This is a genomic window from Lysobacter antibioticus HS124 (genome assembly GCF_000336385.2).
Lineage (GTDB): Bacteria > Pseudomonadota > Gammaproteobacteria > Xanthomonadales > Xanthomonadaceae > Lysobacter > Lysobacter firmicutimachus.
In genome coordinates, this window is sequence record NZ_HG424536.1 from 1 (window position 1) to 57,671 (window position 57,671).

General features: G+C 70.4%; 46 protein-coding genes and 1 pseudogene (1 of these 47 running past the window's edge). 9 read left to right on the top strand and 38 right to left on the bottom strand.

All coding sequences use genetic code 11. The features are described 5' to 3' along the window. Window positions 1-49: 49 nt before the first annotated feature. Together TX83_RS16420 and arfB are read right to left on the bottom strand one after the other, a co-directional pair. Window positions 50-667, bottom strand: coding sequence for a lysophospholipid acyltransferase family protein (locus tag TX83_RS16420; RefSeq protein WP_064749114.1), 618 nt, complete (start codon window positions 665-667; stop codon window positions 50-52). 17 nt (window positions 668-684) lie between these two features. Then, a complete protein-coding gene (arfB, locus tag TX83_RS16425) occupies window positions 685-1,098 on the bottom strand; it encodes an alternative ribosome rescue aminoacyl-tRNA hydrolase ArfB (protein ID WP_064749048.1) in 414 nt (137 codons plus the stop codon). 156 nt (window positions 1,099-1,254) lie between these two features. Between arfB and TX83_RS16430 the strand changes: the two genes are divergently transcribed. Next, window positions 1,255-1,866: a hypothetical protein gene (locus tag TX83_RS16430; RefSeq protein ID WP_064749050.1), complete on the top strand. Its 612-nt coding sequence runs from the start codon at window positions 1,255-1,257 to the stop codon at window positions 1,864-1,866. Window positions 1,867-1,989: 123 nt separating this feature from the next. Further along, window positions 1,990-2,601, top strand: coding sequence for a DUF2059 domain-containing protein (locus TX83_RS16435; RefSeq protein WP_064749052.1), 612 nt, complete (start codon window positions 1,990-1,992; stop codon window positions 2,599-2,601). Window positions 2,602-2,617: 16 nt separating this feature from the next. Here the strand turns inward: TX83_RS16435 and TX83_RS16440 are convergent, their stop codons facing one another. Further along, a complete protein-coding gene (locus TX83_RS16440) occupies window positions 2,618-3,358 on the bottom strand; it encodes a pseudouridine synthase (RefSeq protein WP_425606085.1) in 741 nt (246 codons plus the stop codon). Between the two features lie 91 nt (window positions 3,359-3,449). Between TX83_RS16440 and TX83_RS16445 the strand changes: the two genes are divergently transcribed. Continuing rightward, complete coding sequence (locus TX83_RS16445) at window positions 3,450-6,299, top strand: M16 family metallopeptidase (RefSeq protein ID WP_064749056.1); 2,850 nt, start codon at window positions 3,450-3,452, stop codon at window positions 6,297-6,299. 200 nt (window positions 6,300-6,499) lie between these two features. Here TX83_RS16445 and ubiB read toward each other — a convergent pair whose 3' ends face one another. The 15 genes and pseudogenes from ubiB to TX83_RS16520 all read right to left on the bottom strand — a co-directional run bounded on the left by ubiB (window position 6,500) and on the right by TX83_RS16520 (window position 29,090). Beyond that, complete coding sequence (ubiB, locus tag TX83_RS16450) at window positions 6,500-8,170, bottom strand: ubiquinone biosynthesis regulatory protein kinase UbiB (RefSeq protein WP_064749057.1); 1,671 nt, start codon at window positions 8,168-8,170, stop codon at window positions 6,500-6,502. Continuing rightward, window positions 8,167-8,826: a ubiquinone biosynthesis accessory factor UbiJ gene (locus TX83_RS16455; protein WP_064749059.1), complete on the bottom strand. Its 660-nt coding sequence runs from the start codon at window positions 8,824-8,826 to the stop codon at window positions 8,167-8,169. Before TX83_RS16455 ends, ubiB begins: the two co-directional genes overlap by 4 nt. Window positions 8,827-8,860: 34 nt before the next feature. Beyond that, window positions 8,861-9,868 (bottom strand): 2-alkyl-3-oxoalkanoate reductase, encoded by a 1,008-nt coding sequence (gene oleD, locus TX83_RS16460; RefSeq protein ID WP_064749060.1) that lies wholly within the window; start codon window positions 9,866-9,868, stop codon window positions 8,861-8,863. Window positions 9,869-10,196: 328 nt separating this feature from the next. After that, window positions 10,197-11,867, bottom strand: coding sequence for an olefin beta-lactone synthetase (oleC, locus tag TX83_RS16465; protein WP_064749061.1), 1,671 nt, complete (start codon window positions 11,865-11,867; stop codon window positions 10,197-10,199). A 4-nt stretch (window positions 11,868-11,871) separates the two neighbouring features. Next, window positions 11,872-12,774: an alpha/beta fold hydrolase gene (locus TX83_RS16470; RefSeq protein ID WP_064749062.1), complete on the bottom strand. Its 903-nt coding sequence runs from the start codon at window positions 12,772-12,774 to the stop codon at window positions 11,872-11,874. A 156-nt stretch (window positions 12,775-12,930) separates the two neighbouring features. Then, window positions 12,931-13,632: a phospholipase D-like domain-containing protein gene (locus tag TX83_RS16475; protein WP_064749063.1), complete on the bottom strand. Its 702-nt coding sequence runs from the start codon at window positions 13,630-13,632 to the stop codon at window positions 12,931-12,933. Between the two features lie 9 nt (window positions 13,633-13,641). Next, window positions 13,642-18,990 carry a DNA repair ATPase gene (locus TX83_RS16480; RefSeq protein WP_079248267.1) on the bottom strand — a complete coding sequence of 1,783 codons (5,349 nt, stop codon included), beginning with the start codon at window positions 18,988-18,990 and terminating at the stop codon, window positions 13,642-13,644. Between the two features lie 92 nt (window positions 18,991-19,082). Further along, a complete protein-coding gene (locus TX83_RS16485) occupies window positions 19,083-21,125 on the bottom strand; it encodes a flotillin family protein (protein WP_222423780.1) in 2,043 nt (680 codons plus the stop codon). Between the two features lie 112 nt (window positions 21,126-21,237). Continuing rightward, window positions 21,238-21,921: a hypothetical protein gene (locus TX83_RS16490; protein WP_064749065.1), complete on the bottom strand. Its 684-nt coding sequence runs from the start codon at window positions 21,919-21,921 to the stop codon at window positions 21,238-21,240. Window positions 21,922-21,974: 53 nt separating this feature from the next. Further along, window positions 21,975-22,688: a PspA/IM30 family protein gene (locus tag TX83_RS16495; RefSeq protein ID WP_064749066.1), complete on the bottom strand. Its 714-nt coding sequence runs from the start codon at window positions 22,686-22,688 to the stop codon at window positions 21,975-21,977. 1 nt (window position 22,689) lies between these two features. Beyond that, entirely contained in the window at window positions 22,690-23,322 is a 633-nt protein-coding gene (locus tag TX83_RS16500) for a DUF2170 family protein (protein ID WP_064749067.1), read from the bottom strand. 278 nt (window positions 23,323-23,600) lie between these two features. Then, window positions 23,601-23,846, bottom strand: a complete 246-nt coding sequence (locus TX83_RS16505; protein WP_064749068.1) for a hypothetical protein — start codon at window positions 23,844-23,846, stop codon at window positions 23,601-23,603. 558 nt (window positions 23,847-24,404) lie between these two features. Then, window positions 24,405-25,427, bottom strand: coding sequence for a 3-oxoacyl-ACP synthase III (locus tag TX83_RS16510; RefSeq protein ID WP_064749069.1), 1,023 nt, complete (start codon window positions 25,425-25,427; stop codon window positions 24,405-24,407). A 260-nt stretch (window positions 25,428-25,687) separates the two neighbouring features. Further along, a pseudogene (locus TX83_RS16515) lies at window positions 25,688-25,990 on the bottom strand (DUF4156 domain-containing protein); the annotation flags it as partial. 238 nt (window positions 25,991-26,228) lie between these two features. Next, on the bottom strand, window positions 26,229-29,090 hold the full coding sequence (locus tag TX83_RS16520) for a M16 family metallopeptidase (RefSeq protein WP_064749070.1): 2,862 nt from the start codon (window positions 29,088-29,090) through the stop codon (window positions 26,229-26,231). Window positions 29,091-29,221: 131 nt separating this feature from the next. Here TX83_RS16520 and TX83_RS16525 point away from each other — a divergent pair, with 131 nt between their 5' ends. Continuing rightward, window positions 29,222-29,686, top strand: a complete 465-nt coding sequence (locus TX83_RS16525) for a tRNA (cytidine(34)-2'-O)-methyltransferase (protein ID WP_064749071.1) — start codon at window positions 29,222-29,224, stop codon at window positions 29,684-29,686. A 67-nt stretch (window positions 29,687-29,753) separates the two neighbouring features. Here the strand turns inward: TX83_RS16525 and TX83_RS16530 are convergent, their stop codons facing one another. The 12 genes from TX83_RS16530 to TX83_RS16585 form a co-directional block, all read right to left on the bottom strand. After that, window positions 29,754-30,983, bottom strand: coding sequence for an MFS transporter (locus TX83_RS16530; RefSeq protein ID WP_075575211.1), 1,230 nt, complete (start codon window positions 30,981-30,983; stop codon window positions 29,754-29,756). Between the two features lie 9 nt (window positions 30,984-30,992). Further along, window positions 30,993-31,847 carry a Rossmann-like domain-containing protein gene (locus tag TX83_RS16535; RefSeq protein ID WP_064749073.1) on the bottom strand — a complete coding sequence of 285 codons (855 nt, stop codon included), beginning with the start codon at window positions 31,845-31,847 and terminating at the stop codon, window positions 30,993-30,995. A 9-nt stretch (window positions 31,848-31,856) separates the two neighbouring features. After that, window positions 31,857-33,122 (bottom strand): ATP-grasp domain-containing protein, encoded by a 1,266-nt coding sequence (locus TX83_RS16540; RefSeq protein ID WP_064749074.1) that lies wholly within the window; start codon window positions 33,120-33,122, stop codon window positions 31,857-31,859. A 32-nt stretch (window positions 33,123-33,154) separates the two neighbouring features. Next, entirely contained in the window at window positions 33,155-34,225 is a 1,071-nt protein-coding gene (locus tag TX83_RS16545; protein WP_064749075.1) for a pyridoxal-phosphate dependent enzyme, read from the bottom strand. Then, window positions 34,222-35,043 carry a hypothetical protein gene (locus TX83_RS16550; RefSeq protein WP_064749076.1) on the bottom strand — a complete coding sequence of 274 codons (822 nt, stop codon included), beginning with the start codon at window positions 35,041-35,043 and terminating at the stop codon, window positions 34,222-34,224. Before TX83_RS16550 ends, TX83_RS16545 begins: the two co-directional genes overlap by 4 nt. A gap of 158 nt (window positions 35,044-35,201) precedes the next feature. Beyond that, complete coding sequence (locus TX83_RS16555; protein WP_064749077.1) at window positions 35,202-37,139, bottom strand: TonB-dependent siderophore receptor; 1,938 nt, start codon at window positions 37,137-37,139, stop codon at window positions 35,202-35,204. Between the two features lie 2 nt (window positions 37,140-37,141). Continuing rightward, window positions 37,142-38,650, bottom strand: a complete 1,509-nt coding sequence (locus tag TX83_RS16560) for a DUF3526 domain-containing protein (protein ID WP_186442624.1) — start codon at window positions 38,648-38,650, stop codon at window positions 37,142-37,144. Further along, window positions 38,647-40,047: a DUF3526 domain-containing protein gene (locus TX83_RS16565; RefSeq protein ID WP_064749079.1), complete on the bottom strand. Its 1,401-nt coding sequence runs from the start codon at window positions 40,045-40,047 to the stop codon at window positions 38,647-38,649. The genes TX83_RS16560 and TX83_RS16565 overlap by 4 nt, the downstream gene beginning before the upstream one ends. After that, on the bottom strand, window positions 40,044-40,808 hold the full coding sequence (locus TX83_RS16570) for an ABC transporter ATP-binding protein (protein WP_064749080.1): 765 nt from the start codon (window positions 40,806-40,808) through the stop codon (window positions 40,044-40,046). The genes TX83_RS16565 and TX83_RS16570 overlap by 4 nt, the downstream gene beginning before the upstream one ends. Then, window positions 40,805-43,018, bottom strand: coding sequence for a TonB-dependent receptor (locus tag TX83_RS16575; RefSeq protein ID WP_075575212.1), 2,214 nt, complete (start codon window positions 43,016-43,018; stop codon window positions 40,805-40,807). The genes TX83_RS16570 and TX83_RS16575 overlap by 4 nt, the downstream gene beginning before the upstream one ends. A 180-nt stretch (window positions 43,019-43,198) precedes the next feature. After that, window positions 43,199-43,978: a peptidoglycan-binding domain-containing protein gene (locus TX83_RS16580; protein WP_064749082.1), complete on the bottom strand. Its 780-nt coding sequence runs from the start codon at window positions 43,976-43,978 to the stop codon at window positions 43,199-43,201. Window positions 43,979-44,157: 179 nt separating this feature from the next. Continuing rightward, on the bottom strand, window positions 44,158-44,940 hold the full coding sequence (locus tag TX83_RS16585; protein WP_261370161.1) for a 2OG-Fe(II) oxygenase: 783 nt from the start codon (window positions 44,938-44,940) through the stop codon (window positions 44,158-44,160). 413 nt (window positions 44,941-45,353) lie between these two features. Between TX83_RS16585 and TX83_RS16590 the strand changes: the two genes are divergently transcribed. Next, complete coding sequence (locus TX83_RS16590) at window positions 45,354-45,953, top strand: diffusible signal factor-reguated Ax21 faimly protein (RefSeq protein WP_064749084.1); 600 nt, start codon at window positions 45,354-45,356, stop codon at window positions 45,951-45,953. A 227-nt stretch (window positions 45,954-46,180) separates the two neighbouring features. Here TX83_RS16590 and TX83_RS16595 read toward each other — a convergent pair whose 3' ends face one another. The 6 genes from TX83_RS16595 to TX83_RS16620 all read right to left on the bottom strand — a co-directional run bounded on the left by TX83_RS16595 (window position 46,181) and on the right by TX83_RS16620 (window position 51,195). After that, on the bottom strand, window positions 46,181-47,692 hold the full coding sequence (locus tag TX83_RS16595) for a hypothetical protein (protein WP_064749086.1): 1,512 nt from the start codon (window positions 47,690-47,692) through the stop codon (window positions 46,181-46,183). An 89-nt stretch (window positions 47,693-47,781) separates the two neighbouring features. Then, a complete protein-coding gene (locus TX83_RS16600) occupies window positions 47,782-48,825 on the bottom strand; it encodes an NAD(P)H-dependent glycerol-3-phosphate dehydrogenase (protein WP_064749088.1) in 1,044 nt (347 codons plus the stop codon). 25 nt (window positions 48,826-48,850) lie between these two features. After that, the gene (gene secB, locus TX83_RS16605) at window positions 48,851-49,369 is read right to left on the bottom strand and encodes a protein-export chaperone SecB (RefSeq protein WP_064749090.1); all 519 of its coding nucleotides are present in this window, start codon (window positions 49,367-49,369) and stop codon (window positions 48,851-48,853) included. A gap of 213 nt (window positions 49,370-49,582) precedes the next feature. After that, complete coding sequence (locus tag TX83_RS16610; RefSeq protein ID WP_064749091.1) at window positions 49,583-50,020, bottom strand: rhodanese-like domain-containing protein; 438 nt, start codon at window positions 50,018-50,020, stop codon at window positions 49,583-49,585. A gap of 235 nt (window positions 50,021-50,255) precedes the next feature. Next, window positions 50,256-50,687, bottom strand: coding sequence for a hypothetical protein (locus TX83_RS16615; protein WP_064749093.1), 432 nt, complete (start codon window positions 50,685-50,687; stop codon window positions 50,256-50,258). Between the two features lie 49 nt (window positions 50,688-50,736). Continuing rightward, a complete protein-coding gene (locus TX83_RS16620) occupies window positions 50,737-51,195 on the bottom strand; it encodes a YiiD C-terminal domain-containing protein (protein ID WP_064749094.1) in 459 nt (152 codons plus the stop codon). An 86-nt stretch (window positions 51,196-51,281) separates the two neighbouring features. Between TX83_RS16620 and TX83_RS16625 the strand changes: the two genes are divergently transcribed. The 3 genes from TX83_RS16625 (at window position 51,282) to TX83_RS16635 (ending at window position 54,401) form a co-directional block, all read left to right on the top strand. After that, window positions 51,282-52,049, top strand: coding sequence for a uroporphyrinogen-III synthase (locus TX83_RS16625; RefSeq protein ID WP_064749116.1), 768 nt, complete (start codon window positions 51,282-51,284; stop codon window positions 52,047-52,049). A gap of 65 nt (window positions 52,050-52,114) precedes the next feature. Next, window positions 52,115-53,110: a uroporphyrinogen-III C-methyltransferase gene (locus tag TX83_RS16630; protein WP_064749095.1), complete on the top strand. Its 996-nt coding sequence runs from the start codon at window positions 52,115-52,117 to the stop codon at window positions 53,108-53,110. Window positions 53,111-53,150: 40 nt separating this feature from the next. Next, window positions 53,151-54,401, top strand: coding sequence for a heme biosynthesis HemY N-terminal domain-containing protein (locus tag TX83_RS16635; RefSeq protein WP_064749096.1), 1,251 nt, complete (start codon window positions 53,151-53,153; stop codon window positions 54,399-54,401). A gap of 73 nt (window positions 54,402-54,474) precedes the next feature. Here the strand turns inward: TX83_RS16635 and TX83_RS16640 are convergent, their stop codons facing one another. Further along, on the bottom strand, window positions 54,475-56,052 hold the full coding sequence (locus TX83_RS16640) for a CocE/NonD family hydrolase (RefSeq protein WP_064749097.1): 1,578 nt from the start codon (window positions 56,050-56,052) through the stop codon (window positions 54,475-54,477). Window positions 56,053-56,439: 387 nt separating this feature from the next. Continuing rightward, window positions 56,440-57,162, bottom strand: a complete 723-nt coding sequence (locus TX83_RS16645; protein WP_064749098.1) for a hypothetical protein — start codon at window positions 57,160-57,162, stop codon at window positions 56,440-56,442. A 206-nt stretch (window positions 57,163-57,368) separates the two neighbouring features. On the opposite strand from TX83_RS16645, the gene TX83_RS16650 reads away from it, so the two are divergent. Further along, window positions 57,369-57,671 carry the 5' end (the start) of a sulfatase-like hydrolase/transferase gene (locus tag TX83_RS16650; RefSeq protein WP_064749099.1) on the top strand. 1,152 nt of this gene lie beyond the right edge of the window, so 303 of the gene's 1,455 nt are visible here — the first part of the coding sequence; the start codon lies at window positions 57,369-57,371; its stop codon lies off the right edge, out of view.

The following is a 57,671-nucleotide window of genomic DNA, read 5'->3' on the forward strand; positions in this document are numbered from 1 at the left end:
CCAGCGCCGCTGAAGCCGCGGCGCCCGCCTTGCGGCGGCGCGCAAGCGCTCAGGTGGTGCCGTGGTGCTTGCCCTGCCAGGGTTTGTACCAGTCGCGGATGCGGCGCATGTCGGCTTCCATGTCGTCGCCGAGATGGAACTCCTGGCCGATCCCGATGACTTTGTCCGGGTAATGGAAATAGGCCGGAATCACCGGCACGTCGGCGGCCTTGGCGATCTTCCAGAAACCGGCCTTCCAGCGCTCGACCACTTTGCGCGTGCCTTCCGGGGCGATTCCGAGCCAGAACTTCTCGGCGCCGCGGATCATCGCGGTGGCCTGGTCGATCACGCCGTGCGCGGCGCTGCGGTCGATCGGGATCACCCCCAGCCGGCGCAGCAGCCAGCCCAGCCCCGGCACCCGGAACAACGACTCCTTGGCGATGATCTTCACGTCCAGGCCGAGCGCGGCCTTGGCGGCGAAGCCCCACACGCCGTCCCAGTTGGACGAGTGCGGGGCGCCGATCAGCACCGCGCGCGGCACGTCGGGAAACTGGCCGACCATGCGCCAGCCGCCCAGGCGCAGGATGCTGCGGCCGATCCAACGGGTCAGACGGTTGGGCGGAACCCGCGGCGCGTTCGGCGGCAGCGGCAGGACGACGTCGTCCGTGGCGGTTCGGTCGGCAGGCATGCGCGCGCGGCTCTCCTTCAATCCCAACTGCGTTGCGAACGCTCGCGCTTGGTCGCGCTGCGTTCGCGCTTGGCCCCGAGCCGGCGCTCCTTGGCGGCGCGGCTGGGCTTGGTGGCGATGCGCGGCTTGGGCGCGCGCAAGCCGCTGTCGACGAACGCCGCCAGACGCTCGCGCGCGTCCTCGCGGTTGCGTTCCTGGGTGCGGAAACGCTGCGCGCTGATCACCAGCACGCCCTCGCCGGTCATGCGCCGGTCGCGCTTGGCCAACAGCCGCGCGCGCACCGCCTCGGGCAGGGTCGGTGACTGCGCGACATCGAAGCGCAGCTCCACCGCCGTGGCGACCTTGTTGACGTTTTGCCCGCCGGGGCCGGTCGAGCGCACGAAGCGTTCGACCAGCTCCTGTTCGGGGATGGTGATGGACTGGGCCGTCATGCGTTCCTCCGCGGGCGATTGTAGACCGGCGCGCGACCGCGCCGATGACGTCGCCTTGGCGTTACCGGCCGGTACCGCAGCGACTGCGACCGCTGTCGTTGACGGGGCCGGAACGGAGGGGGACCATGCCCGAACCGGTCGATGGAGGACATCCGCATGAAGCGCCCCCTGCTGTTTTCGCTGCTCGCGCCGGCCCTGGCCTGCGCGCTCGCCGCCCCGGCCTGGGCCCAGTACGACCCGGCCAACGTCGACGCGATGGCCTCGCCGCGCGCCCAGCAGCAGATGCGCCAGTCGGCCCAGGCGGTGGCCGAAACCATGGTCGGACGCCGCGCCAACGCCACCGACCAGCGCGTCCTGGACCAGTACATGAGCCAGCAGAATGCACTGGCGCGGCAGCTGCAGAGCGCCGCCCATGCCGCCGGCGGCGCCCTGCCCGCCGGCTACGGCACCGCGCCCGCGTACCTCGAGGCGGGCGACGAAGGCTATGCCAGCCTGCCCCACGACAGCCGCGACGGCGAGCTCAGCCCGTCCGAGCTGCAGGCCCTGACCCGGCTGGCGCAAACCCCGGAAGGCCGGCGGGTGATGCAGCAGCTGAGCCAGCAGGGCTACGACGTCGGCAACCGCGGCGCGGCCTACGGCTACGGCAGCGGGCCGGCGCAGAAGCCGGGCCGGGTGCTCGGCCAGGCCTTCCTGCTCGACCTGCTCAACGCCGCGCACAACTCCGCGCTGCGGCCGAAGGTCATCTACAAGGACGGTTCGCGGCCCTGATTCCGCCGCGGGGCCGGCAGCGGCCAGCCGCCTGCACGCCTGCGGCGCCGACCCCTCGTCGCACGCATTGACGCCGCCGTGCGCGGCGCCGACCATGCCGGCTTCTTTCATGGAGGAAGCCCGATGCGTCTGTCCCGCCCCCTGCTCGCCGCGGCCCTGTCCGCCGCGTTCTGTCTTGCCCCGGCCCAGGCCGCGCGCCCGACCGACGCCCAGATCGACCAGCTGATGGAGTCGATGAACTACGAGCGCATGAGGCGCGAGATCGTGCAGCAGATGCGCGGTTCGGCTGAAATGATGGCCCAGGCCGCCGCCGGCGATCAGCTCACTCCCGAACAGCGCGCCAACCTCGCCAAGGCGATGGAAAAGCAGATGGCGTCGGTGGAGAAACTGCTGGAGTGGAAGCAGGTCGCGCCGATCTACCGCAAGGTGTACGGCGACGTGTTCGAAGCCGCCGAAGTGCAGGCGATGATCGATTTCTACCGCACCCCGGCCGGCAAGAGCATCCTGGAAAAGATGCCGCTGGCGATGGGCCGCACCATGCAGGAAATGCAGCCGCTGATGAAGCGCCTGTTCGAAGACATGCAACGCGATCTGCAGCGCGACATGCAGGCGTTGATGCTCGAGTCCGGCGATCACGCCGGCCACGATCACGGCCACGAGCCGGTCCCGGCGCCGTATGCCCCGCCGGCGCCCCCTGCGCCTCCGGCCCCGCCGAAACCGTCCAAGGGCGACTGAGCCCGCGCCGCCTCGCTCAGCCCGACGGCGGCGCGTCCAGGCCGAACAACGCCAGCGCCTTGGCGAACTCGGCGTCGACCCGCGCCGACGCCTCGATCCGGCGCCCGTCCGCCGGATGAGCGAACGCCAGGCGCTGCGCGTGCAGCAGCATGCGATGGATGCCGAGCATGCGGAACTGGCGGTTGTGGCGGCCATCGCCGTGGCTGGTGTCGCCGATCAGGTGATGCGAGAGGTGCTTGAGGTGGCGGCGGATCTGGCGGAAGCGCCCGGTCAGCGGCTGCGCCCGCAACAGCGCGTAGCGCGAGGTGGGGAATCCGGCCGAAGGCAGGTCCAGCTCGGCCCGTGCCAGCACCCGGAACCGCGTCTGCGCCGGCTTCTTGAGCGGCTTGCCGGGGCCGCCGTCGAGGTCGTGATCGACCTCGAACGCGTCCTCGCCCGGCCAGCCGCGGCACACGGCCAGATAGTCCTTTTCCACCTCGCGCGACATCAGCACCTTGCCCAGGGCCGAAGCCGTCTCGCGCTCGAACGCCAGCAACAGGCAGCCGCTGGTGGCCCGGTCGAGGCGGTGGACCAGGAAGATCGGCCGGCCGAACTGCTCGCGCAGGCGGTCGGCGACGAAGTCGGTCTCGCCGCGCGCCAGCGCGCTGTCGTGAACCATCAGCCCCGCCGGCTTGTCGATGACTGCCAGGACCTCGTCGGCGTACAGCACCGGTAGTGCGCTGTCGGCGGCGGCAGGGTTCGGAATTGCATCGTTCATGCGGCCGGGCATCGCCTCGAAAGTGTCCGGCGGCTATTTTCGTCTATTGCGTCCGGCGCTCCCAGCCCGGCGCCGTTCACAGGAAGCTTTCATGACGCCGTTTCTGCCTTCGCCCCGCCCCGCCCTGCTCGCCGCCGCACTGGCCCTGGCCTGCGCCTTCGGTCCTGCCGCAGCCGCGCCGGCGCCGTTGCCGGCGGGCGTGCAGGCCGGCCCCTGCGTCGAGGGCATCTGCGAATACCGGCTCGGCAACGGCCTGCGCGTGCTGCTGTTCCCCGACGCGAGCCGGCCGACGGTGACCGTGAACCTGATCTACCGGGTCGGCTCCAAGCAGGAGAACTACGGCGAAACCGGCATGGCGCACCTGCTGGAGCATCTGCTGTTCAAAGGCACGCCGACGCATCGCGACATTCCCGGCGAGATGAAGAAGCGCGGCATCGGCTTCAACGCCGAGACCTCGCTGGAGCGCACCAACTACTACGCCAGTTTCCCCGCCAACGATGCCACCCTGGACTGGCTGCTCGGCCTGGAAGCCGACCGCATGGTCCACTCCGACATCGCCCGCAAGGACCTCGACAGCGAGATGACGGTGGTCCGCAACGAAATGGAGAACGGCGAGAACAGCCCGGCCGCGGCGCTGGTCGAACGGGTGCGATCGACCGCCTACCTGTGGCACCGCTACGGCAACAGCACCATCGGCGCGCGCAGCGACGTCGAAGGCGTGCCGATCGAACGCCTGCAGGCCTATTACCGCGCCTGGTACCGGCCCGACAACGCGACCCTGGTGCTGGCCGGCCGCTTCGACCCCGCCGCGACCTTGGGCTCGATCGCGCGCCGCTTCGGCCCGATCGCGCGTCCGGCCGAACCGATGCGGTCGTTCTACACGGTCGAGCCGGCGCAGGACGGCGAACGCGAAGTCACCGTGCGCCGGGTCGGCGACATCCGCCTGCTGATGGCCGCCTACCACATCCCGGCCGCGACCCACGCCGACGCGGCCGCGCTGGCCGTACTCGAAGACGTGCTCGGCCACGTGCCGGGCGGGCGCCTGCACAAGGCCCTGGTCGAAACCGGCCTGGCGGCCAGCGCCGGCGGCGGCGCCGAACAGATGCGCGACCCGGGCTTGTTCAGCGCGATCGCGGCCTTGCCCAAGGACGGCGACGAGGCCAAGGCCCGGCAAGCCCTGCTCGACCAGCTCGAACAGATCGCACGCCAGCCGGTCACCGCGGCCGAAGTCGAAGCCGCGCAGCAACGGCTGCGCAACGGCTTCGAACTGGCCTACACCAACGTGTCCTCGGTCGCGATGGGCCTGTCCGACGCGGTCGCCAGCGGCGACTGGCGGCTGTACTTCCATCAGCGCGATGCGCTGGACAAGGTCACCGCGCAGGACGTCAACCGGGTCGCGCGCGACTATCTGACCGCCAACAACCGCACCTTCGGCCGCTTCGTGCCCAGCCAGACCGCGCAGCGCGCGGCGATCCCCGCCGCCCCGGATGCTGCCGTCCTGCTCAAGGACTACGTCGGCAAGGCCGCGGTCGCGGCCGGCGAGCATTTCGATCCGACTCCGGCCAACATCCAGGCGCGCACCGAAACCGTGGTCATCGACACCGGCGGCGGGCGCTCGCTCAAGCTCGCCCTGCTGCCGAAAAAGACCCGCGGCGGCACGGTCAGCGTCACCGCCTCGTTCAATTTCGGCAACGTCGACGCGCTCAAAGGCCGCGAAGTCGCCGGCAGCGTCGCCGGCGCGCTGATGATGCGCGGCGCGCAAGGCCTGAGCCGCGAGCAGATCGACCAGCGCTTCGATGCGCTCAAGACTGCCGCGCGCGTCGGCGGCAGCCTGCAGTCGGCGCGCATCGACCTGACCACCCGCCGCGAACAACTCGCCGACGCGCTGTCCCTGGCGGCGCAGGTGCTGCGCACGCCGACCTATCCCGATGCCGAATTCGAGCAGTACCGGCTGCAGGCGATCACCGGCATGGAAGCCTCGCGCCAGGAGCCCGGCAGCATCGCCGGCCTGGCCCTGGCCAAGCACTTCGACCCGTGGCCGGCCGGGCATCCGTTGCGCGCGCTGAGCCTGGACGAATCGCTGGCCGCGCTCAAAGCGCTCAAGCTCGCCGACGTGCGCGCCTTCCACCGCGACTTCTACGGCACGGCCGAAGGCCAGATCAGCGTGGTCGGCGATTTCGACCCGGTCGCGCTCAAGCGCCAGTTGCAAAGCCTGTTCGCCGATTGGCGCGCGCCGCAGGCGTTCGCGCCGATCGCCACAAGTTACACCGCGGTCGCCGCCGAACAGCGCCGCTTCGAAACCCCGGACAAGCCCAACGGCGTGTTGCTGGCGCGCGCCAACCTCTCGCTGAAGGACACCGATCCCGACTACCCGGCCCTGGTCGCAGCCAACTACATCCTCGGCGGCGGCACGATCAAGTCGCGCCTGGGCGACCGCATCCGCCAGCGCGACGGCCTCAGTTACGGAGTCGGCAGCGACATCGACGCCGACGCCAGCCGCGACGGCCGCGACGACGCCGGCAACTGGTCGGTGGAGGCGATCGCCGCGCCGGAGAACCTGGACAAGGTCGAACGCGCCATGCGCGAGGAAATCGACCGCCTGCTGCGCGACGGCGTGCAGGCCGACGAATTGCGCGATGCGGTGTCCGGCCTGCTGACCCAGCGCGAACAGGCGCGCGCCTCCGACGCCGCCATCGCCGCGGGGCTGGCCGGCAATCTGTTCTACGGCCGTACCATGCAGTTCTCCGCCGACTTCGACGCCGCGCTCAAGGCGCTGACCGTCGATCAGGTCAACGCCGCGATCCGCAAGCACCTCAAGCCGGACCAGCTCAGCGTCTACCTGGCCGGCGATTTCGCCGCCGCGGCCAAAGGCGGCTCGCCGGCGAAGGCTCCGGCCACGGGGGCGGCATCCGCGGCCGGCGATGCCGGCGCGGGCCAGTAAGCGCGGCCGGACGCCGACAGGCCGTGCCGGGTGGCCGGCGGATGCGCGCTCGGCTACGGACGCTCGCGCCGCGGCCGGCGAGCTCGCAGTCGCGGCTCGCGCCGCTCCTACCCCGCGCGCATCGTCGTCCGCACCCGCTCTATAGCTTCCCTTTGAAAAGGAAGCGGAGGGATTCAGGTTGCCGTTGCTGCTGCCGCGCCCTACCCGCCGCGCGGCCGCCGCGGCCATGCCGCCAGCAGGGCCCACAGGCCGCCCAGTCCGGCGATCCAGGACGAGGCCGGGATCGACCAGAACCTCGGCCCGCCGGACTCCATGCCGTACAGCACCGCCGCCACGATTAGCAGGCCGGTGCCGAGAATCGCCGACACCGTGCGCCGCACCGCATCCTGGATGCTGCGGTTGAGATCGATGATGTCCTGCGAGCGCATCTTCAGCTCGTGCTCGCCCGAGACCTGCTGGTTCAACCAGGTGTGCAGCAGCCGCGGCATTTCCGGCGCGCGCGTGACCAGCTCCGGCAGGCGCTTGCGGAACTCGCCGGCCAACCGCTGCGGGCTGTAGCGCTCCAGCAGGATGCGCTGCAGCACCGGCCGCGCCACCGCCCAGATGTCGAGCTTGGGATCGAGCAGGCGGCCGACGCCTTCGATGTTGAGCAGGGTCTTCTGCAGCAGGATCAGCTGCGGCTGCAGGGTCAGTTCGTAGCGCTGCGCGGTGCGGAACAGCTTGACCAGCACCTCGGCCAGCGAGATCTCGCTCAGCGGCCGGGTGAAGTACGGCTCGCACACCGCGCGCGTGGCGGCCTCGAGCTCGTCGATGCGCATGTGCGCCGGAATCCAGCCGGCCTGCACATGCAGCTCGGCGATGCGGCGGTAGTCGCGGTTGAAGATCGCCATGAAGTTCTCGGCGAGGTAGTACTGATCCTCGTCCGACAACTGGCCCATGATGCCGAAGTCCAGGGCGATGAAGCGCGGATTGCTGCGCCGCGCGGGATCGCTGTCGACCCAGATGTTGCCGGCGTGGGCATCGGCGTGGAAGAAATTGTCGCGGAACACCTGGGTGTAGAACACCCGCACGCCCTTGGCGGCCAGCGCCCGGCGGTCGATGCCGGCGGCGTCCAGCGCGGCGATGTCGTCGGAGGGAATGCCGTAGACCCGCTCCAGGGTCAGCGCGCGCTCGCTGGTGTGCGACCAGATCACCTCCGGCACGTACATGTCGTCGCTGTCGGCCCAGAACCGGCGCAGCACGCTGGCGTTGGCGCCTTCGCGCTGCAGGTCCAGCTCGGCCGCCAGCGTGCTCTCGATCTCGGCCACTACCGCGCGCGGGCGGATCTTGTCGGCCTTGGGATGGGCGCGCTCGACCAGCGCGGCCAGCGCCTTGAGCAGGGCGATGTCGCCCGCGATCTTGCCCTCGATGTCGGGGCGCAGCACCTTGACCACGACCTCGCGCCCGCCGTGCAGGCGCGCGGCGTGGACCTGGGCGATCGAGGCCGAGGCCAGCGGCTCGATATCGAAGGAGTCGAAGGCCTCGTCGATGCGCCGCTCCAGCGCCGCCTCGACGATCCTGCGCGCGGTCTCGCCGTCGAACGGCGCGACCCGGTCCTGCAGCAGGGCCAGCTCGATCGCGATGTCCGGCGGCACCAGGTCGCGGCGGGTGGAGAGGATCTGGCCGAACTTGACGAAGATCGGCCCCAGTTCCTGCAACGCCAGGCGCAGGCGCGCGCCGCGCGACATCGCCGCGACCTCGGCCGAGGCGCGCGGCACGAACGGCCGCGCCAGCTTGAGCCAACGCTCGAACGGAGTGTCGTCGAGCAGCGCGTCCAGACGATAGCGCAGCAGCACGCGGCCGATGCGCCAGGCGCGGGCGGCCGACCTCATGCGCGCCGCCCGGCGCGGTCGCGCAAGCGCGCCACGCGCGCGGCCAGGCGCTCGACGTCGTCGCGCACCGCGTCGACGTCGTCGTGGAAGGCGTTGAGTTCGTCGCGCGGCACCACGTCGCGCGATTCCTCGGTCACGTACTCGGCGACGTTGCCGGCCAGCGCGCCGGCGGCGCCGCGAGCGTGGCGCAGGGCCGCGGCGATGGTGTCGGCGATCTGCACCCCGAGCACTTCGCCGAAGGCCGCGGCGAAGGGTTGGCGCCAGTCCGGATCGAAACGCTCGGCCAGCCGCTGCAGGCGCCGGGCCAGATCGGCATCGCCTTCGATGCGCAGCTGCCCGACCGGCGCGGCGCGCTCGTTGCGCGCTGCGCCGAGCAGGTTCGGCAATTGCGACAGGATCGCGCCCAGGGTGCTGCGCACGGCCAGATCGGGCTCGTCGCTGCTGCGCACCGGGCCCACTTCGAGCTGGTCGCCGGCGACCAGGATCCGCATCGCCAGCGACGGCGAGGCCAGGTGCAGGGCGATGCTGCGTCCGTCGAGCGCGCGCAGCCCGTCGCGGGTGTCGGGGTCGAGCGCCAGGGCGCGGTTCAGCGCAGCTTCGAGGGCGCGTCCGGCCAAGGGCTTGAGCGCATCCAGGGGCGAGGCGGAGTCGGTCATGCGGCCATTCTAGCCGGCTCGCCGCAAGCGGCCGTCAGGGGCGGCCCGAAGCCGCCAGATGATGCGCACGCACCCGCTCCAGCCCCTCGTCGAAACCGACCCGGGGGACATAGCCGAAATCGCGCCGCGCCGGGCCCATGTCGTACCAGTGCACGGTCGACAGCTGTTCGGCCAGGAACCGGGTCATCGGCGGCTCGCCCTTGAGCGGCAACAGCGTCCACAGCCCTTCGCAGACCGCGCCGATGAGGTAGGCGGCGCGGAACGGCAGGGTCTTGTCGACCTGCGGCGCGCCGACCGCGCCGAGCAGGCCGTTGACCGTCTCGCGCACCGTGCGCGGGTCGCCGTTGCTGATGAAATAAGCCTTGCCGGCGCAGGCCGCGCCGGGGGCGAGGTGTTCGAAGGCGTCGAAATGCGCCTGCGCCGCATTGTCGATGTAGGTCGTGTCCATGCGGTTGTAGCCGCCGCCGACGAAGCGCAGGCGGCCCTGGCGCGCGCGTTCGACCAGGCGCGGCAGCAATTGATTGTCGCCCACGCCCCAGATCAGGCGTGGGCGCAACGCCACGGTCGCCAGGTCCGGACCATTCGCGGCCAGCACCGCTTTCTCGGCGACGGTCTTGGTGGTGGCGTAGGCGGCCTTGAAGCCTTCGCCGTAGGGCACGGTCTCGGCGGTGCCGCCTTCGACCGGGTGGGTCGCGCGGTGGGTCACGCTGGGCGTGGAGGTGTAGACCAGCCGGCCGATGCGGTGCGCGCGGCAGGCGTCGATCACGTTCTGGGTGCCGACCACGTTGGCCTGGTGGTAGCTCTGGTAGCTGCCCCAGGCACCGGCCTTGGCGGCATTGTGGAAGACCGCCTCGCAACCGCTGGCGGCGGCGATCACCGCCTCGCGGTCGGCGAGGTCGCCCTGCACCTGGGTCACGCCGATCTCGTCCAGCGCCGGATAGCGGCCGCGGTTGAAGCTGACCACCTCGTGGCCGCGCGCGACCAAACCGCGACACAGGGCCTGGCCGAGAAAACCGCCGCCGCCGGTGACCAGGATCTTCATCGTCGAAAACTTCCGTGAAAGCGCAGCGCGCGGCTGCGGAGAGGCTTGCGCATGATAGGCCGCGTGGATGGGCTTGGCACGGACGGCAGCCGGGAACGCTTTGCGCCCGCCACGAAGGCGACAGCAGCAAGAGCAAATCCCTACGCCCGCCGCACGGCCTTCCCCCCCCTCAGTCAAAAGGGCAACCGCAGTTCACGACTCAGGGAAGGCGGCTCACGCTACCCGGTTGCGGCGACGACGTCCGGCTCCTGGCTCCTGGCTCCCGACTCCCGACTCGCGACTCCCGAACGCGCCACCCTGCGTCGTTTCGACGCAGCCCGCGGGCTTGTCAGCCCTGCGCCGCCTGCGCGGCGAGCTTCTCGCGGCCGATCTTGGCGTTGTGGCGGATATCGACCGGGAACCCCGGGTGGAAGCGGATCCGCTCGATCCCGGCGGTATGCGCGAACTGCGCGCCGATCGCGCGCAACTCGCCGGCGATGCGCTCGCACTCCGCCGACGGCGTACGCGGATCGTGCAGTTCCACCCACAGCAACGGCTGCTGCGCGCCGAACGCGCCGGTGCCGACCAGGGCGGTGCGGCGCACCTTGGGATGGGTGTTGAACACCGGTTCGACCTGCTCGGTGTACAGCGGGCCGTGCGCGGTCTCGACCCGGTGGGTCTTGCGCCCGCAAAACCAAAGCCGCCCTTCCTCGTCGAGATAGCCGACATCGCCCATGCGATGGACGATGCGCTCGACGCCGTCGCGGACCTCGCGGATCTTGGCCGACCGGGTCGCGGCATCGCGGCGGAAATAGCTGTCGGTCGCGGTCGGCCCGGCGACGGTGATCTCGCCGACCGCGCCGGCCGGCAGCACCCAGTCGTCCGACCATTGCTCGATCGGCGCATCGTCGATGCGGATGATCCGCACCTCGTTGCGCGGCACCGGCCGGCCGACGCAGGTACCGGCGCCGCGCTCGGTCGCGGCGCGGGTGGATTGCAGCTCGCGGCCTTCGATCACCGCCACCGGCAAACATTCGGTGGCGCCGTACGGAGTCCAGAACTGAGCATCGCGCGGCAGCAGTTCGCGCAGCGCGGCGACCGTGTCGGGCGGCACCGGCGCGCCGGCCGACGTGACCCGCTTCACCCCCGGCAAGGGCTGGCCATGGCGCGCCAGCACCGCCATCAATGCCGGCGAACCGAACAACTGGTCGACGCCGAAGCGATGGATCGCATCGAGCAGCTTGACCGGATCGGCCTGCGCCGGCCGGGTCGGGTCCATGTCGGGAATGATCGAGGTCAGCCCCAACGCCGGGTCGAACAGCGCGAACGGCGGGAACGTCGGCAAATCGACGCCGCCCGGCATCAGGCCGAAGGCCTCGCCCATCATTTCGATCTGGGCGACGAAATGCCGGTGCCGGAACACCACGCCCTTGGGCACGCCGGTCGAGCCGCTGGTGAACACCACGGCGGCGACCTCGTCGGCCTGGGTGTCGGCCAGTTGCGAAGCCGCGCCGGCGCCGGCGCGCTCGATCCGCTGCAGCGTGTCTTCGGCCAGGAACGCATAGCGCCCGGTGGTGATGCGAATCCGCGCCGACTTGGCCCAGCCCAGCACCACCCGCGCGATATGCGCCAGCGGAATGCCGATGAAGGCCTCCGGCGCGGCCTCGTCCAGGCACTGGCGCAGCGCGCGCTTGTCGATGCCCGGGTCGATCAGCACCGGCACCGCGCCGAGCTTGAACAGCGCGAACATCAGCAGGAAGAACTCCGGCGACGGCCGCACCATCACCGCGGTGCGGGTGCCGCGGACGATGCCGCGCGCGGCCAGGCCGGCGGCGATCGCGTCGCTGCGCCGGTCCAGCTCGCCGTAGCTCAGGGCGACATCGTAAGCGGCCAGACCGTCGGCGCGGCGCGTGCCGGGGCAGCGCATGGCGATGCGTTCGGGCGACTGCGCGGCCAGCGCCGGCAGCGCGGAGGCGATGTTGCAGCGTTCGCCTTGCGCGGCGGAAGCATCAGGGCTCATCGGCTCAGCCCAGCCGGTGGCGGTCGAGGAAGGCGCGCATTTCCGGCACCAGCAGCGCCGCCTTGTCTTCCAGCACGTAATGGCCGGCGTCCTCGAAGGCGCGCACCTGCGCCTGCGGCAGCGCGTCGGTGAAGCCCTTGAGGAAGTGATGGTCGAACACGAAATCGCGCAGGCCCCAGCCGATGAAGGCCGGACGGTCGGCGTACTGCGGCAGCTTGGCCGCCATCGCCTGCACCAGCGGCCAGGCCTTGTCGCCCTCGCCGAGCGGGATGTCCTGGACGAAGCGCGAGGTGGCGATGCGGTTGGCCCAGGAATCGTATGGAGCCAGATAGGCGCGGCGCACCTCGGCCGGCATCGGCGTGGCCACGCCCAGGCGCGCGGCGCCGCCGGCGAAAGCGTTGAGGCCGCGGATCAGGCCGGTGCCCAGGGCCGAATCGCGGCCCAGGCGCAGGCGCTTGGGCAGCGGCTTGGCCGCCGGCAACGGGAACGCGCCGGTGTTGGTGACGATCAGGCGCTGGATCTGCTCGCCGTGCTTGAGCCCCCAGCCGAAGCCGATGCCGCCGCCCCAGTCGTGCACCGCCAGGCTCATCGGCCCGGTCACGCCCAGGTGCTGCAACAGCCGCTCGACGTCGTCGACCCGCGATTGCAGGGTGTATTCGTAGCGCTCGTCGCCGGGTTTGTCCGACAGGCCCATGCCGACATGGTCGGGGACGATGCAGCGATAGCGGTCGCGCAGCCCCAGCACCAGCTTGCGCCAGTAATAGCTCCACGACGGGTTGCCGTGCAGCATCACCACGACCTCGCCGTCGCGCGGGCCTTCGTCGAGATAGCTCATCGCGATCCCGGGGCGGACTTCGAAGCGCTGCGGCTGGAACGGGTAGTCGGGGAAACTGCGGCTGGACGTCATCGGCGGCTCGTGGACGGCGCGCGGCGGGCGCGCCCTGGGCGGACAGGGGCGCCATTATCGGCTGCCGGGGGCCGATGGGGAATTTTCCGGGCCGCGCGGCCCGATCCGGGGCCCCGACCGCTCCCGCCGGGCCGTCCGCCGCCGCTCCGGCCAAGCTCAGGCCGGTGCCGCCTCCGGCGCGAACTTGCGCCACAGGGCTTCGAACTGGCCGACGAAGCAGCGCAACAGGTTGGCGTCGTCGGTGACCACCAGGTTCTCCTCGTTGCTGGTGGTGGCGCTGCGGGTCCAGTTGAAGCTGCCGTTGGCCAGCACCCGGCCGTCGAACACGGCGAACTTGTGGTGCATGTGGAACGGACTGTCGTCGATCCGCACCGGCACGCCGAGCTCGCGCAGGCGCAACACATCGCTGCCTTCGTCGAACTTCTTGTCGTTGTCGCTGAGCACGCGCACGGCGATGCCGCGCCGGTGGCAGGCGACGATCTCCTCGGCCAGGCGGTCGTCGGAAATGGTGTAGACGCAGATGTCCAGGCTGCGCTTGGCGCCGCGGCACAGCTCGCGCAGTTTGCGCAGGCAGGCGTCGCCGGGCGCGAAGTAGGCGCTGGATACGGTCGCGGGCGCGGCCGCGACCACGTCCAGGGTCTTGACCACCTGCTCCAGCCAGCGCAACGCGTCGAGCGTGCGCGCCGGTTCGGTCAGCATCAGCTCGCGCGACATGTCGAAGGCGCGGTTGCGCAGGTAGCGCACCCGGTCGGCGGCCAGGCCGGCGCCGAGTTCGCGCAGTTCGAACTTTTCCTCGTTGTCGAGCTGGGCGTCGGCGATGCTGTCGCGCAAGGCCTGGTCGAGTCGGGCGAAGTCCATGCTCGGTCCTCAGCGCGGCACGCGGCCGTTGAGCCGGTCGGCGAATTCGTTGAGCGCGCGCTGCAGTTCGCGCTGTTGCTCGGTCATCGCCGCGCGGGTCGGCGCATCCTGGAGCTCGCGTTCGCCGAGCTGCTTGAACAGTTCGACCAGGGCCTCGTTGATCCGCGCCTGGCGATCGCCGCTGTCCTGCAGCCGCTCGACCAACGGGTGCAGGGCCTGCTGCAACGAGGGGCCGAGCCCGTGCAGCAATTCGGCCAGAGGCTGCGCGGCCGGTACCGGGACAGCTTGCTCCGGCGCTGCGGCGACGCGCGCCTCGTTCTGCGCCGTGCTCAGGCGTTCCAGCGCGGCCAGCAACTGCGGCCACGGCGCCGGCTCGGGCCCGGCGACCGGCGTCGCTGCGGTCTGCGCGGCCGCATCCAGGCCGCGCACGCTTTCGACCAGATCGGCCAGCTGCGCCACCACCCGCCCGCCGACGTCGTCGTCGGCCGCGCCCATCGCCTTGTTGCGCAGGAAATCGCGCTTGATCTGCGCCCAGCGCGCGCTCTGCGCCGGGTCGAGGAGGCCGCGCAGCTCGCCGAGCTTCAGCAGGTTCTCCTCCGCGCCCGAGGTCAGCAGCTGCGCTTCGCCCAGGTAATGATCGCCGATCAACTGCTGCAGCTCGGCCGGATTCATCACCGGCGAGATCTTCTCGGCCAGCTTGTTCATGTTGCGGTAGCTGCCCTGCAGCTTGAACGGCGGTTCGACCCGATAGCGTTCGGCCTGGGCCGCGCTGGCGATGTATTGCTGGTTGACCTTGTAGACCACGTCGCGCACCACGATCAGCCGTTCCAGGGTCGCGACGATCTCGTTGATCTCCGCGCCGCTGTAGGCATGGCTGAGTTCGTTGGCCGAAAACGCGCCGCCCTCGGCCTTGGCGACGAAGCGGTACAGGTCGGCCATCTCGCGCGTGGCCAGCGGCGCCAGCACCGGGTTGCTGGTCAGGCTGTTCTCGATGTAGCTGAGCAGGAACGCCTGCTCCATGCCGCCGAGCACGTCGCCGAGGTTGTAGATGTCGGCGCGGTTGGCCAGCATGTCCGGAATCTTGAACACCTCGCCGGACTCGGTGTACGGGTTGCCTGCCATGACCACGCAGAACTTCTTGCCGCGCATGTCGTAGGTGCGGGTGCGGCCTTTCCACACGCCCTCGATGCGGCGAGTGCCGTCGCACAGCGAGATGAACTTCTGCAGGAACTCGGGATGAGTGTGCTGGATGTCGTCGACGTACAGCATCACGTTGTTGCCCATCTCCAGCGCCAGGTTGAGCTTTTCCAGCTCCTGCCGTGAGGTCGCGTCCGGCGCCTGCGCCGGGTCGAGCGAGCGCACCTCGTGGCCCAGCGCGGGGCCGTTGATCTTCATGAAGATCAGGCCCAGCCGGTGCGCCACATACTCCATCAGCGTGGTTTTTCCGTAGCCGGGCGGCGAGATCATCATCAGCAGGCCCATCAGGTCGCTGCGCTTGCTCTCGCCGACCGTGCCCATCTGCTTGGCCAGGTTGTCGCCGATCACGCCCAGGTAGACGTCGTTGATCAGCTTGTTGCGCACGAACGAGCTCAGCGGCCGCGGCTTGAACTCCTCCAGGCGCAGCGCCGCGCGCTCGCGTGCGACCACCTGCTGGCGCAGGGCGTGGTAGCGCTGGAAGCCGGGCACGAAGCGCTCGCGATGCTCGCGCAGGCGCGCCGACCAGTCGTCGATCGCCACGGTCATGCGGCCCCCGGCGATGCGCGGATGCTCGCCGAGCAGGCCTTGCACGGTCGCGCCGAGATCGAGTTCGGTCGGCAGCCTGGGGAAGCGTTCGTCGAGCAGCAGCAGGGCCGCCGCCTCCGTCGCGTAGGGCGCCAGCGGCGCCAGCTCCGGCGTGCGCGCCAGCGCCTCGACCCAGTGCAGGGCCAGCGCCCAGCGCGCGCCCAGGCGCTGTTCCAGGCTCTGCAGCGCGGCGGCGAAGCCGTCCCACATGCGCGCCGCGGTCAGCTTCTCGCGCAACGCCTTGGCCAACCGCTGGCCGTATTTGCTGACCGCGAACTGCGGCCGCTCCGCCGCCAGCTCCAGGCTCAGATACTCGGCCGCACCGCCGTGCAGCGTCGGCTCCAGGGCCAGCGTCTGCTGCTCGGCGTAAGCCTGCAGTGCCGCCGCGATCTCCGCGCGCAAGGTCTGCAGGGCCTCGCCGGCGCCGAACAGGCGCTCGACGTCGGCGGCCGTGCGCGCGCGCTGCGGCCATTGCCGCGCGGCGTCGCTCTCGCCGGCCTGCGACCAGAACAGCATCGCCCAGGCCCGCTCCGCCGGCGCGTAGGCCAGGCGGCCGGCGCTGTCGCGCAGCGGCAACAAGGCTTGCAAGATCAAGGCGGCATCGTGGTCGTGGATGCCTTTCTCGTAGCCTTCGCGGTAGCGCGGAGCGGCGAAGTCGCGCAGGCTCCGCGCCAACGCCTCGGGCTGGGCCAGCTGTTGGCGCAGCAGGTCCAGGCTGAGGCCCTCGCGCTGCGCCTGGGCCGCCTCGATCGCCAGTCCGGCCAGGTACTCGCCGCGGTACAGCTGCGGCGACTCGGAATCCAGCGACACGCCCCAGTAGGCGCGCGCCGCGTCCAGCTCGGCGTCGGCGATCGGCTCGAAGAAGTCGGTGCCGGTCAGGTGCAGATGCAACGCGTCGCCGCGCGGCATCAGGGTCAGGTCCAGCTCCTGGGTGTTGACGCTGAAACGGTGGCGCGGACCGAGCTTGATCACGTCGCCGCCGGCTTCGAACAGCTCGCTGCGGTCGCGCAGCGCGCGCACCGCCTGGTCGCGCGCGCCCTTGAGTCGGGCCTCGACGTCGTCGGCCTTGACGCTGTCCTTGAGCGCGCGCAGGCGCTCGGCCAGTTCGCGCAGTTTGAGGATCAGCGCGTCGCCGGCGAAAAAAGCGTTGAGTTCGTCGGCGTCGGCGAAGCGCGCCGTGCGCCGTCCCAGGCCTTCGAGAATACGGGTCGCAGCGTCCATCACCGCCTGCGCCTTGCGCTGGCGGTCGTCGAGCAAAGCCTGCTTGTGCGCCTCGAAGGTTTCCAGCAACTCCTCGCGCTTGGCCAGGATGTCGCCGAGGAAGCCTTCGTGCTCGCCGAACTGGCTTTCCAGTTCCTCCAGCTGCACCAGCAGGCGCGAGAGTTGCTCGTCGGCCTTCTCCGGGTCCTGGGCCAGGGCCAGCGCGCTGGCGACGCTCTGCCCGAACAGGCTGAACTGCGCGCCGAACTGAGCCACCGATTCGGCCGAGCCGAGCTGCTTGCGGCGTTGCTCGGCCCGCGCCTTGGCCTGGTTGAGTTTGGCGTAGATTCCGGAGATCGTCTCGACGATGCGGGTGCGCTGGGTGGCATCGTCGACCTTGAGCGTGGCCATCAGCGCCGACAGCATGTCCAGGTCGGCCGACATGGCCTGCATCTGCGTCAGCGGTTCGGCCAGCTGGGCCACGCTGACGGCCTGCTGCGCCTGCGCCTCCAGCGCCTGCAGGCGCTCGCCCAACGGCGCCAGCGCCTTGTCGTCGGCGAGGAAGGCGCCCGTGGCGGCACCGATGCGCGCGTGCGCGGCGACCAGCGCCTGCTCCATCGCGTCGATCGCGGCCACGTCGATGTAGCGGTAGTCGCGGATGGTCAGCAGATGCCCGCGCTGCGCGGCTAGGCCGTTGAGCGCGTCGACGAACTCCTGCGCCCGGTTCCAGTTCTCCGGCTGCAGGCTGTCGAGCAGGGCCTTGTGCTTGCGCTGCGCCTCGCCCAGCGCGCGCTCGGACTGGCCGCGGATGCTCTCCACCTTCTCGTACTCGTCCAGTACCGACTCAGCGGTAGCGGCGATCTCGCGCAACAGCGGCGCCAGTTCGCCGCAATCGGGCTCGGCCAGCCAGTGGTGGGCATCGAACAGGCGGCGGGTGTTCTGGGCTAGCAGACCGTAGCGCTGCGCCGAGACTTCGCCGGCCTCGATCTCGCGGCTGAGGCTGACCAGTTCGGACACGCCGCGCACCAGCTCGGCATTGCCGATCTTGCCCATGAAGGTATTGCCGGCCGGCTGCCGCGCCGCGTATTCGTCGCTGGCGTAGGGCGTTTGCCAGACCTGCATCGGATGGACCCGGGTCGGCTCGTCGCTTTCGGTGGCGAAGATCACCATGCGCCCGTCTTCCAGGCGCGCATAACCGTGGCCGAAGATCGGCGTCTGCAGGCGACGCTCGATCATGTTGTAGGTGAACATGGCCGTGCGGCCCTGCTCGGGTTCGTAGAACAGGTACAGCACGTCCTCGCCGTTGGGCGAGCGGATGCTGCGCTTGTAGCGCATGCCCTGCATCGACTGTTCGAAGCGTTTGTGCTCGCCGCTTTGCAGGTAGTAGCCGCCGGGGAAAATGATGCCGTGGTCTTCCGGCAACTGGACGCAGGCCAGGCCGATCTCGTCCAGGCGCACCACCTTGCGGCTGAGGGTGTTGAACACCAGGTAGCGCCAATGCTCCTCGCGGTACGGCAGGATCTTGAGCAGGATCAGGCTGCCGACCTGGGCGTAGTCGACCTGGGCGTCGTCCAGCGACTGGGTCTTGTCGGCGACCGGTTCGCGGTAGATGCCCTGGCCGTCCTCGGTGTTGTTCTCGACCTTGATGGTCAAGTCGCCGTTGACGGTCTCGACGAATACGCTGTCGAGGATGTTCAGATGCGGGTGGCGGCCGTTGACCGTCCTGTCGCGGCCGGCGCGGACCCACTCGAAGTCGTACGGCGCGGGCAGGGCGATGTCGCGTTCGCCGCGGTTGTCGATGTAGCGCACCTCGCCGTCGGGCGAGACCGACCAACGGAACACGCGCAGGTCGGTGATGCGCTCGCCGATCTGGAACGCGGCCAGCAGCTTGCCGTCGCGCACGATCAGCTGGATCAGCCGGGTGTGCTTGTAATAGGCGTAGAGCTCGCGGAAGTCATTGGCGAAGCTGTCGACGCCGAGGAAGCTGCCCTTGAGCTCGACCGGCGTGACATCGTAGCCCTCCGGCCCCTGCACCAGCTTGTACAGGCAGAACACGTCGGCGACCGCGGTCTCCTTCTTGAGCCCCATGAACACGTTGTAGCCGAACAGCAGGCAGTCGCCGACTTGGACGATGTCGCGGGCGACGCAGTTGTGTTCGGTGCGGATGCGGAAGCGGCCGATGGCCTCCATCTGGCTGCTGCCGAATTCCTCCAGGCGCCGCCGGTTCAAGTCCTGGGCGATACCGCGCAGACGCTGGCCCTGTTCGGCCAGGCGCTTGCTCAGCACTTCGTACGCGCCGCCCTGGGCCACCGCCTGGTCGACCGCCGCGCCGCCCTCGCCCTTGGCCGCCGCCGCGACCGCTTGAGTGTCCGCCATGTGTCCGTCCTAACCCTCCGGCCGGCCGCGCACGGCCGGCGTCACACCGATGCGCCGCCGAGCGGCGGCGCGTTCCCTGGTCCGGCCGCCGCTCAGGAGTCCAGCGCGGCCTCGCCGGCGAGCTTGCCGTCGCCCTTGCCGTCGGCCTTGACCAACAGCCGCTGCAACACGTCCTGCACGATCGGGCTCTTGCCGGCCACGCCTTCGATCGCCTTGCCGACCGACAGCGCCTTGGCGAAGGAATCGAAGAACGCGCCCTCGCCGCCGACGATGTCGATGTTGGCCTTGCTGAGCGCGGCGGCCAGCACCTCGGACTGCTCCTTGGCGATTTCCTTGTTCGCCTCGATGCCGGCCAGGGCCTGCTCGAAGCTCTTCTCCAACTGCATGCGGAACTCTTCGTGGGCGCGGGCCTGATCGCTGAGCGAATCCAGCGCGCCGAACTTCTGCCCCAGGCCCTCGGCCTCGGCCTTGAACTTCTGCAGCAACACCTCGGCTTCCGACAGGCCCAGGTCCTTGGTCGCCTTGGCCTTGGCCACGCCGAGCTGTTCCTCGCCGCGCGCCTGCGCGAACAGGTTTTCTTCCAGCACCTTGGCGTCGGCCAGGCCCTGTTTCTGCTTGGCCTCGGCCTGGACTTCGATCACCCGCGCCTGGGCCAAGCCCTTTTCCTGCTCGCCGCGGGCCTCGGCGGCCAGGGTTTCGGCGATGACGCGCGCCTGCGCCAGGCCCTCCTTCTCGGCCGCCGCCGCGGCCACTTCGCGTACCCGCGCATCGGCCAGGCCCGGCGCGGCGCGCTCGGCCTCGATGCCTTCGGCCAGTTTCTTCTTGGCCTCGGCGCTTTTGCCGGCCGCTTCCAGTTCGGCCTGGGCCAGCACGGTCATCTGCGCCGCCTTGTGCTTGGACGCGACTTCGTCGGCCTCGGCCTGCTTGACCTGGCGCACCAGCTCTTCCTCGGCCGCGGCCTGCGCGGCGAGCACGGTGACCTGCTTGGCGCGGTCGGCTTCCGACACCTGCCGCACTTCCTTGATCCGCTCCTCTTCCTGGGCCACGGTCTTCTCTACCGCGATCCGCTCGCGGATCACGTTGGCGATGTCCTTGCGCTGCTCTTCCAGCGCCTTTTCTTTGTCGATCCGGTTCAGCTCGACCTCGCGCTCGCGGGCCACCACTTCCAGGTCCTTGGCCCGGGTCACCTTCTCGACCTCGATCACCACCGCGCGCTGGCGGTTCTGCTGCGCGACTTCGACTTCGCGAAGACGATTCTCTTCGCGAATGTCGAGCTGTTCCTGCACCGCGATGCGCGCCTGCTCGGCCTTGAGCCGCTCTTCCTCGCGCACCTTGGCGGTCTCGGCTTCCTCGCGCGCCTTGATCGTCTCGATCTCGCGCTTCTGCCGCGCCTCGGCGTCGGCCTGCTGGCGCTCCAGGGCCAGCATGGCCTCGCGGGTTTCGACGTTCTTCTTGGTGATCGCCAGCTGCTCGTTGCGCTCGAGCTCGTTGGTGATGACGTTCTGCGCCGCGGTCAGCTCGGTGATCTTGCGGATGCCCTCGGCGTCGAGGATGTTGTTCGGGTCCAGCGAGGCCTTCGGGGTCTGCTCGAGGTAGTCGATCGCCACGTCCTCGAGCACGTAGCCGTTGAGGTCGTTGCCGATCACCTCGATGATGCGGTCGCGGAACTCCTGCCGGTTCTCGAACAGCTTGACGAACTCGATCTGCTTGCCGACGGTCTTCAGCGCCTCGGAGAACTTGGCGTTGAACAGTTCGTTGACCGCGGTGCGGTCGGAGGCGCGGTCGACGCCGATCGCCTTGGCGACCTTGAGCACGTCCTGCTGGGTCTCGTTGACCCGCAGGTAGAACGCGACGGTGATGTCGGCGCGCATGTTGTCCTTGCAGATCAGGCCGTCTTTGGCCCGGCGGTCGACTTCCAGGGTGATCAGGGAGATCTGCATGAACTCCTTCTTGTAGATCACCGGATAGACCAGCGCGCCGGTGAAATGCACCTTCGGCGTGGACGACATGTCGTTGACGATCAAGGCCGTGCCCTGCGGCACCTTGATGTAGAAGGCTTTGAACATCAGCAACATGACGAACAGGATCAGCAGCGACACGCCGATCAGCGTCAGCACCATGATTGCAGTACCCATTTGCATCTCCCTATGACTCAAACAGCAAGATTCGACCGTCCTCATGCGCGGCCGCGGCGGCCGCTGCGACTCCGACGCCGGACGGACGCCGTCGGACGGATTGCGTCGCGGCTCAGCTGCCGCGGAACTCGTCCTCGCTGACCACGCGGTAGGCATTGCGGTCTTCGAGGTATTCGATCAGCACCACGCGGTCGCCGCGCTGGAAGCGCACCGGGTCGTCGTCGCGGATCTGCAGGATCAGCCCGGCGCCGCCGTCTTCCATGCTGGCGGTGCCGGTGACGGCGTTGACCGGGCTGCGCACCACCGCGACCTGGCCCAGGATCGGCCGCGGCGGGCCGGGCTGCATCTTGCGCAGCAATCGGCGCAGCGGACGCAGCGCCAGGGCCGAAACCGGAATCGCCACGGCGAAGGCGATCACGATCGCGGCCACGCCGCCGGCGATCTGCAGCGCGACGCCGGGCAGATGCCGCAGCAAGTAAACGTCGGCCAGGTAGGTCAGGGCCCAGGACACGCCGATCAGCACGCTCAGCACCACGGTCACCGGGATGCCGCCCAGGCCCAGCCGCATCAGCGGGTCGAACAGGCCTTGCTGGTGGTGGTGAGCGCCGTCGGCGAGGGTGTGGTCGCCCAGGCCGTGGCCGCCGTGACCGTGACCGTCGCCGCCGATCCAGCCGTCGATCATCTCGCCGCCGACCAGGCCCAGCGCCGACAGCAGCCAATAGCCGATCACCACGCCGAGCAGCACGGTGTAGAACGCCGTCGGCAACGAAAACACCGTGGTCAGAAATTCGCCCATCGCCCCTCCCCTTCCGCTTCCCGCTCGCCGCGCACGGCGCGGCACGATGCCGGTCAGCCCGGCAGCTTCTGTCGCAAGCGTTGCAACACCGCTTCGGCGCCGGCCTCGTCGCGCAGAATCCCGGCTTCGCGCAGCTTGCGCTCCAATGCGTCGCCGCCGTCCTGGCGCGCGAGTTCGGCCGCGGCCTCCATGCGCGCGCCGCGCTCGGCCTGCTTGCGCTTGATCCGCGCCAGCGAGTCGACTGCGGTCTGCAGCCGGCTTTGCGGGCCGGCGTAGCGGTGCGCGACCGCGGCCTGGGCGCGCTGCATGCTTTCGGTCGCCTTGACCGTGTCCAATTGCTGCTTCAGCCGGCGGATATTGCCCTCGGCCATGGCGATGGCCTTGCGCAGCTCGGTCGCGGCCGCGGCGAGCTGGGCGACATGGCCTTCCTGCTCGCGCCGATGCGCTTCCAGTTGCACCACCTTGTCGGCCACTTCCAGCGCCAGCGACTGGTCGCCGGCCTGCAGCGCCTTGAGCGCATAGCCTTCGTACTCGCCGACCTTGTCGGCCGAATCGCTCAGCTCGCGTTCGGCCAGCTTGTGCCGCGCCATCAGCTGCGCCAGCGATTCGCGCGACTGGCGCAGCTCCAGGTCGCAATCGCGGATTTCCTGGTCGAGGATGCGCAGCGCCTGACTGTCGGCCAGCGCTTCGCCGAGCTCGTGCGCGCCGCCGCGCAGCGAGGTCAGCAGTTTGTTCCAGATGCCTTCGCTGCCGTCGGACTTGGGCATGTCAGGCCGCCTCCAGCAGCAGCTGCGGTTCGTAGGCCTCGGTGGCCTTGATGACGTTGTCGGCCAGGGTTTCGATTTCGTACAGGACGTTGGACAACGACGAGGCCGCGCTCAGCGCACCGAACATCATGTACACCGCCTCGCCGTCGGCCAGGGTCTCGATGCCGATGGTCGACAGCGGGAAGAAGGCCTTGTGGGTGCGCAGCACCTCTTCGTTGAACGCGGCCGGATCGCGCACGTGGGCCACCGGCCACAGCAGCGCCTCGACCACGATCTGCTCGCCGACCACGGCCACGAACAGCGGCAGGTCGCCGTATTCGGCCATGACCAGGTGCAGGCTGGCTTCGGCGCCGTCGATCAGCTCGATCTGCGAGTCGCCGTAGACGAATTCTTCGGTCTGCGTCAGGGCCTCGTACAGCCCGCGCGCGGTCCAGACCTTGCCATCGCTCATCGTGCCCTCTCCTCGTGCCCGCGCCGGCATCGCCCCGCGCGGTTGCCGCATGCGCTTTTCCACCGCCAGCAGTTCGTCGGCGAACTCCGGCAATACCCACAGCTCTTTCTTGACCAGCCCCTTCTCGCGCAGGCGTTCGCGATGGCGGCGCTGGTAGTAGGCGGAGGATCGGCGTTGTTCCATGGCGTTCACATTACGGCATCACATGTGATTGCTGCAAGACATGACATGTGAGAGTCGACGAACGGCAAGGCGACGTGGACCGCGCGCCAGACAGCTTTTTTGGATCAATGGCTTAGAGCCCATCTCGGGACCGGTCCGGGCGTCGTGCGCCATTGCGCAAAGAACGAAAAGGGGGGCGAAGGAGGATTACGCCGGACACGTCTACCGCCCTGCCCGGCGGGCCGGAGCGGCTTCCCCCGCCGTCCTTTTCCGGCGGCCAGGCGCTGGACGGCGTTGGCTCAGGCCGGAATGCCGTGCTGGCGTCGGGCCAGGTCGATGCGCCGCCGGACCTCGGCATCGAGCTCGCCGAGTTCGGCCTGCTTGAAGATGTTGCCGAGCACGCGCTTCTCGTCGTCGTCGACGGCCTGGTCGCGCAGGGCCAGATCGAGCAGGTTTTGCAGCTCGGCGGTGTCGAGCCGGCCGTCGTTGGCGAACACCGGGATCGAGGCGAGTGCGATCGCGAGGTGGCTCTTGGGCTGGGTCATGCGGGCAACTCCGTTGCGGGGATGGGCGTCCTGAGCGCGAGCGGGCCGAGCGCTCGTGCGATGCTCCGACTATAGCAAGCGCTTGTGTCGCGCCGCTTTATGCCGGCGCGGCGTAAGCCGCGACAGCCGGAGCGGTGAAATGCCGCGCGGCCGCTCGAAACCCAATCGCGCCACACGGCTTCGATGCAGCGCATCCGGGCTTCGGTCGGTACGCTTGCGTAAATCGCTGCGATTGTCGCGGCTTACGCCGCTCCTACAGGAGAGCGCAGCACCGGGCGCGGCGGCGCGAGAACGCTGCAGCACGGTCGCGGCTTGCGCCGCTCCTACAGGAGAGCACAGCACCGGGGCGCGGCGGCGCGAGAACGCTGCAGCGCGGTCGCGGCTTGCGCCGCTCCTACCCTCCAAGGCAAGGCCCCACGCCTCTCATTCCCCACTCCCCACTCCCCACGCCCCACTCCCCACTCGCGAATCCCAAATCCCGAATCCCCAAAAAGCAAAAGCCCGATGCTCGCGCACCGGGCTTTCGTATTCGACCGAGCTCTCGGGCTCAATCGCACATCACCACACCACTTCGGCCATCGAGCAGTTCAGACCCGAGCCGATGCCGAGCAGGGCGACGCGGTTGCCCTTCTTCAGGCGGCCCATCTCGCGCAGCTTGCTCAGCACGATCGGCACCGAGGCCGGGCCGATGTTGCCGTGCTCGCCGAAGATGGTCATGACCTTGTTCGGGTCGATGCCGAAGGCCTTGAGGAAGGCCTGGGTGTGGGCGCGGCTGACCTGGTGGATGACGAATTCGTCGAGCTCCTCGACCGCCCAGCCCAGCGCGGCCTTGGCCGCGGCGAAGGTCTTCTGGCCGAGCTTGAGGCCTTCGATCATCAGCATGCGGCCGTCGGCGACCATGCGGTCGTGGTGCAAGTCGCCCAGGCACAGCTGGTTCCATTCGGTGGCCGAGCGGGTCACGCCGCCGCGGTAGCGCGGCGCGCCCGGCGCCAGCTCGCTGCGCGCCAGCACCATCGCCGCGGCGCCCGAGCCCAGGGTCAGGGTCGCCATCTCGTCGCGCAACTGCGCTTCGGTGACATCGGCCTTGCTCAGACGCTCGAGGGTCTTCTCGTAGGCGAGATTGGCGGTTTCGCCGTCGACGACCAGGGCATAGTCGATTTCGCCGCGCTCGATCATGCGGCCGGCGATGTCCATGCCGTTGATGAAGGCCAGGCAGGCGTTGGCGACGTCGAAGTTCTGGCAGTTCTCGCCCAGACGCAGGTTGCCGGCGACGATGCTGGCCGTGGACGGCTCCAGGTAATCGCGGCTGACCGAGGTGTTGACCAGCAGGCCGATGCGGTCGGCATCGACCCCGGCATCGGCAAGCGCCTTGACCGCGGCCAGGGTGGCGGCGTCGGAGGCGCGCACTTCGCCGTCCCACAGACGGCGCTCGTGCACGCCGGCCACGTCCTGCAGCACGTTGACCTTGATGCCCAGGCGATCGAGGGTCGGCTTGAGGCGGGCGTTGATCTCGTCGGAGGTCAGCTTGCGCGGAGCATCGACGTGAGCGAGCCCGGCGATGGCGACGTGTTGGAACAGCATGGGCGCGAACCCTAGGCGGAAAAGTGCGACAGGTTAGCGCCTTCACGCCCCCCATGCACCCTTTCCGAACCGCCCCTGAACCGTGTCCCAGCCGCCGAAAAGACCTATTAACCCTTATATATCAATCGATTACAACGCAAATGTGCTGTCCGAAAAGCCGTACGCCGGCGTTCGGATTTGCCGCTTCAGCCGCCCACCGGATAGGTCTGGGCCGCAGAGCCGGGCGCGGTTTGCGTGGCCGGGGCGGCGGCGGCACCGCCGCAACGGTAGGCCGCGAAGCGCTGCTGGCCCTGCGCGGGCGCGGCCAGCGGCTGGATCGTATCGGCCTGCAGGCCCGGCGCTTCGTTGCGGGCCAGGGTCTCCAGTTCCTCGCGCACGCGCAACTCGTTGCGCTCGTAGAAGGCGACGTTGTGCTTGACCGCCACCACCACTTCGCCGCGCTTCTCGCAGGCCGGCGCGGCGCCCGCCGAGAGCACGCGCACCGCCTGCGCGCCCGGCGCCATCTGCACCCAGGTGCAGGCCGAAACGGTCAGGGCCAGGGACAGGATTGCCAACGCGCGCATGCGGACCTCGCTCAGGATTCGATCGCGCGCATTGTCGCCGGATTCGGCTGAGCGCGGTAGGAATACGGATTGTCCTCGGCAAGCGAAGACGGACGGGGCGCATTGAGCGGGCTTTGATCCCCCCGTCCCTTTCAGCCTCACCCAAGCGAAGAAGGCCGCGTCGACGACGCGGCCCTCCTTGCCGTCCCCGCCGATCCCCCTTTTTGAAGCACAGGGGCCGGAGGCTCTGTCGTCGCCGTTATCGCACCGGCTTGCCGTCGTGATCGATCACCTGCACCTGCCCGAGCTTGAGCCCGCGGATCGGCTGCTCGATCTTGGACAGGTCGCCGACCACCACCCAGGTCAGCGCCGCCGGGTCCAGGCGCTTGGCCGCGGCCTGGACCAGCGCCGGGGTCATGGCCTCGTTGCGCGCCTTGTACTCGAGGATGTAATCGGCCGGGCGGCCGTAGCGCTGGTCGGCGCTGATCTGCGCCATCAGCGCGTCGTTGGTCTCGTACGCGCCCGGCAGGCTGAGGGTGTTGGCGGCGCGGATCTTGGCCACCTCGGCCTGCGTCACCGGCGCGCTGCCGTCGACGAAGGAGCCGATCTCGCGCTTGAGCTCGGCCAACGATTCGACCGTCTTGTCCGACTGCACCGCGGCCTGGGCGATCCACGGCCGCTGGCCCTTGGCGTTGCCCGAGCCGCTGTAGGAGCCGTAGGCCCAGTGCTTGTCCTCGCGCAGATTCATGTTCAGGCGCGAACTGAACTCGCCGCCGAGCACGCCGTTGGCGAAGTCGAAATCGATCGTGCCGGCGTCGCCGGTCGGCGGGATCAGCTCGCCGACGTAGATGTTGGACTGGATCGCGCCGGGCTGGTCGACCAGGAACACACGCGGCGCCTTGGGCCGCGCGACCGTGTTCAAGGCCGGCAGGGCCGGCGCGTCGGCCGCCGGCTTCCAGTCGCCGAAGCGGCGCTCGAGCTCGGGCACGATCGCCTCCAGGCTGGTATCGCCGACCACGAACACCCGCGCGCGGTGCGGCTGCAGCCAATCGCGATGGAAGGCGACCAGCTGCTCGCGCTTGAGCCCGGCGATCGAGGCCTCGGTGCCGGTACCGGTGAACGGAATCGCGTAAGCGTGGCCTTCGCCGTACAACAGCGGCGGCAGCACGCGCAGCGCGGCGGTCTGCGGCCGCGCCTTCTCCTGCTTGATCCCGGCCAGCCATTGCGCGCGCACGCGCTCGATTTCGGCCTCTTCGAAGCGCGGGCGGCGGATCACGTCGGCGAACAGGTCCAGCGACTCGCCGAGTTTGTCGGTCAAGGCCGACATGGCGACGTTGGCGCTGTCCAGGCTGGCGCTGGACGACAGTTCCACGCCCAGCGCTTCCTTGCGCGCCGACAGCGCCAGCGCGCCGTACTCGCCGGCGCCCTCGTCGAGCATGGCCATGGCGAAGCTGGCGGTGCCGACCGGATGGCCGAGATCGGCGCTGAAGCCGCCGGGAAACTCCATCCACAGCTGCACCACCGGGGTCTGACGGCGCTCGACCAGCACCACCTCGGTGCCGTTGCTCAGCGTCGCGCGCTGCGGCGCGGGGAAGCGTAGCTCCGGGAAGCGGTCGGTCTTGGGCACGCCGGCGCTGCGATCGACGTCGGAGGCGACGGTCTTGTAGCGCGGGTCGGCGGCCGGGATCGGGGCCGGCTTCGTGGCCGGCGCGGCGTGCGCGGTTTCCGGCAGCGACGAGGCCGGTTTGTCGCCGGGCTGGACCAGCAGGGTATGCGAGCCGGTCCCGAGCCAGGTGCGGCCGGCGGCCTGCACGCTGGCCGGCGTCGCCGCGGCGATCCGCGCCAGATCGTCGCGGAAACAGTCGGGCTTGCCGGAGAACACGGCGCAACGCGCCAGCACGTCGGACTTGCCGCCGAAGCCGCCGATGCGCTCGATGCCGCGGATGAAATCGGCGCGCAGCGAGGTCTGGGCCTGCTCGAGTTCCTGCGCGGTCGGGCCCTGTTCGATCAGGCGGCGGATTTCTTCGTCGATCGCCGCGCGGACCTTGGCCGGGTCCACGCCCTGCTTGACGTTGGCGACCACCACCAGGGTGCCGCTGATCTCGGCGTCGTTGATCGACACGCTGGCGCTGTCGGCGATGCGGTCGCGGTGGACCAGGCGCGCGTCCAGGCGCGAGGCGGCGCTGCCGCCGAGGATCTGCGCGAACAGTTCCAGGTCGGCGCCGTCGCGGGCGCCGAACGGGGCCACCGGCCAGGCGCGGTAGACGCGCGCCTGCGGCACCCGGTCGGGCACCACTTCCTCGGTGTCGCGCTCGCGCTTGGGCACGCGCGCGGCCATCTTCGGCACCGTAGCGCTGGCCGGAATGTCGCCGAAGTAACGCAGCGCCTTTTCCTTGGCCGTGGCCAGGTCGATGTCGCCGGCCAGCACCAGCACCGCGTTGTTGGGGCCGTACCAGCTGCGGAACCAGGTCTTGACGTCGTCCAGCGAAGCCGCGTCGAGGTCGGCCATCGAGCCGATGGTCTGCCAGCTGTAGGGATGATCGGCCGGGTACAGGGCTTCGTAGAGCTTGGCGCTGATGCGGCGGCCGTAAGGCTGGTTCTCGCCCTGGCGCTTCTCGTTCTGAACCACGCCGCGCTGCTCGTCGAGGGTCTTCTGATCGATCGCGCCGAGCAGATGGCCCATGCGGTCGGACTCCATCCACAGCGCCATGTCCAGCGCGGTCGTCGGCACGTTCTGGAAATAGTTGGTGCGGTCGACGTTGGTGGTGCCGTTCTGGTCGGTCACCCCGACCAGTTCGAACGGAGCGAAGAACTCGCCCTTGTGGTTTTCCGAGCCCTGGAACATCAGGTGCTCGAACAGGTGGGCGAAGCCGGTGCGGCCGGGCTGCTCGTTCTTGCTGCCGACGTGGTACCAGACGTTGACCGCGACGATCGGCGCCTTGCGATCGGTGTGCACGATCACCCGCAGGCCGTTGGGCAGGGTGAATTCCTCGTAGGGAATCGAGACTTCGGCGCGCGGCGCGGCCAGCGCCGGCGTGCATACCGCGCCGCCAAGCGCGGCGCCCAGCGCCAGGGCCAGCACGGCGGCGCGCGGCAGGGATCGGGTCGGGAAGGAGGGCATGGGCGGGGCTCCGGTCGGGCGTCCGTGCGGGACGAAGCCGCCATCCTAGGCGGTAGCGGCCGCAGCGGCATGGGCCGGCGGTCACAGGGGGGGACGCCGCGCCGCTGCGTTGCGCGTCGCATAATGGCGTCATGTTCGAGGTCATCCTGTACCAGCCCGAGATACCGCCCAACACCGGCAACGTCATCCGCCTGTGCGCGAACACCGGCGCGCGCCTGCACCTGGTCGCACCGCTGGGGTTCAGCCTGGAGGACAAGCAACTGCGCCGCGCCGGGCTGGACTACCACGAGTACGCCAGCCTGCAGGTTCACGAGAGCCTGCATGCGGCATTGCAGGCGATCGCGCCGCCGCGACTGTTCGCGCTGAGCACGCGCAGCCAAGTGCGTTACGACCGCGTCGCCTACGCGCCCGGCGATGCCTTCCTGTTCGGCCCGGAAACCCGCGGCCTGCCCGAGGACGTGCTCGAGCGCATCCCGGCCGAGCACCGCCTGCGCCTGCCGATGCGCCCGGACAATCGCAGCCTGAATCTGTCCAATTCGGTCGCGGTGGTGGTGTTCGAGGCCTGGCGCCAGCACGGCTTCGACGGCGGCGCCTGAGCGCCCTGCGGGAACAGGCGAAAAAGGCTCCCCCGGGCGTCGGATCGCGCCGGGGGAGCAAGTCCACTCAGGGAGAGGTCGCCGGAGCGCGCGCCGCACCGCGCGTAGCCCAGGCCAAGCCGAACGCGCCGAGCAGACCGACCGCGCAGAACGTCGCCCACGGCAGCCACGGCAGGCGCAACGCCGCGGCCAGGTCGATCAGGCCGCCGCCGGCGAGGCTGCCGAGCCCGCCGCCGACCGCCAGGCTCAGCGAACTCACGCCGAGGAAGCTGCCGAGCGCACGCGGATCGGCCAGGTCGGCGATCAGGGACTGCTGGCTGGGCCGGGTCAGCACCGCGCCGATCGCGAACGCGGCCACGCAGGCCAGGAATGCGGCAAAACTCCCGACCAGAGCGAACGCGCCGATCGCCAGCGCCATCAGCGCCGTGCCCAGCACCAGCATCTGCGCGCTGCTCAACCAGCGTTGCAACCAGCGCACCAGCGCGTACTGCAGCGCCAGGGTCAGGCCGGCGCTGAGCGCGAACATGATGCCGACGCTGTCGGTGTCGCCGGTCAGCCGCTGCGCGAGCAGCGGCAGGCTCAGATTGATCTGCACCGCGACGAACCAGTACAGCATCAGCAGCCCGACCAGGACCAGGAACGGCCGGTTGCGCCACACCCGTTGCAGACCGTCGCGCAGCGGCGGCGGCCGCGCCGGCGGCGGCACGTTCGGCAACCAGCGCACGGCGATGACGAAATTGGCGGCGAAGCAGGCCGCGGCCCCGAGGCAGACCAGGGCGAAGTCGTAGCGCAGTAGAGCCACGCCGAGCAGCGGCCCGAGCGTGGTCGCCGCGCCGCCGATCCAGTTGCTGAGCGCGTAATAGCGCGGCCGGCTGCGCTCGTCGGTGAGCGCCGCGATCGAGGCCTGGTAAGGCGCTTCGAACATGGCCCCGCCGAGCGCGGCCAGCAGCATCGCCAGCAACAGCCAGCGCAGTTCGGTCGCGTAAGCCAGGCTGGCGAAGCCCAGCGCACGCAACAGCACGCCGAGGCAGATCATGCGCCGCGCCCCGTAGCGGTCGGCGAGCAGGCCGCCGAGCAGGGCCAGGCCCTGCTGGGCGACCTGGCGCAGCGCCAGCGCGCCGCCGACCGCAGCCGCGGCCAGGCCGAGGCGATCGACGAAATGCACCGCGACCAACGGCATAAGCATGGCGAAGCCGGTCACCATGAAGAAGGTGTAGACCAGCAGACCGTTGAGGCCGCGCCGGCGTTCGGCCTCGCTGGTCGGCGCCGGCACAAGGGCAGCATCGAGCGCGCTCACCGCCGCCCCTCAGGCCGCGCGCGCGTCGCCGCGGCCGATGCCGGCGGCGCGGTAGAGATGGATCGGGGTCGGATCGGCGCTGAACTGCGAAAACGGAAACGGTTCGGCCGACACCGCGGCGACGCCGCGGCCGAGAAAGCGCGGCACGATCGCGCTGCCGGTCTGGGCGTAGACCACCAGCGGCACGCCGCGCGCGCGCAGCGTGGCCAGGATCTCGTCGAAGGACCCGTTGCTGAGCGTCATGCCGGTGGCGATGACCAGATCGGCCGCGGCCAGCACCGGACGCATGTCGCGCGCGACCTCGGTGCCGTCGGCGGTGAACTCGAGATTGAAGTCGCAGGGCAGGCACACGCCGCCGTGCGAGCGGATCGCCTCGACCAGGGGATTGACCACGCCGATCAGGCCGACCCGCATGCCGGGCGCGATCCGCAGCAGGCTGGCGATCGCCGCGTCGCGCGCCTGCGCGCGCTGCAGCGGCGTGCCGTGCGGCAGCAAACGCGGCTCGGCCCCGGCCTGTTCGCGATGCGGCCGGACCAGCGCCAGATAGGCGTCGAGCGCGGCGATCCGCACCGGCGTGCGCGGATCGCGCAGCAACTCGGCGAGCGCGCGGCCGGACAGCTCCTCGGCCGCCGACGGGTCGAGCTGGTCGCGTTCGACGCAGCAGCCGCCGAACGCGGACTCGACCCGCAGCACCAGGTAGTGATTGCGGTATTTGGTGTCGGTGCCTGGGAACTGGGTGCTCTGGCGCACCCAGAACGCGCCGACCGCGTGCAGGCCGGCCGGGTCCGGGCCGTAGTCGCCGCGCAGCACGGCCTGGGTGAGGTCGGCGACGCTGGCCGGGGCAACAAGGGTCTCGAAGGTCATGGCAGTCGCTCAGGCAGCCGGGTCGGCGTAGGTCAGGGCCAGGCGCGACAGCGCGCGCTCGGCGTAGGCGCGGGCCTGCAGGCCGTCGCGGTCGCTGGCGATCACGTGGCCGAGGTAGCAGGCGTTGTCGATCGGCGCGGAGACGTCGCTGCCGGCGACCGCGGCCAAGCTCCAGCGCTCGACGTGAGGATCGGCGTCGAGGTCGGCGGAGCCGTCCAGGGCCACGACCTTGCCGGCGCGCGGCGGCACCAGGAACTTGATCGCCGCGCTGGCCACGCCGGTGTCGCGCCGTCGCAGGTCGGGCTCACGGCCCAGGGCCAGCTCGATCTGCGCATCGAGCAGGTCGATGCCGGTCACGCGCTGGATCAGTTCGGCGATGTAATTGCCGCCGGGGCGCGGATTGATCTCGACGATGCGCGGCCCCTGCGCGGTCAGTTTGACCTCAGTGTGGCTGAGGCCGTGGTCGTGGCCGACCGCGGACAGCGCGCCGCGCACCAGGTCTTCCACCGCGCGCGCCTGCACGGGATCGAGCCTGGCCGGGAACATATGCCCGTCCTCGACGAAATAGGGAAAGCCGGTCAGGCTCTTGTCGGTGATGCCGATCACCGTGGTCGCGCCGCGATAGGTGCAGGCCTCGACGCTGACCTCCTCGCCGTGCAGGTACTCCTCCAGCAGCAGCAGGGGCACCCGCGCCTGATCGCGGAAGTTGCGCGGGAACTGCTCCAGCGCGTCGAACGCCGCGCACAACTCTTCCTCGTCGCGAACCAAGCGGACGAAGGCGCTGGAGGCCAGGTCGGTCGGCTTGAGGATCAGCGGGTAGCCGATGCGCTGCGCCTCGCGTCGGCACTCGTCCCAGGACGCGGTGACGGCGAACCTCGGGTTCGGCAGGCCGGCGCGCTCGATCGCCTCGCGCACCCGGTCTTTGCGCCGCTCGTCGACCACGTTGGCCGAGAACGCCTGCGGCAGGCCCAGCGCCTGCGCCACCTGGGCCACGGTATCGATGTAGTAGTCGCAGATGGTGACCACGCCGTCGAAGTTCAGGATCGCGTGCTGGGCGCGCAGGAACTCGATCAGCGCCGGCACGTCGTTGGTCTCGGCGCTGAGCACGTGTTCGGCGTGCTCGATCACCGGATGGATCTCGCGCGCGCGCGTATCGCGGTAGTGGTCGCGGTTGCGGGTGACGAAGGTGTAGCGGTGGCCGAGCCGGGCGATCGCCGGCGGAAAGATCCGCCCAGTGCCGCCGACCCAGCTTTCTATCATCAACAGGTGCGCCATCGCAGTCTCCTGAGGGCGAGGTGGGTTGCGTATCAGTGCGCCAGCGCCGGCTCGGCCGTCGCCGGCGCGACACAGCCGGAAGCAACGGGCTCGAATCGGGCCGGGTCGAAATCGGCGCGTCCCCAGGCCATCGCCGACCACGGCAGTTGCAGCTGCTGCAGCGACTCGATCGCGACCGGCGCCAGCGCATCCGGGTCGAGCGCACGCTCGTATTCGGCGAACACGCCCTCGACATAGCGGTGGCCGGTATCGGCGGCGAGGAACACCACGTTGCGCTGCGGATCGCGCCGCGCCTCGCGGCGCGCGACCAGGTAGCAGCAGCCGCTGGACAGACCGGCGAACACCGCGTGCTCGCGCAGCAGCGCCACCGCGCCGGACAGGCCGTAGTCGAACGAAACCCAATGCACCTGGTCGTACAGGGCATGGCGTACGTTGCGGAACGGGATCGAACTGCCGATGCCGGCGATGATGATGCCGGGGTCTTCGAGGTGCTGGCAGCCGAAGGTCATGCTGCCGAACGGCTGCACGCCGATCAGTTGCACGCCCGGCTCGGCGGCGCGCAACGCGCGCGCCAGCCCGCCGGTGGAACAGCCCGAGCCGACCCCGCCGACCACGCTCAGCGGCGCGCAGTCCAGGCCGGCGACGATCTGCGCTGCGACCGGCGCGTAGCCGTCGTAGTGGATGTCGTCGTGGTATTGCTGCATCCAGTGCAGGTTGGGGTCGGCGGCGAGCAGTTCGCGAATCCGCGCCACGCGCAGGCTCTGGTCCAGCTTCAGGGTCGGCTGCGGCTCGACCTGCTCGACCGTGGCGCCGAGGATGCGCAACTGGAGCATCAGGGTGCGGTCGACGGTCTTAGAGCCGACGATATGGCACTTGAGCCCGAACTTGTGGCAGGCCAAGGCCAGGGCATAGGCGTAAATGCCGCTGGAGCTGTCGATCAACGTCGCCTCCGGACCGATCCGTCCGCTGTCGAGCAGTCCCTGCACCGCCGCCAGGGTCGAATAGACCTTCATGGTCTCGAAGCGGGCGACGTAGAGATTGCGCTCCAGCCGGATCAGGTCCGGCGCCTTGATCGCATCGGCGATGTGCGCATGCGGGCTCATCGGACCCCCGTTTCGATGAAGCGGCAGGCGTGGCCGAGACCACGGAAGAACGAGGACAACGCCCCCATGCGCAGCGCATCGGGCCGCAGCGCGTACAGGTAGCCGATCAGGCTGCCGGTGTGCGCGACCAGCACGCCGTCGGCGCCGAACTCGCGCCGGCGTTCGAGCAGTTCTTGCAGGTGCCGTTTGGGAGTGACGCCTTGGGCGAGTTCGGCGCTGCGCGTGGCGCAGGCGCAGATCGCGGCGACGTCGTGGGCGGCGAACGCATCCAGCGCCCGGCGCAGGTTCGCCCGATAGGCCGGCAATTGCCGCCGGTAGTGGCTCAGCAGGGGCGCGGCCAGCTTTTCGGTTTCGACCGTGCCGCCCTCGTCGATGTAGCAGGCGTGCAGGCGCAGCGGCGCGTCGAAGGTCTGCAGCACCTGCTGGCGGCCGCTGAGGTACAGCGCATGGCTGTCCAGAAACACGCTGTCGGAGCGCTCGATGCCGCGCAGCAGGGCCGAGATCGCCGGCGCCGGCGTGACCAGGCCGAAGATCCGGTCCAGGCAGCGGATGGTGGCGACGATGTCGGCGGTCGAACTGGCCATGCCCTTGCCCAGCGGCAGTTCCGAGTCGTGGCTCCAGCGTCCGTGCGGCAAGCGTCGCCGGTGCCGATGCAGGTACAGCTCGATCGCGCGCCGGCATTTGTCCTTGCCGGCCAGGTCGGCGTCGATGTCGCCGTCCTCGCCGGGCGCGAAATGGATCCAGCTGTAGCGCCGCACCGGCAGCGAAATGATGCCGATCTGCAGTTCGCCCTCGTGTTCGCACGGGCCTTGCAACAACTCGCCCAGCGTACCGTGGCAGACCCCGCTGTGTATCGTCCGCAGCGGCGGCACGTCCCCCTGCCCCCTCGCCGCCGCCTCGGCCGCATCGCGGCCGCCCGCACTCCGTGTCGCCGTTCGCTCCTGCCGCAGCATCGCCGCGTCTCCCGTCAGAAGGTTCAACCGCCGAAATCGACCGTCAGTTGCGCGCTGAAGCGGCGACCGTCGGTCAAGCCGAAACTGTTATGGCCGTAGATGTTCCAGGTGTAGGTGTCGGCGACGTTGGCGACCAGCACGCGCAGGCTGGCCGGCGCCTCGCCGAGGCGGAAACGGTAGCGCGCGCCGAGATCGACCAGGGTGTAGGCCGGCACCCGGTTGACCCCGTCGCGCGAGGCCACGCGCTCGCCGTAATGGCTCATCGCCAGATCGAACGACAGGCCGGGCCGCCACGCCGGGCGATACTCCAGGTCGGTGCGCAGCAGGCGTTCGGCCTGGCCGATCGGACGCTCGCCCACCCGGCCCAGCCGCACCGCTTCGCCGCCGACCCGCGGCCGCATCAGCACCGCGCCGGCGACCAGGCTCCAGCGGTCCGACGGCCGCCCGCTCAGGCTCAGTTCGACGCCGCGATGGCGGACTTCGCCGATCGCGCCGAACACGTTGCGCTCGTCGGTGGTGAAGTACGGCTTGCGCACGTCGAAGGCGCCGGCGACCAGGCTCAGGCCGTCGCCGAATTTCCAGCGCAGGCCGGCGTCGCTCTGGCGGGTGCGGATCGCCTGCAGCGCCTGGTTGCGGTTGGCCGCATCGTCCGGCGCGATGCCGCTCTCTTCCAGGCCGCGGGTATGGCCGGCGTACAACGCCAGGGCCGGACTCAGGTACAGCGCCGCGCTGGCGCTCGGCAGCCAGGGATCGTCGCGGCTGGCGGTGCGCGGCAGGCCGGGCTGGTCGACCGTTTTTTCGTAATGGCTGCGCTGCAGGCCCAGATTGAGTTCGCCGACCTCGCGCCAACGGCCCTCGTAGGCCAGGCCCGCGGTCCACTGCCGCACCCGGTCGTGGCTGCGCGGACCGAACGCGAACGCCGACGGCCTCGGCACCGGCCGCGCCTCGCCGAGCGCGCGTTCGCCCAGGTCCAGCGCCGGCGCCGAACCGCCGTATTCGTTGTGCAGACGGCGCGCGCGTATCGCCGCATGCAGCACGTGCAGACGCGGCCCCTCGGCGAAGCTGCGGCTCAGGCGCAACTCGCCGCTGCTGCTGGCGTAGCGCTGGCGCGGATCGGCGATCACCTTTTCGCGCGTGCGGCCGTCGGGCGTGGTGCCGGCGAACAGTTCGGCGAACCCGCTGGGCTGATGGTTGATCGAACGGAATACGCCGCCGGACAGCGCCCAGTCGCGGCCGAAGCGGGCCTTGCCGAGTACGCCGTAATTGCGGCTGTCGTACTCGTTGTCCGACCAGCTCTGGCCGAAATGGCGACGGCGCTCGATCCGCGGCGGAAGGTGATTGGCGGAGGTCAGGATGGTCGGCGCCACCTCTTCGTCGCGGCCACGCGAGATACTCCAGAACGGCAGGATCTCGACGTTCTCGCTCGGCCGCCAGCGCGGCACCAGGCCGGCACGCAGATAGCGCGCGTCGGCGCCGTCGTAGTACTCCTCGCGCGCTACCGCGATCCCGGCGGCCAGGCCCAACGTGCCCGGCACGATCAGCAAGCGCGCATCCAGCTCCAGCGCCGGCGCGGCGTAGGCGTTGAGCGCGCCCAGCACGCTGACCACGCGTTCGTCGCCGGCCTTCTTCAGCCGGTAGTCGACGATCCCGGTCGGGGCCGGAAACGGGTAGCTCAGCGCCGACAGGCCGACGCGGATGCTCGAGCCCTCGACCAGCGCCGGCGGAACCGTGCCCTGGCGGTCGAAGTACACCCCGTCCATGCGCACGTTGCCGGCATCGACCGGCGAAAAGCCACGCACCTGCTTGCTGCTGTACAGGCCGATGCTCTCGTTGCCGAGAGTCGCGCCGAAGGCGTCCTCGGCCGCGGTCACGGCATTGTCGCCGGCGCGTTGCGCGGCGGCTTCGCCGCTGCAGGCGAGCAGGCCGCAGCCCAGGGTCCAACTCCATACTCGCAGGCTCATGCTCACAACTCCGTGGGCCAGTCGCGCAGGCGACGCCAGGCCAATGCGATACCGATGCCGCTCAGCGCCCACAGCCACAGCGCGAACGGCCACGCCATCGCCGCGCGCTGGGCGCCGCTGCGTTCGCCGCCGTGCCAGGCCGGAATGTCGTCGTACTCGGCGAAGTTCAGTCGTCCGTAGGTGCCGTCGGCCGACGCCGCGCCGATCCGGCGCTGGATGCGCGGATAGAACCAGTCGCGCAGGCGCTGCTGATAGACGCGCACCTGCGCTTCGAAGGCGCGATGGCGCTGCGCATCGGTGCCGGCCAACCTTGCCAATGCCTCCTGCAAGCCCAACGTCGGCGACAGATAGCCGGCCACGACCGACACGCGTTCGCGCCCGTCCCGCGCCCGTTCGCGCTGTCGTTGCAACGGCGCCAGCCGCCGTTCCAGCTCCGGCGCCAGGAAGCTCAGGCGTGTCGCGTAGTCCAGGCCGGCCGCGCGCTCGGCGGCGTCGACGCGTCCGTTGCGGCACAGTTGCGCGGCGACGATCCGGTCGCGCTGCGCCGCGATGGCGTCGTTGTGGCGGCGTTGCGCATCGACATAGGCCACGGCCGACGGCGCCGGCCACGCGCGTTCGGCGGCCGCACTGCCGAGCATCGGCACGCCGACCGCGAGCAGGGCCCAGAGCGCGGCCAGGGTCGCGATCGCCCCGGCCGCGTTCGGCCAGGCTGCCGCCACCACGCCGCCCAACGCCACCCAGAACGCCACGTAGGCCAGCAGCAGGACCGCTGCGGCGGCCAATTCGCGCCAGGCCGCGCCCGCCTCCACGCCGGCTGCGGCCAGGGCAGCCGCAGTCAACGCCAGGACTGCCGGCGCCAGCCACAGATAGATCGCGGCGATGCGCGCGCCGAGCCACACGCGGGCGGAGACGCGCTGCGCGGCGATCAGGCGCAGCATGCCGTGATCGCGCTCGAAGGTCGCCAGCAGGCCGACCAGCAGGATGGCCGCGATCGGCAGCAACTGGGCCAGGACGAAACCGAGGTCGAAGCGGCCCAGCGCCAGTCCACGCGGGTTTTCGAAGTCGTAGGCCGGTTCGATCCCGAACGGGGTTTCCAGTTTGACCGGCAGCCGGCTCGGCAACAGATCGCTGGCGCCGACCGCGAGCGGCGACAACGGCAGATGCGGTTTGTCGGCGTGCACGCGGAGGAAATAGCGGCTGAAGCCGGCGATGTCGGTCGGATCTTGCCAATACGGCACCCGCTCCGCGGCGGGCTCGGCATAGCGCCGCGCACGCTCGCGGATCTGCGCCGCCCAGGCCGCGTCGCTGGCGCGACTGCGTTCGATCGCCGCGTCCTGAGCGTGGTGCAGCGCGGCGCCGTTGTGCGCGCCCCACAGCATCGCCGCGCCGAGCAAGGCCAACAGCGTCCGCAACAGGCGGCTGCGACCGAGCTGACGCAGTTCCCAGCGCAGCAGATGGGCGAAGTTCACCGGTGCGGCGTCGCTCGCCGCGGTCGTCGGCAGCGCGCTCATGGCCGCAACCTGCGCGCGGCGCGCGCCAGGGCCCAGCACGCCAGCGCCGCCCATACCGCCAGCGCCCACAGGGCCCAACCGGCGGCGCCGCCGGCCTGGATCAGGCTGGGCGAACGGTGAACGAATTCGGGAATCTGCGCCCACAGCCACGCATCGCCGCCGGGCTTGGCGCTGTCGCCGTTCGGCTGACGCATGACTTCCCGGTTCATGCGGTTGACCAGCTCGCGCCGGTAGCGCTCGGCGCCGTCGACGAAGCGGCGGTGATGATGGAAATCGCTGCCGGCCAGCCAGGGCGACAGCGTCTGCATCGCCGCGCTCGGCGACAACAGGCCGACCGCAGCGAACGCCTGGTCTTGCGCTTCGACCCGATCGTAGAAATTGCCCAGCACGCGATCGAAGGCCGCGTGCGAATGCCGTTCGCTGAGATCGAGCTCGGCGCCGCGCAGGTTCACCGGCAAAGCCTCGGCGCGGTCGGCGCCGTAGCGTGCGAGCAGTTCGGCGCGACGCTGCTGCGCCTGCTCGGCGGTCCAGTAGGCCGGCGCTTCGTCCTGCAACTGCTGCTTCACCGACTGCGTCGCCGGCAACGGGCGGGCCTGCTCGACCGCGCTGCTGGCCCAGCGCGGCAGGGCCAAGGCGAGCAGAATCCACAGCCCGAACAACAGCGCCAGGGCGCCGCGCACGCTGCCGGCGAGCAGCGACGCGGCCACCCCGAGCGCGCTGAGCAGCCCCAGGTACGCGCTCATCGCCGTCGCCCACAACGCCAGGCGCAGCAATGCGTCGGCGTCCCAACCGACGACGGCCCAAAGGGCGACCGTCGCCGCCAGCGTCACCGGCACGACCAGGACCAGGCTCAGGACCGACCAGATCGCCAAGCCCTTGGCGATCACGATCGTGCGCGGCCGCAACGCCGCGCCCAGCGCCAAGCGCAAGGTGCCGCGCTCGCGGTCCATCGCCACCGCCGTGAAGGCGAGCAGGAAAGCGATCAGCGGCGCCAGTCCGATCAGCAGGCCGGCCGGACTGGTCAGGCCGGCGCGCTGCAAGGCCGAGGCCTCGCCCTGCGGCCGGTACAGCAGATCGTTCTGCACGTGCGCTTCCAGCCACACGGTCTGGCCGACGAAGGGCTCCACGCCCGGGTCCAGGGCGGCCAGCAGCGGCGTCGGCTTGAACGCGAAGATGCTGTAGTGCGCGGCCGAATGCGGGTCCTTCTCGCCTTGGCCCAGCCAGCGTGCGCGTTCGGCCGCGGCGACCTCGCGCTTGGCCGCATTGCCGTCGATCACCTGGCCGAGGTTGACCGCGAACGCGATCAGCACCAGCGCCGCCAAACACCACAACGCCCGCCAGGCGCGCCGGTCGCGCCGCAGCAGCAGGCCTTCGTAGGCGGTCAGCGCGGCGATCATGCGCCGAACTCCGGCTCGGCCGAGGCCAGCGCGTGCAGGTACAAGGCCTCGATCTGCGCCGGCGACAACTCGGCGGTGGCGCGCTCGGTCAACAAGCGGCCGCCGCGCAGGATGCCGAGCCGGTCGGCGACGTCCTTGACCCGGTACAGATCGTGGGTCGCCATCAACACCGCCAGGCCGCGCCGCACCGCGGCGCGCACGCCGAGCGAGAGATCGTTGGCGGCGCTGGCGTCCAGGCCCGAGGTCGGCTCGTCGAGCAACAGCAGCTGCGCGTTTTTGGCCAGTGCGATCGCCAGCCCGACCTTCTGCCGCATGCCCTTGGAGAACCCGGCGGCGGGACGCTCGTGCGCTTCGGACTGCAAGCCGGCGTCGGCGAGCAGGGCGCGCGCCTGCGCCGGATCGAGCCGGCGACCGCCGAGCAAGGCGAAGTAGCTCAGGTTTTCGATCGCACTCAGGCGTGGATGCAGCATCACCGTTTCCGGCAGATAGGCGATGCGCGCGCGCGCCGCCAGCGGGTCGCGGTCCACGCGCAGGCCGGCGACCTCGACGTGGCCGGCATCCGGGCTCAGGAATCCGAGGATCAGGTTCAAGGTGGTGGTCTTGCCGGCGCCGTTCGGGCCGAGCAAGGCGTAGACCTCGCCCGGCCGCAGCGCGATCGACAGCCCCCGCAGCGCCTGGCGGTCGCCGAAATCCTTGCGTACTTCGTGCAGGCGCAGGGCCGGCACGGACGCGTCGACGCGATGGTTCTGCAGCAAAGTCATAGATTCACCCGCAGGCTGAGTTCGACGCTGCGCGGCGCGGCCAGCAACAGTTGATCCGCGGCGCCGCCCGACCAGTCGGCGTACAGCGCGTCGCCGAGGTTGCGCCCGTGCAGGGCGACCTCGCCGAACGGCAGCCGGTAGGCGATCGACGCGTCCCAGACCGTGCGCGCGCCGACCCGGATGCGATTGGCGTTGTCGGTGTAGTAGCGGCCGACGTAGCGGGCGCCGGCGGCCAGGGTCACCGGCCGTTGCGCGAAGCGATAGCTCGCGCGCAGGTCGGCGATGCGCTCGGGCACGTTGGGCGGCACGTTGCCGGCACGGTCGGCGCCGCCGGCTTCGCGCAGCACGTCGAAGCGCGCGCGCAGCGCGGCCAGGCTGGCGTCCAGGCGCAGCCCGCGGGTCGGCATGGCCGCAGCGGTCAGTTCCACGCCGCGCGACGATTGGCGCCCGCCCTGCACCGACAGATTGGCGTTGAGCGGATCGCGGGTGACGATGTCGTCCTGTTCGATCCAGTAGCCGGCCAGGCCCCATTCGAAACGGCCCTGCCACAGCCGGCTTTTGATTCCGGCGTCGATCGCGCGGCCGTGGGTCAGGTCGAAGCGCGCGTTCGCCGCCGACAGCAAGGGCAGGCTGCCGACCGGCGCCACCGCGGCGCTGTATTGGGCGTAGAGCTGGGTGTCGGGCGCCAGGTCGAACACCGTGCCCAGGCGCCAGGACAGCGGCGAATAGTCGCGCCGAAACCCGGTACGTGCGCCGGTGTTGAGGTCGACGATGCTTCGCCGCAGTGCGATCCGGTCGTAGCGCAGGCCGCCGAGCAGCAGCCATCGAGGGCTGAGATTGAGCGCGTCTTCGGCGAACAGCGAGGCCACCCGGGTGGTCGAATCGAAATCGACCCGATTGCCGGCACCGGGGTAGTTCGCGGCCAGATCGGCGAAACCGGCGCTGCCGCGCGCGAGAGAGAACGGGTCCAGCGGCGAGGTCGTACCGAAGCGGCGCATGACGTCGAAGTCGCCGTCGCTGAGTTCCATCCCGAGCGTGGCGCGGTTGCGCCGTCCGCCGACCATGCCGTCGCCGCGCAGGCTCAGGCGCTCGACCCAGTAGCGATGGTCGTGCTCGATGCGCGTGGTGCTGCGGTCCAGGCGTCCGCGCAGCGCGTCGTAGCGATAGGTTTCCGAATTCCACCAGCGCCGCCGCGCCTGATAGAGGCTGAACTCGTTGACCAGATGCAGGCCGTCGTCCAGTCGCCAATCGGCGCGCGTGCGCAACCAGTCGCTGCGTGCGTCCTGCAGCGCGTTGTCGACGTTGTGGTTGCGCCGGCGCAGGGCACGGTCGATCACCCGGCCGTCGGCGCTGCGCACCAGCCCGCCCGGATCGCGTGCCGCCGCGCGCGGCAACAGCGGCGTGCCCCAGTAGGCGCCGTCGTAGTCGTCCTGGTAGTGGTCCAGCGCCGCCTCGACGTCGAAGGCTTCATTCGGGCGCCAACGCCAGGACAGGCTGGCCGAACTGGAGTCGCTGGCGTTGTCGTCGACATAGCCGTCGCTGCGCCGGTGGCTGGCGACCGCGCGCAGTGCGGCGTTTTCGCCCAGCGGCAGATTCGCGTCCACGCCGATGCGGCGACTGCCGAAGCTGCCCCAGCCCAGTTGCGCCTGCAAGTCGCGTTCGCCCGGCCGCGCACGCTTGGGCACCAGGTTGATCGCACCGGCCAGCGCGCCCTCGCCGTACAGCACCGAGGCCGGCCCTTTGAGCACTTCGATGCGTTCGAAACTCCAGCTGTCGAAGTCGCGGGTCACCAGCGGCGCGGCGGTCTGGCGCGCGCCGTCGAACAGCAAAGCGATGGCGCCGCCGCTGAAACCGCGCATCGAGGCCGAGCCCGGCGCCGACGGCAGCGCCCCGGCCAGCACGCCCGGCGCCGCATTGAGCGCTTCGACGCTGCCGCGCAGGCCGCGCGACTGCAGCAGCTCCTGGTCCAGCACCTCGATCGCGGCCGGAGTTTCGCGCACGCTCAGGCCGAGTCGCGAAGCGGTCGCACTGGGTTGATCGCGGCCCGGGCTCAGCCCGACCCCGCCCTGGACGGTGACTTTGTCGAGCAGGGTCGGCGCGCCGCCGGCCGCCTCCTGCGCCGCCGCGGTCCCCGCCAGCGCCAAGCCGGCCGCCAAGACTCCCTGCCCCATGCGCGCCGTGCGGCGCCCCCGATCGCGTCTGCCCGCCATGATTCCCCGTCCTGCTGAACTGTGACCCACTGAATGAAACGATATAACATTTCATTCAAGCAGCGACAGTACGGGGAACGGCGGGAGCGCGTCAATACGCTTCGGGTCGATTCGGTCCGGAATTGCGACGTGGGTAGCGGGCCTCGCCGCCGACGCGCGGCCGGAGGCGAGGCGCAAGCCTTAGTGCAGGCGGATGAAATCGTTGGCCGAGGTGCGGCGCGACCGCCGCGCGACCTCGAAACCGTTCGACGAGCCCTTGCGGTCGGTGTTGCCTTCGATGCTGAGGAAGCTGTCGCGGTCGCCGTCGAAGGCGAAACCGGTGTGGATCCAGTCGCTGGCGGTCTTGCGCACCAGGAAGATGCCGCAGCCGCCCGGCGCGGCGATGTCGCGGCCGCCGGTGACGCTGCGCCCGGCGACGAAGCGGCCGACCTGTTTGGCCTGAGCCGCCAACTCGTCGCAGCCGAAGCTGCCGGCGATCGGCGGCGCGCCGCCGAGGGCTTCGGCGGCCTGGCGCAGGACGAAGCTGACGAAGCCTGCGCACCAGAGCATGGCGTCGCCCTGGCTGCCCTTCATGTACAGCCGCACCCAGGGGCCGCGATTGGCGCCGCCCAATTCGATCGGATGCGCGGCCAGGTGTTGCTCGGCGAACCAGCGCACCGCCTGGGCGTACGGCTTGGACGGCGCGACCGCGGGCAAGGCGACGATGCGCGCCAGCGGCTCGATCAAGGCCTCCCACAGGGCCTCGTCGAGCACGCCGGAGAAACCCAGCTGTTTGCGCCGGGCGAACTCGGCCAGCGCGCGCCCGGTGGCCGGTCCGAACTTGCCGTCCACCGGCGTGCCGTTGCCGTGATAGCCCAGCCATTCCTGGACCCGCTTGGTCGCCGCGCCGCTCGCGCCCTGACTCAGCGCGCCCGGAAACTCGAGCTCGCGCTGCACATAAGACTGATCCTGCAAGGCCATGAAACACACTCCCTGGCGGCGGCATCCCTGCGCGCGCACGTCCCGCCGCCCGTCTCGCCCCGGACGCTGCGTTCGCGCGCCGCGGCGCCCTGCCGCGACATTCCAGCCAACGCGGCGCGACCGCCGGCGCGGTCACCGCGGCAGCGTTCGTTTCTGCAACGCCGGTCGACGCCGGCGGCCTACAGCGCGTCGTGGAAGATCAGGCCCAGGGTGTGGCGGCGACCGGCGCGCACGCGGCTGACGCCGTGCTTGAGCGCGACCCGATAGTGGCCGCACGCGCCGGACTGCGGGCGTTGCCGCACCGCGAACGCGACCGCATCGCCCTGGCGCAGCGGCACCACCTCGACCCGCGACTGCATCCGCGGCCGCTGCTCGGTCAGGACGAATTCGCCGCCGTCGAAATCGCGCCCGGGTTCGGACAGCAGGATCGCCACCTGCAGCGGGAACAGGTGCTCGCCGTACACGTCTTGGTGCAGGCAGTTGTAGTCGCCTTCGCCATAGCGCAGCAGCAAAGGCGTCGGACACCGCTGCCCGGCCTCGTGGCAACGCCGCAGGTAATCGCGCAGCGTCGGCGGATAGCTCGCAGCGTCGCCCAGCGCTCGGTTCCAGCGCGCGGCGACCTGCGACAACGGCGGATACAGGGCGCTGCGCAACGCCTGCACCGGCGCCGGCAGGGGATAGCGGTAGTAGCGATACTCGCCGCGGCCGAAGCCGTGCCGAGCCATCGTCACCCGGCTGCGATAGCGCACATCGTCGTCGTAGGCCTCGGCCAACGCCGCGCACTCCTGCGGCGCGAGCAGGCCCGGCAGCACCGCATTGCCGCGCTCGTCCAGCTCCGCGCCGATGCGCATCCAATCCTGCGTGGCGACGCGCGCGGCGTAGCCCGCTGCGTCGACTGCGGCGGTGCCGGGATCGGCCTCGATCTGCGTACCGAACAGGGGCAACGATGAAGTACGGCGCACGTTCGCGGCTCCTGCATGACTTTCGTCACCCCATGATCCGTTTTCGCGCCGGGCGCGCTATCCGAATCCTGCTGCTGGCTGAATCGATTCGGGCCGCATCGGCCCGCAGCGATCTTTGCCGAATCTGCTGCGTGCGCACCGGTTCGACGGAAATATTCAGCCGCCAGCCAGACAAACGCGGACGGCGGACGATACGCGCACGTCGATCTCGGACTTATGGCCTAGATCGACAGGACTTATGACCTACCGCAGCGCGCCAAGGACCATGCGCAGAACGTTAAGTTCCTAATAAAAACCCCTGGAAATTCAGGTTCGATTGCAATGCGCCGACGATACTGCGCACACCGAATCGCAAGGACGCCTCACTCCGAAGCGCGCGATCCGGAATAAAACCAATAAGAGGCTCAGACCTTATGAAGCGTGCATTGCTTGCCCTCACCCTCGCCGCCGCCCTGCCGTTCGCCGCCGCCAATGCGGCCGAGGGCGTGTCCTACAACTACGTCGAGGCCGGCTACGCCAAGACCGACGCCAAGAACAGCTACGCCGATGCCGACGGCTGGGCGATCAACGGCTCCTACGCCTTCCACCCGAACTTCCATGTGTTCGGCGGTTACAGCAAGCAGGAAACCGACTCGCAGAATTTCTTCGGTCTGCGCGTTCCCGGCTACGACGTCGACCAGTGGAACGTCGGCGTGGGCTACAACCACGAACTGACCAAGCGCGTCGACCTGGTTACCCGCGTCGCTTACCAGCAGGACAAGCACGAATTGCGCTGGGACCGGAAGCTCAAGGGCGGCAGCGTCGAAGCCGGCGTGCGCGGCACCCTGACCCCGAACTGGGAAGGCTATGCCTTCGCCGGTTACCAGGACTACGACAAGCACTACGACGGCAAGTTCTACGGCCGCATCGGCACCCAGGTGAAGTTCAACCAGAGCTGGGGCATCACCGCCGACGCCAAGTTCATCGATGGCGGCCAGAAAGAGTTCTTCATCGGCCCGCGCTTCAGCTTCTAAAGAAAGCGCTACCGGGAAGCACCCGGCAACAATCGCGATTCTTTCTCTCTCTCCCCCGAAACGTCGCGATGAGCCCGGCCGCAAGGCCGGGCTCTTTTTTTGCGCTACATCTTTCGCGCTACCTCGGCCGCGCAGCCGTCGTCGCAAGGCGGTCGCGGCGTATGAGCGCAGGACATCCCCTTGAAATCCCGGTGGGACGCCGCGACGCCACGGGAAACCGGCGCAGCTCAGTCCTGATCGGCTTCGGTTTTTTCGCCAACGCCTTGCAGTGCCTGCTGCAGGGCCTCGCCGAGCTCGCGTTCGAGCTGCTTTTCCGCGGCGCGCTCGGGCGTGGCCATGCGCAGTTCCTCGCAGGCCACCGAATCGGAATGCTCGGCGCATACCTTGCGGATGCCGGCCAGCAGCGCGTCGTCGCCGGCGTTGAGATAGGCCGAGACGACGTTGCCGCAGCCCTCGCGCACGTGCATCGCGCAGACCTTGTCGTAGGCCGCCGCCGCGCCCTTCCAGTCACCGCCCAGCGCGGCGACGTGGCCGATGCCCATGCAGGCCGACATCGAGCCGCGCGCGCAGCAGGCTTCGGCGCCGCCGGGCTCGGTCAGCGCGCATTGGTCGACCTTGTACGCCGTTTCCCTGAGCTTGGCGCCCGGTTGCGGCAGCGCGATCGGCGCGCACTGGCCGGCGCGCGCCCGCCGATAGACGTGGTAGCGGGTCCAGTCGTCCTGGCCGACCAGGGTGTCGGCGTCGATCCAGCGCAGTACGAAATCGTCGCCCTTGTCGTGGCGCACCAGCACCTCGTCCTCGCGCAGGCGGTAGGGCATGGTCGCCGCGTCGTCTTCCGACAGCGCCGCGTTGCCGTCGTCGAAGCGGAAACCGCCGAACAGCGACCCGTCGTCGGACACATACCAGCCGCAGGGCTGGCGCGGCGACTGCCGCGGCGGCGCGTCGCGCAGCGCGGTGCCGGTCCAGCGCGCGACGCGGTCGCAGGCGTTCTTGCTCAGCCGGCGGTCGCAGGTGGACTGCGAGATCGCACGCGTCGATGCGTAGCGCCCGGCGATCCATTCCTGCTCGGCCAGCGATTCGCAGGCGCCGCCGCTGCCGATGTCGTCGCAGGCGATGCGCAAGGCCGCGATCGAAGCCGGGCTCAGCGCATCGGTACGGAACATCACCAGCGGCGCGCCCGCCTCGCTCGGGGTCAGCGCCTTGGCCCAGACCTCGCAGGCGTAGGGGCTGCGGTCCTCGCGGCAATGGCGCTCGAGCTTGCGCAGGCGATCGGGTTGCTTGCCCTCGGGGTCGTAGCTGAGCACGTCGACGCAGGACTGGACGTCGCCGGCGGCGCAATCGGCGACGCTGTCGTTGTCCTGGCCGGCCGCGTAGACGACCCCGTCGTTGCGGTGCGCGGCGCAGGTCGCCGCCTTGACCCGCTTCAGGCGCTTGGGCTGCGGCTCGAACAGGCTGGGCTGGCGCTCCAGGTCGCCGTCCGGCAGCAGCTTGTATTCGGTGCTGAGGGTGCTGTCGGCGTTGCGCACGCGGACCCGGTCGCCGTCGATGCGGTAACGGTACGGGCCCTGGGGCGAAACGAAGCCTTCGCGGTCGTGGGCGATCGCGCGCTCGCCGTCGAAGCTCAAGGTGCCGTCGTACTCCTCGCCGCTGTCGTAGGTGCCGCAGGGCGCGTCGGCGGCGAACGCCGACGGCGCCAGCGCGAAACAAAGCAGCAGCGGAATTGCGCGGAGAATTCGCATATCGTCCTTCCTTGGGGCATGGGCGCGGCCCGACCGCACCGGCCGCCGCGCGCTGACGCGTGCGGGACGATGCGGCGACGGGCCGGGGATCAACCGAACAGGTCGGTCGGGTATTCGGGCTTCTGCTCGCGCGAGAGCAGCTTGCGCAGGCCGTCGGCGGGGGTGATGCGGCCGTGCAGCACTTCGCGAACTGCGCTGGAGATCGGCAGCTCGATGCCGTGGCGTTCGGCCTGGCGCATGACTTCGTCGGCGGTCTGCACCGACTCGACCACCTGGCCGATTTCGCGCACCGCGTCTTCGATGGACTGGCCGCGGCCCAGGGCCAGGCCGAGACGGCGATTGCGCGACAGATCGCCGGTGCAGGTCAGCACCAGGTCGCCGAGGCCGGCCAGGCCCATCAGGGTCTCGGGTTGGCCGCCGATGGCCTGGTTGAGCCGCAGCATCTCGTTGAGGCCGCGGGTGATCAGGCCGGCACGCGCGTTGAGGCCGAGCTGCATGCCGTCGGCGACGCCGGTGGCGACTGCGAGCACATTCTTCATCGCTCCGCCGAGTTCGGCGCCGAGCATGTCGTCGCCGGTGTAGGCGCGGAACGCCGGCCCATGCAGGGCGTCGGCCACCGCCTGGGCGAAATCGGCGTCGTCGGAATGCACGGTCAGCGCAGTCGGCAGGCCTTGCGCGACTTCCTTGGCGAACGAGGGGCCGGTGACGACGGCCAACGGCACGCCGGGGCCGAGCACCTCTTCGGCGACTTCGTGCAGGAAGCGGCCGCTGCCGGGCTCGAAGCCCTTGGTCGCCCAGGCCACGCCGGCATGCGCGGGCCGGTGCGGGGCCAGGGCGCGCAGGGTTTCGGCGAAAGCGTGCGAAGGCGTCACCACCAGCACCAGATCGGCCTCGCGCAGCGACTGCGCCAGATCGGTGGTCGCACGCAGGCTCGCCGGCAAGGCGATGCCGGGCAGGTAGCGCGGGTTCTCGTGGCGGCTATCGATGGCCGCGGCGACCTCGGCATCGCGTCCCCACAGCACGGTCGGATGACCGTGCCGGGCGATCAGCGCGGCCAGGGCGGTGCCCCAGGAACCGGCGCCGAGCACCGCTATGCGCGGTTTCGGCGCCGTGTCGGACGTATCGTGCGTCATGCGCGAACGGGTCCGGGCGCGGGGATCAGGCGTTGCCCGCGGTTTCCGCGTCGGCCAGACCGCCATCGGCCTGGGACGCGCGCTGGCGCAGGCCTTCGGCGTACAGGGCGTCGAAATTGATCGGCTGCAGGAAGAACGGCGGGAAGCCGCCGGCCTGGATCAGATCGCTGATCAGCTGGCGTGCGTACGGGTACAGCACGTTCGGGCAGTGGGTGCCGAGCATCGCGTCCAGGGTCGGGCCGTCGAAGCCGATCAGGCCGAACACGCCGGCCTGCTTCACTTCGGCCAGGTACATCGGCTTGTCGTTGGCGGCGCAGGTCAGGGTGATGCCGAGCACGACTTCGAACGCGTTCTCGCCCACGCGCTGCACGTTCTGCGACAGGTTCAGCTGCAGCTGCGGCTGGGCGGCTTCGGCGAACACGGCCGGAGCGCCGGGGACCTCGAAGGAGACGTCCTTGACGTAGATCTTTTCGACGGTGAACGCGGGGCCGGTTGCGGCTTCTTCGGCCTGCGCGGCAGCGCCGTTGACGTTTTCTTCGGACATCGGGTGATTCCCCCAGCGGAATGAGTTTCGGAAAAGAAGGTTTCGGAAAAGAGCTCGATTATGCCCGCTCGCGGGGAGCGGGCCAAACCGCCTCGCGACGGCCCGAGTCAGTGGATTGAGGCGAATCCGGGCCAATCAAGGGCCCGCGCGACCCGCGTCACGGGACGGTGCCGGCCTCAGTCTAGCCGGTGCCGATGGCGGCGGTGCGACAGCTCAGGCGCGGCCCTTGACCAGCGGCAGTTCGGCCTGCATCCAGGCCTGGATGCCGCCGTCGAGCCAGTAGACCTGCTCGAAACCGGCCTTCTTGAGCCGCTTGGCGGCATCGGCCGAGGCCTGGCCGGTGCGGCACACGGCGACCACCGGCAGCGCCTTGGCGCCGTTGAGCAGCTTGCTTTCCGGATCGAACTGGCTCGGCTGCACCGAGCGGCTGCCGGCGATGTGGCCCTTTTCGAAGTCGTTGCTGGCCGACAGGTCGATCACCAGGGCGTTGTCGCGGTTGATCAGCGCGGTCAGCTCGGCCGGGCGCAAGGCCTTGTAGCCGCGGAACAGGCGCGCGATCTCGGTGTACAGGATGGCCAGGGTCAGGCCGACGAAGCCCAACGACAGGTACATGTGGCGGCCGGCGAACGCCAGCAGTTCATCGAAGCTCACGGCAGACTCTTTCCGGATCGGCGCTCAACGGGCCTTGCGGGCCCGAACGGGGCGGCGATTGTCGCCCAGCGCGGGCCGGGGCGCAAAAGCCGGTAAACAGCGGGCGGGGCTTGGCGGGCGGCGCAAAGCCGGGGCGCGGCGATCGGCCCGCCCCGCCCCGACCCGAACGGAGGTAGAGAGGAACCAGCGCCGGCGGCCCCGCCGGCTCCTGGCGCCGCACGCTAGGGCCGGGTCGTTACTGGCCTTCCCACAGATCCGGCAGGCCGCTGATCAGCCACCAGGTCTTGCTCTCGGGGTCCCAGGTCCAGGCCTCGACGTAGCGCACGCTGCGCTCGGCCAGGGTATGGCGATTGATCACGCCGATGTTGATCACCCGCGCCGCCGAGCCCTTCTCCTTGTCCACTTCGGTGCCGGCGTCGTGGTAGGAGGAAATCTGGATTTGCTTGTAACGCTCCAGCTGCATCGCGGTCGGCGCCAGTTTCTTGCGCAGATCGGGATCGATCATGTTGGCCGCGCCTTCGAAGTCGCCCCAACGGATCGCGGCCGAATAGGCGTACTGGGCTTCGGTCAGCTTGTTGTTCTGCGTACCGGTGGTCTGGCAGCCGGCCAGGGTCAGCACGGCGAATACGGCCAGGGCCGCCCAGCAGGTCTTCAGCAACGCTCGCATCTGTGCGCTCCGGCAGGAATGAGGTTCGATGCGCATCCTACCGGGCGCGTCAGGGCTTAGCGATGGCGACGTAGCGCGCCGTGAACTCGGTCGCGATCCCGCCTTCCGGCAGCAACGCGCGCGCGACCAGCGAGGTGCGGGCGCGGCCGCGCTCGCGCAGGGTCGCCAGGAAGCTGTCCCAGTCGGCCTCGGCCGACAACTCGGCGTGCACGTCGAGGTCGGCGAACAGCGGCGCCAGGTAACGGATCTGACTGTCGGCGACGAACACGTCGGCCCGCAGCCCGGCCTGCTCCACGCCCAGCGAGACCACGCCCCACGAGGCCAGCGTCATCATCGACGCCAGGCTGCCGCCGAAGGCGCAGCCCTTGTCGTTGACGTGATGCGCCAGCGGCGAGTGCAGGCGCAGGCGGCGGCCGTCGTAACCGGCGATGGAAACTTGCATCGCCGCGACCGGCGGCATCGATTGGTAGTGCGCGTGGAGGCGTTGCAGAGCGGCGTCGTAAGTCATCGGAACCGGAGCGAAGGTGGGGGATGGCGAGCGTGCGCGTCGGCGTCGCACTGCCCTGGACCGGTGCGCTGTGCCAAGCTGGATGCATGAGCCGCGCACCGCGTCAGCCGCCGCGATGGTACGTGATCTCGCTGCGTCCGAGCGGCGAGCACGCGCCTTTGCGTCGCCTCGCCGCGCAATACGGCGGCGGATTGATCGCCTTGTCGCCGTGGCGCTTGCGCACCCGCGACGACGCCGACACGCGCGCCGCACTCGATCGCGCCCTGGCCGCGACGCGCGCGCTGGCGACCAGCCCGGCCGCGGCGCGCGCGTTGCGCGAACTGCGCCCGGATTGGCGAGCGTCGCCGACGCAGCGCTGGTACGCGGTCGGCGCCGGCACCGCCGCGGCGCTGGCGGCCGCCGGCATCGCCCAGGTGCGCTGGCCGCGACGCATGGACAGCGAGGGCTTGCTGGATCTGCCGGAGCTGCAGGACCTGCGCGGCGAAGACTTCGCCCTGCTCAGCGCGCCCGGCGGCCGCGGCCTGATCGAACCGGCGCTGCGCGCGCGCGGCGCACGGGTGATCCGCGCCGACGTCTACGAGCGCGTCGCGCAGGCGCCGTCGCGCGCGCAGGCACAGCGTCTGTGTGCACTGGAGGCGCCGGCGTTGCTGGCGCTGTCCAGCGGCGAAGCGCTGCAGCGACTGCTGGCGCAATTGCCCGATGCGGCCGGCGCGGCCCTGCGCCGGGCCCGGGTCAGCGCGGCCAGTCCGCGTCTGGCCGAACTCGCGCGCGGGCTGGGTTTCGCCGACGTCGCGGTCGCCGACGGCCCGCTGCCGGAGCAACTGCTGGCCGACGGACTGCGTCCGACGCCGTGACCGGTTGCGGCGGCCGATGCCGTCAAGGCTGTCTTGATGCCCGCTTCCGGTAGCATGGCCGAGCCATGAACTCCCCCCTCGACACCGTGTCCCCCCCTTCTGCGCCTCCCCCGCCGCGCCGCGGCTCCGCCGCCTGGTTCTGGCTGATCGTCGTGCTGCTGCTCGCCGCCGGCGGCGGTTGGTTCGGCTGGCGCGAATGGCAGCACCGGCAGGCCGAAGTGCGCGCCGCCGAAGCCGACGCCGACCAGCGCCTGGAGGCGCTGAACCAGCGCCTGGACACGATGCGCACCAACCAGGAGGCACAGAACCGCCGCCTGGTCCAGGCCGACAACACCAACCGGGTGCTGCGCGACGAGTTGCACGGCATCGGCCAGCGCGCCGCGCTGATCGAAGACAGCGTGTCCAAGCTCGCCGATCCCGATCGCCACGGCGCCCAGGCGATGCGCCTGGACGAGACCGAACTGCTGCTGACCCTGGGCCAGCAACGCCTGCTGATCGCCGGCGACCTGGAAGGCGCGCGCCGCGCCTACGCCCTGGCCGGCGGCGTGCTCGACGGCATCGACGACCCGGCCTATCTGAGCCTGCGCCAGACCCTGCTGCAGGAGTCCGCCGCGCTCAAGGAACTGGGCATCGAGCCGCGGGTGCAGGCGATGGCCAAGCTCGATGCGCTGGCGCAGGGCCTGAGCCTGCCGGCGGCGACGCCGGCGCAGACCGCCGCGGCGGAGGCGCCGTGGTGGAAGCGCGCCTTCGGGGTGCTGATCGACGTGCAGCCGCGCGACCGCAGCATCGCCACCCACCCCGACGACCGCGCCGCTGCGCTGGCCGGCCTGCAGCTGGAAATCACCCTGGCCCGCGCCGCCGCCGAGCGCCGCGACGTCGAGGGCTATCGCGCCGCGCTCAAGCGCGCCGAAGCCTGGGTGCTGCGCCTGTCGCCGCCGTCGCCGGCGCAGCAGCGCCAGCTGGCCCAGCTGCGCGAACTGGCGGCGCTGCCGCTTTCACTTTCGGTTCCGACCCTGGGCACCACACTGCAGCAGTTGCGCCAGCTGCGTACGGCCGGTTGAACGGCCGCCCCGAACGCCGGCGCGATAAGGAGGTGCCGCAATGAACCTGTTCCGCAATCTGCTGTTCTGGATCGTGCTCGCGCTGGTCGGTGCGCTGGTCGCGCAACTGCTGGTGCAGGACCCGGGCGAAATCGTCGTCACCTACGGCGAGAACCGCTACCTCACCAACCTGCCCAAGGCGCTGCTGATGCTGGTCGGCGGCCTGCTCGCGCTGTGGCTGGTGTGGAAGGCGCTGAGCCTGCCGTTCGTGGCCATGCGCCGGCACCGCAAGAAGCAGGCGCGGGCGCGGCTGCTCGACGGCCTGGACGCCTTGCACCAGGGCCATTGGACGCGCGCCGAGAAGTCGCTGGGGCTGGCCGCGCGCAGCCCGGAAGTGCGCGCGATCGCCGAAGTCGGCGCCGCGCGCGCGGCCGCCGCGCGCGGCGATGCGGCGGCGAAGATGCAGCATCTGGACGCGCTCGCGGTCGATCATCCGATCGCGCGCGCGCTGACCGTGGCCGAATTCGCGCTCGCCGAGCAACGCCCCGGCGACGCCCTCGCCGCGCTCGACGCGCCGGCCGCGCAACCCTTGCCGCCACGCGGCCTGGCCTTGCGCGCGCAGGCGCTGGCCGCGCTCGGCCGCGCCGGCGAGGCCTACGGCCTGCTCGGCGCGCTGCGCCAGCATGCGGTGTGGCCGCCGGAACAATTGAACCGGCAGGAAGCGGCCTGGGCCGAAGCCGCATTGCGCGAAGCGGCCGACGCCAACGTGCTGGCCGATCATTGGGAGGCCCTGCCCAAGCCGCTCAAGACCGATCCGGCCGCCGTCGCCGCCTACGCCGAGCGCGCCGCCGCGCTGCGCTGGGAAGAGGCCGCCGCCAAGAGCGTGGAGCAGGCCCTGGAGGCGCGCTGGGACGAATCGCTGGCGGCGCTGTACGGACGTCTGCCGATCGGCCGCCTGGAGGAACGCCGCGCCCACGCCGAGCGCTGGCTGGCCGCGCATCCGGGCAGCCCCGCCTTGCTGGTGACCCTGGCCCGGCTCGCCCGCGCCCAGGGCCAGTGGCCGCAGGCCGAAGCCTATCTGCACCGCGCCCTGGCCCAGGGCGCCAACGCCGAAGCCTGGGAGGAACTCGGCCACGGCTTCGCCCAGGCCGGCGACGAGAGCCGCGCCCGCCTGAGCTACGTCAACGCCCTGCGCGCCGCGCGCGGCGAAACGGCCACCGAATTGCCCGGCCGCGACCTGCGCCAGAAGCTGTTCGACGAGGCGGTGGTCGAGGAGCGCGACGAGTTCGGCATGCCGCGGCTGCGCGGCTGAGCGCGGCCGGTGCGCGCAGACACGAAAACGGCGCCGCAGGGCGCCGTTTCCGTTTTGCGGGGCGCGCAGCGAATCAGCGCAGCGGCACGCTCAGGATCGACGGATTCGTCGCCGGCGAGCTGAAAGTCACGCTGCCGCCGAGCCGGCTGGCCGAGGCGTAGCGCGGGTCTTCGGTGTCGATCACCAGCACCAGCCGGCGCCCGGCTGGGATGTCCCAGCTGGTCGCTTCCAGGCGCAGGTCCAGGGTCTGGGCCACGCCCGGCGTCGCCCCGCGCAACGAGTACGGCTTGTGGCTCAGCAGCGAGCCGTTGCCGAGCAGATCGACGCTGTAGAGGTAGGCGAACAGGCTGAGCTCGGACTGGCTCGGGGTCACGGTGATGCGCAACTGCGGCATGCCGCTGAGCTGGCGCGGCAGCCAATGCGTCGGCGTCTCCCAGACCGCGGCGCCGGCGCGCGCGACCAGCGGAATCGAAGCCTGCGGCGCGACCTGCAGCGACTGCAGGAAGCCGCTGATCATGGCGATGCCGGAATCGGCGACGGTGGGCAGGCCGGTGAGGATGGAATGGCGCCAGCCGGTGCTCGGCGACGCGCTGAGATCGCCGGTCGGCGCGATCAGGCCGCTCGGCCGGGTCAGCGCGAACACGGTCGCGCCGCTCTGCACCGCGTTCCAGTCGGCGTAGCCGCGCCAGTCGCCGTCCTGCGATTTCAGCCGCACCCGCGGTTCGCGGTCGACGCCGTTGTCCCGCCCCTGCAAATGGCGATCGAACCAACGCCCGACCGCATCGTAGATTTCGTTCGGCAGGCCCAGCGCGCCGGGCGCCTCGACCGTGGCGTGGTCGCCGTGACTGAACAGCAACTGCTTGGGCCCGGTCAAACGGCCGTAGAAGTCGATGTACTGCCCCGGGGTGAACAGGCTGTCGTTATAGGCGTTGGCGAGCAGCACCGCGGTGCCGTTGCGGTTGAGCGCGGCGACGTCGGTGATCGGGCTGCGCTGCGGCACCACCGGCAGCAGATCGGCGACAGCACCGTCGTAATCGCCGAAGGCGATCTTGGCGGTCGCGCCCGCCAGCTCCGGCCCCGGCCGACCGGTCAACGCGCCGGCCAGCACCAGCAGGCTGGTGCCCTGCTTGCTCACCGTGCGATTGGCGTACAGCGAAGCCTCCAGGTCGGCCCAGCCGCTCAGCGCGGCCACCGCCTTGATCCGCGGGTCGCGTTCGGCGGCGAGCAGACTGATGCCGGCGCCGTAGGAAATGCCGCTGGCGCCGATCCGCTGCGGATGGGACGGGGTGTGCGCCAGCGCCCAGTCGATCACCGCGCTGACGTCCTCGACCGTGCCCGGCCCGGCGATGTCGATCAGTCCCTGCGAATCCCAGAACCCGCGCGAGGTGTAGCTGACCACCACGTAGCCGCGGCTGGCCAGCAGGCCGCCGCGGCCGACGTATTCGAGGTTCGGCACCGCCCAGCTGGCCGGCATCACCAGCAGCGGGAACGGCCCCGGGCCCTGGTCCTTGGGCACCATCACGAAGGCGCCGAGCTCGGCGCCGTCCCAGCCGGGAATGCGCTGGTAAGCGCCGGTGAAACCGCCGGCCCAGGCCGGCGAAACCGCGACGCACAGAAACAGACACAACAGCCACGACCGGATTGCGCGCATGAGATCGTCCCCTCCCAAGGACCGTCCAGCACGAATGGATACGTTTGCGTATGGTGTGTTGCGGGACGACCGTACCATCGCGCATGGAGGCGCTACAACGGCTGTGAACCCGACTTTCGTGAACCCGCGCGATCCGGGTCACGGAACCCGCAACGGGATCGCCGCGAACCGCGCGCATTCCGGCAACGCCCGGATGGCGCGCGCCGGCGGACGGGGCAGCGCGCATGCGCGGCGCGGAAACCGCACGCAGCGGGCAAGGGCGCTGGAAAACGCGCCGGCGCGAACGCGGCATCGCTCGCCGCCGTGTTCGCACGGCGTCAGGCACGATCGCGACGCCATGATCGCGAGGCCGGCGCCGGATCGCGGGCCTGGCGCCCGCGCCGGGGCTCAGAAATGGACGATCGCGCCGTCGTCGTCGAGGCGGGCGTTGCGCGTGTCGCGCGCCTGGACCAGTTGCAACTGCGCCGCGACGATCTGGCCGAGGTAGTCGCGGGTTTCGGCGTCTTCGATCCGCTGCAGGGCCGGATCGGCGCGCACGGCGAGAAAGCTCGCGCGCGCTTCGTCGAAGCGACCCAGCCGCCGCTGCAGTTCGCCGACCACCAACCGCGCATGCACCCCCTCCTCGCTGCCGGCCTGACGCTGCGCGCGCTGTCGCCAGGCCTGCAAGGCTTGCTCGGCATAGCGCGGATAGCGTTCGGCATCGGCTTCCCAGGTCGCCTGCAACCAGACGTTGGCGGCGGCGTCGGGGCTGGCGCCGGCGAACGCCATTTGCCGCGCGAGCCGGTAGTACGGCGTCTCGTTGGCGATCCAGCCGCGGTACTCCTCGGAGGCGACGAAGGCGCGCAGCCTGGTCAGTTCCTCGGCGCTGTATTCGCGTTGCTCGACCACGATGAAGCCGTTGCCCGGGCAGGCCGGCAGCGGCGCCGGCGCGGCGATCGGACCGAACGGGCGGGTGTCGAAGTAGCGCCCGAACGACGTGCCCGAGCTCATCACCCGGGCGGTGAAGGACTTGCCGTCGATCGGGCAGACCAGGGTCTGGTCGGCGAAGGTCAGGGCCTGCGCCGGCGAGGCGGCCAGGATCAACAGCAACAGGGCGAACGGACGGGACATGACGACTCCTTGTCGTGCGGGGGACGTGTCAGAGAACGCGCGAGAGGGCGAGCCGGGGTCGTGCGACGACCGGCACCGCAGCGGACGCCGCGGCGGCTCGCCCGGCCGTGACGGCACGCACATATTGCCCCCCGTCCCGGCCCGGCGGCGACCCGTCGGCGCGGGGCGTTGCGTTTGATCCCACATTCCCCGACACGGCGCCCCTCATGGCCCTGAGCGATCTGTTCCGCTACGGCGCACAGCCGAACCTGCTGCTGATCATCACCGACCAGGAACGCAGCCTGGCGCAGTGGCCCGAACCCTACCGGGCCAAGCTCGGCGCCCGGCTCAAGGCGATGCGGCGCCTGGCCGGGCATGGCCTGAGCTTCGATCGCGCCTACACCGGCGCCTGCATGTGCACGCCCAGCCGGGCGACCTTCCTGACCAGCCAGTACCCCGCGGTCACCGGCTGCACCACCACCGGCGCCGATTCGCTGCCGCTGCCCGACGTGCTGCCCAACCTGGCCACC

Coding starts and splice junctions, on each gene's coding strand:
- TX83_RS16420 (WP_064749114.1), bottom strand. CDS start 667: ATGCCTGCCGACCGAACCGCCACGGACGACGTCGTCCTGCCGCTGCCG.
- arfB (WP_064749048.1), bottom strand. CDS start 1,098: ATGACGGCCCAGTCCATCACCATCCCCGAACAGGAGCTGGTCGAACGC.
- TX83_RS16430 (WP_064749050.1), top strand. CDS start 1,255: ATGAAGCGCCCCCTGCTGTTTTCGCTGCTCGCGCCGGCCCTGGCCTGC.
- TX83_RS16435 (WP_064749052.1), top strand. CDS start 1,990: ATGCGTCTGTCCCGCCCCCTGCTCGCCGCGGCCCTGTCCGCCGCGTTC.
- TX83_RS16440 (WP_425606085.1), bottom strand. CDS start 3,358: ATGAACGATGCAATTCCGAACCCTGCCGCCGCCGACAGCGCACTACCG.
- TX83_RS16445 (WP_064749056.1), top strand. CDS start 3,450: ATGACGCCGTTTCTGCCTTCGCCCCGCCCCGCCCTGCTCGCCGCCGCA.
- ubiB (WP_064749057.1), bottom strand. CDS start 8,170: ATGAGGTCGGCCGCCCGCGCCTGGCGCATCGGCCGCGTGCTGCTGCGC.
- TX83_RS16455 (WP_064749059.1), bottom strand. CDS start 8,826: ATGACCGACTCCGCCTCGCCCCTGGATGCGCTCAAGCCCTTGGCCGGA.
- oleD (WP_064749060.1), bottom strand. CDS start 9,868: ATGAAGATCCTGGTCACCGGCGGCGGCGGTTTTCTCGGCCAGGCCCTG.
- oleC (WP_064749061.1), bottom strand. CDS start 11,867: ATGAGCCCTGATGCTTCCGCCGCGCAAGGCGAACGCTGCAACATCGCC.
- TX83_RS16470 (WP_064749062.1), bottom strand. CDS start 12,774: ATGACGTCCAGCCGCAGTTTCCCCGACTACCCGTTCCAGCCGCAGCGC.
- TX83_RS16475 (WP_064749063.1), bottom strand. CDS start 13,632: ATGGACTTCGCCCGACTCGACCAGGCCTTGCGCGACAGCATCGCCGAC.
- TX83_RS16480 (WP_079248267.1), bottom strand. CDS start 18,990: ATGGCGGACACTCAAGCGGTCGCGGCGGCGGCCAAGGGCGAGGGCGGC.
- TX83_RS16485 (WP_222423780.1), bottom strand. CDS start 21,125: ATGGGTACTGCAATCATGGTGCTGACGCTGATCGGCGTGTCGCTGCTG.
- TX83_RS16490 (WP_064749065.1), bottom strand. CDS start 21,921: ATGGGCGAATTTCTGACCACGGTGTTTTCGTTGCCGACGGCGTTCTAC.
- TX83_RS16495 (WP_064749066.1), bottom strand. CDS start 22,688: ATGCCCAAGTCCGACGGCAGCGAAGGCATCTGGAACAAACTGCTGACC.
- TX83_RS16500 (WP_064749067.1), bottom strand. CDS start 23,322: ATGGAACAACGCCGATCCTCCGCCTACTACCAGCGCCGCCATCGCGAA.
- TX83_RS16505 (WP_064749068.1), bottom strand. CDS start 23,846: ATGACCCAGCCCAAGAGCCACCTCGCGATCGCACTCGCCTCGATCCCG.
- TX83_RS16510 (WP_064749069.1), bottom strand. CDS start 25,427: ATGCTGTTCCAACACGTCGCCATCGCCGGGCTCGCTCACGTCGATGCT.
- TX83_RS16520 (WP_064749070.1), bottom strand. CDS start 29,090: ATGCCCTCCTTCCCGACCCGATCCCTGCCGCGCGCCGCCGTGCTGGCC.
- TX83_RS16525 (WP_064749071.1), top strand. CDS start 29,222: ATGTTCGAGGTCATCCTGTACCAGCCCGAGATACCGCCCAACACCGGC.
- TX83_RS16535 (WP_064749073.1), bottom strand. CDS start 31,847: ATGACCTTCGAGACCCTTGTTGCCCCGGCCAGCGTCGCCGACCTCACC.
- TX83_RS16540 (WP_064749074.1), bottom strand. CDS start 33,122: ATGGCGCACCTGTTGATGATAGAAAGCTGGGTCGGCGGCACTGGGCGG.
- TX83_RS16545 (WP_064749075.1), bottom strand. CDS start 34,225: ATGAGCCCGCATGCGCACATCGCCGATGCGATCAAGGCGCCGGACCTG.
- TX83_RS16555 (WP_064749077.1), bottom strand. CDS start 37,139: ATGAGCCTGCGAGTATGGAGTTGGACCCTGGGCTGCGGCCTGCTCGCC.
- TX83_RS16560 (WP_186442624.1), bottom strand. CDS start 38,650: ATGAGCGCGCTGCCGACGACCGCGGCGAGCGACGCCGCACCGGTGAAC.
- TX83_RS16565 (WP_064749079.1), bottom strand. CDS start 40,047: ATGATCGCCGCGCTGACCGCCTACGAAGGCCTGCTGCTGCGGCGCGAC.
- TX83_RS16570 (WP_064749080.1), bottom strand. CDS start 40,808: ATGACTTTGCTGCAGAACCATCGCGTCGACGCGTCCGTGCCGGCCCTG.
- TX83_RS16575 (WP_075575212.1), bottom strand. CDS start 43,018: ATGGCGGGCAGACGCGATCGGGGGCGCCGCACGGCGCGCATGGGGCAG.
- TX83_RS16580 (WP_064749082.1), bottom strand. CDS start 43,978: ATGGCCTTGCAGGATCAGTCTTATGTGCAGCGCGAGCTCGAGTTTCCG.
- TX83_RS16590 (WP_064749084.1), top strand. CDS start 45,354: ATGAAGCGTGCATTGCTTGCCCTCACCCTCGCCGCCGCCCTGCCGTTC.
- TX83_RS16595 (WP_064749086.1), bottom strand. CDS start 47,692: ATGCGAATTCTCCGCGCAATTCCGCTGCTGCTTTGTTTCGCGCTGGCG.
- TX83_RS16600 (WP_064749088.1), bottom strand. CDS start 48,825: ATGACGCACGATACGTCCGACACGGCGCCGAAACCGCGCATAGCGGTG.
- secB (WP_064749090.1), bottom strand. CDS start 49,369: ATGTCCGAAGAAAACGTCAACGGCGCTGCCGCGCAGGCCGAAGAAGCC.
- TX83_RS16615 (WP_064749093.1), bottom strand. CDS start 50,687: ATGCGAGCGTTGCTGAAGACCTGCTGGGCGGCCCTGGCCGTATTCGCC.
- TX83_RS16620 (WP_064749094.1), bottom strand. CDS start 51,195: ATGACTTACGACGCCGCTCTGCAACGCCTCCACGCGCACTACCAATCG.
- TX83_RS16625 (WP_064749116.1), top strand. CDS start 51,282: ATGAGCCGCGCACCGCGTCAGCCGCCGCGATGGTACGTGATCTCGCTG.
- TX83_RS16630 (WP_064749095.1), top strand. CDS start 52,115: ATGAACTCCCCCCTCGACACCGTGTCCCCCCCTTCTGCGCCTCCCCCG.
- TX83_RS16635 (WP_064749096.1), top strand. CDS start 53,151: ATGAACCTGTTCCGCAATCTGCTGTTCTGGATCGTGCTCGCGCTGGTC.
- TX83_RS16640 (WP_064749097.1), bottom strand. CDS start 56,052: ATGCGCGCAATCCGGTCGTGGCTGTTGTGTCTGTTTCTGTGCGTCGCG.
- TX83_RS16645 (WP_064749098.1), bottom strand. CDS start 57,162: ATGTCCCGTCCGTTCGCCCTGTTGCTGTTGATCCTGGCCGCCTCGCCG.